The organism is Peptostreptococcus stomatis DSM 17678, assembly GCF_000147675.1.
Classification (GTDB): domain Bacteria; phylum Bacillota; class Clostridia; order Peptostreptococcales; family Peptostreptococcaceae; genus Peptostreptococcus; species Peptostreptococcus stomatis.
Genome location: NZ_ADGQ01000004.1, coordinates 1 through 57671 on the forward strand (window position 1 = coordinate 1; position 57671 = coordinate 57671).

Annotated in this window: 53 protein-coding genes and 1 other annotated feature (1 of these 54 running past the window's edge); of the genes, 42 read left to right on the forward strand and 11 right to left on the reverse strand. The window is 36.4% G+C overall.

What is annotated here, in order from left to right:
- From HMPREF0634_RS00610 to HMPREF0634_RS00635, 6 genes are all read left to right on the forward strand, one after another.
- Window positions 1-436 (forward strand): cell wall-binding repeat-containing protein (locus HMPREF0634_RS00610; protein ID WP_007788056.1); only part of this gene is annotated, 436 nt, incomplete at its 5' end.
- 344 nt (window positions 437-780) lie between these two features.
- Window positions 781-990 (forward strand) — a binding site (T-box leader).
- Between the two features lie 84 nt (window positions 991-1074).
- A complete protein-coding gene (gene alaS / locus HMPREF0634_RS00615; protein ID WP_007788065.1) occupies window positions 1075-3711 on the forward strand; it encodes an alanine--tRNA ligase in 2637 nt (878 codons plus the stop codon).
- Between the two features lie 17 nt (window positions 3712-3728).
- Window positions 3729-3989 carry an IreB family regulatory phosphoprotein gene (locus HMPREF0634_RS00620; protein ID WP_007788103.1) on the forward strand — a complete coding sequence of 87 codons (261 nt, stop codon included), beginning with the start codon at window positions 3729-3731 and terminating at the stop codon, window positions 3987-3989.
- Window positions 3990-3996: 7 nt separating this feature from the next.
- Window positions 3997-6276, forward strand: a complete 2280-nt coding sequence (locus tag HMPREF0634_RS00625) for a hypothetical protein (protein WP_007788082.1) — start codon at window positions 3997-3999, stop codon at window positions 6274-6276.
- A 17-nt stretch (window positions 6277-6293) separates the two neighbouring features.
- Entirely contained in the window at window positions 6294-6710 is a 417-nt protein-coding gene (gene ruvX / locus HMPREF0634_RS00630) for a Holliday junction resolvase RuvX (protein ID WP_007788048.1), read from the forward strand.
- 104 nt (window positions 6711-6814) lie between these two features.
- Window positions 6815-7264 carry a Fur family transcriptional regulator gene (locus tag HMPREF0634_RS00635; protein ID WP_007788073.1) on the forward strand — a complete coding sequence of 150 codons (450 nt, stop codon included), beginning with the start codon at window positions 6815-6817 and terminating at the stop codon, window positions 7262-7264.
- 97 nt (window positions 7265-7361) lie between these two features.
- Here HMPREF0634_RS00635 and HMPREF0634_RS00640 read toward each other — a convergent pair whose 3' ends face one another.
- The gene (locus HMPREF0634_RS00640; RefSeq protein WP_007788129.1) at window positions 7362-8444 is read right to left on the reverse strand and encodes a PTS transporter subunit IIC; all 1083 of its coding nucleotides are present in this window, start codon (window positions 8442-8444) and stop codon (window positions 7362-7364) included.
- A gap of 301 nt (window positions 8445-8745) precedes the next feature.
- Between HMPREF0634_RS00640 and HMPREF0634_RS00645 the strand changes: the two genes are divergently transcribed.
- The 3 genes from HMPREF0634_RS00645 (at window position 8746) to HMPREF0634_RS00655 (ending at window position 14081) form a co-directional block, all read left to right on the forward strand.
- Window positions 8746-10371, forward strand: coding sequence for a M3 family oligoendopeptidase (locus HMPREF0634_RS00645; RefSeq protein ID WP_007788133.1), 1626 nt, complete (start codon window positions 8746-8748; stop codon window positions 10369-10371).
- 187 nt (window positions 10372-10558) lie between these two features.
- Window positions 10559-12097: a ribonuclease Y gene (rny, locus tag HMPREF0634_RS00650; protein ID WP_408634980.1), complete on the forward strand. Its 1539-nt coding sequence runs from the start codon at window positions 10559-10561 to the stop codon at window positions 12095-12097.
- Window positions 12098-12290: 193 nt separating this feature from the next.
- On the forward strand, window positions 12291-14081 hold the full coding sequence (locus tag HMPREF0634_RS00655) for a UvrD-helicase domain-containing protein (protein WP_408634974.1): 1791 nt from the start codon (window positions 12291-12293) through the stop codon (window positions 14079-14081).
- 145 nt (window positions 14082-14226) lie between these two features.
- Here HMPREF0634_RS00655 and HMPREF0634_RS00660 read toward each other — a convergent pair whose 3' ends face one another.
- Together HMPREF0634_RS00660 and HMPREF0634_RS00665 are read right to left on the reverse strand one after the other, a co-directional pair.
- Window positions 14227-15039, reverse strand: coding sequence for an undecaprenyl-diphosphate phosphatase (locus tag HMPREF0634_RS00660; RefSeq protein WP_007788052.1), 813 nt, complete (start codon window positions 15037-15039; stop codon window positions 14227-14229).
- Window positions 15040-15176: 137 nt separating this feature from the next.
- A complete protein-coding gene (locus HMPREF0634_RS00665; RefSeq protein WP_007788142.1) occupies window positions 15177-16376 on the reverse strand; it encodes a pyridoxal phosphate-dependent aminotransferase in 1200 nt (399 codons plus the stop codon).
- Between the two features lie 275 nt (window positions 16377-16651).
- On the opposite strand from HMPREF0634_RS00665, the gene HMPREF0634_RS00670 reads away from it, so the two are divergent.
- Both HMPREF0634_RS00670 and HMPREF0634_RS00675 read left to right on the forward strand, forming a co-directional pair.
- Window positions 16652-17608: a galactose-1-phosphate uridylyltransferase gene (locus HMPREF0634_RS00670; protein ID WP_007788046.1), complete on the forward strand. Its 957-nt coding sequence runs from the start codon at window positions 16652-16654 to the stop codon at window positions 17606-17608.
- A gap of 187 nt (window positions 17609-17795) precedes the next feature.
- Window positions 17796-19697 (forward strand): type I glutamate--ammonia ligase, encoded by a 1902-nt coding sequence (locus HMPREF0634_RS00675; RefSeq protein ID WP_007788163.1) that lies wholly within the window; start codon window positions 17796-17798, stop codon window positions 19695-19697.
- A 161-nt stretch (window positions 19698-19858) separates the two neighbouring features.
- Here the strand turns inward: HMPREF0634_RS00675 and HMPREF0634_RS00680 are convergent, their stop codons facing one another.
- Window positions 19859-20683: a pyridoxamine kinase gene (locus HMPREF0634_RS00680; protein ID WP_007788146.1), complete on the reverse strand. Its 825-nt coding sequence runs from the start codon at window positions 20681-20683 to the stop codon at window positions 19859-19861.
- A gap of 246 nt (window positions 20684-20929) precedes the next feature.
- Between HMPREF0634_RS00680 and HMPREF0634_RS00685 the strand changes: the two genes are divergently transcribed.
- Both HMPREF0634_RS00685 and HMPREF0634_RS00690 read left to right on the forward strand, forming a co-directional pair.
- A complete protein-coding gene (locus tag HMPREF0634_RS00685) occupies window positions 20930-21130 on the forward strand; it encodes a cold-shock protein (RefSeq protein WP_007788120.1) in 201 nt (66 codons plus the stop codon).
- A 256-nt stretch (window positions 21131-21386) separates the two neighbouring features.
- Entirely contained in the window at window positions 21387-21839 is a 453-nt protein-coding gene (locus HMPREF0634_RS00690; RefSeq protein WP_007788153.1) for a CBS domain-containing protein, read from the forward strand.
- 170 nt (window positions 21840-22009) lie between these two features.
- Here HMPREF0634_RS00690 and HMPREF0634_RS00695 read toward each other — a convergent pair whose 3' ends face one another.
- Window positions 22010-22474, reverse strand: a complete 465-nt coding sequence (locus HMPREF0634_RS00695; protein WP_007788100.1) for a hypothetical protein — start codon at window positions 22472-22474, stop codon at window positions 22010-22012.
- Window positions 22475-22719: 245 nt separating this feature from the next.
- Between HMPREF0634_RS00695 and HMPREF0634_RS00700 the strand changes: the two genes are divergently transcribed.
- The 5 genes from HMPREF0634_RS00700 to HMPREF0634_RS00720 all read left to right on the forward strand — a co-directional run bounded on the left by HMPREF0634_RS00700 (window position 22720) and on the right by HMPREF0634_RS00720 (window position 29432).
- Entirely contained in the window at window positions 22720-23163 is a 444-nt protein-coding gene (locus tag HMPREF0634_RS00700; protein WP_007788110.1) for a hypothetical protein, read from the forward strand.
- Window positions 23164-23309: 146 nt separating this feature from the next.
- On the forward strand, window positions 23310-24077 hold the full coding sequence (locus tag HMPREF0634_RS00705) for a peptidylprolyl isomerase (protein ID WP_007788138.1): 768 nt from the start codon (window positions 23310-23312) through the stop codon (window positions 24075-24077).
- A gap of 151 nt (window positions 24078-24228) precedes the next feature.
- A complete protein-coding gene (locus HMPREF0634_RS00710) occupies window positions 24229-26403 on the forward strand; it encodes an ABC transporter ATP-binding protein (protein WP_007788105.1) in 2175 nt (724 codons plus the stop codon).
- Window positions 26393-28270, forward strand: coding sequence for an ABC transporter ATP-binding protein (locus HMPREF0634_RS00715; RefSeq protein WP_007788083.1), 1878 nt, complete (start codon window positions 26393-26395; stop codon window positions 28268-28270). Before HMPREF0634_RS00710 ends, HMPREF0634_RS00715 begins: the two co-directional genes overlap by 11 nt.
- Window position 28271: 1 nt before the next feature.
- Entirely contained in the window at window positions 28272-29432 is a 1161-nt protein-coding gene (locus HMPREF0634_RS00720; protein WP_007788155.1) for an AI-2E family transporter, read from the forward strand.
- Window positions 29433-29546: 114 nt separating this feature from the next.
- Here HMPREF0634_RS00720 and HMPREF0634_RS00725 read toward each other — a convergent pair whose 3' ends face one another.
- Window positions 29547-30224, reverse strand: coding sequence for a Crp/Fnr family transcriptional regulator (locus tag HMPREF0634_RS00725; protein WP_007788041.1), 678 nt, complete (start codon window positions 30222-30224; stop codon window positions 29547-29549).
- 276 nt (window positions 30225-30500) lie between these two features.
- Here HMPREF0634_RS00725 and msrA point away from each other — a divergent pair, with 276 nt between their 5' ends.
- The 3 genes from msrA to HMPREF0634_RS00740 all read left to right on the forward strand — a co-directional run bounded on the left by msrA (window position 30501) and on the right by HMPREF0634_RS00740 (window position 33282).
- Entirely contained in the window at window positions 30501-31454 is a 954-nt protein-coding gene (msrA, locus tag HMPREF0634_RS00730) for a peptide-methionine (S)-S-oxide reductase MsrA (protein ID WP_007788040.1), read from the forward strand.
- 106 nt (window positions 31455-31560) lie between these two features.
- A complete protein-coding gene (locus HMPREF0634_RS00735) occupies window positions 31561-32892 on the forward strand; it encodes an alanyl-tRNA editing protein (protein ID WP_040565577.1) in 1332 nt (443 codons plus the stop codon).
- Window positions 32893-32964: 72 nt separating this feature from the next.
- Window positions 32965-33282 (forward strand): hypothetical protein, encoded by a 318-nt coding sequence (locus HMPREF0634_RS00740; RefSeq protein ID WP_007788063.1) that lies wholly within the window; start codon window positions 32965-32967, stop codon window positions 33280-33282.
- A 38-nt stretch (window positions 33283-33320) separates the two neighbouring features.
- Here the strand turns inward: HMPREF0634_RS00740 and HMPREF0634_RS00745 are convergent, their stop codons facing one another.
- Entirely contained in the window at window positions 33321-33722 is a 402-nt protein-coding gene (locus HMPREF0634_RS00745) for a hypothetical protein (protein ID WP_050786320.1), read from the reverse strand.
- Window positions 33719-33901 (reverse strand): hypothetical protein, encoded by a 183-nt coding sequence (locus tag HMPREF0634_RS09270; protein ID WP_050786321.1) that lies wholly within the window; start codon window positions 33899-33901, stop codon window positions 33719-33721. Before HMPREF0634_RS09270 ends, HMPREF0634_RS00745 begins: the two co-directional genes overlap by 4 nt.
- Window positions 33902-34098: 197 nt before the next feature.
- Here HMPREF0634_RS09270 and HMPREF0634_RS00750 point away from each other — a divergent pair, with 197 nt between their 5' ends.
- From HMPREF0634_RS00750 to HMPREF0634_RS00850, 21 genes are all read left to right on the forward strand, one after another.
- A complete protein-coding gene (locus tag HMPREF0634_RS00750; protein ID WP_007788114.1) occupies window positions 34099-35205 on the forward strand; it encodes a protein kinase domain-containing protein in 1107 nt (368 codons plus the stop codon).
- A 99-nt stretch (window positions 35206-35304) separates the two neighbouring features.
- Window positions 35305-36510: an exodeoxyribonuclease VII large subunit gene (gene xseA / locus HMPREF0634_RS00755; RefSeq protein WP_007788030.1), complete on the forward strand. Its 1206-nt coding sequence runs from the start codon at window positions 35305-35307 to the stop codon at window positions 36508-36510.
- Window positions 36511-36577: 67 nt separating this feature from the next.
- Window positions 36578-36823 (forward strand): exodeoxyribonuclease VII small subunit, encoded by a 246-nt coding sequence (gene xseB / locus HMPREF0634_RS00760; RefSeq protein ID WP_007788032.1) that lies wholly within the window; start codon window positions 36578-36580, stop codon window positions 36821-36823.
- The gene (locus tag HMPREF0634_RS00765) at window positions 36823-37707 is read left to right on the forward strand and encodes a polyprenyl synthetase family protein (protein WP_007788039.1); all 885 of its coding nucleotides are present in this window, start codon (window positions 36823-36825) and stop codon (window positions 37705-37707) included. The genes xseB and HMPREF0634_RS00765 overlap by 1 nt, the downstream gene beginning before the upstream one ends.
- A gap of 16 nt (window positions 37708-37723) precedes the next feature.
- On the forward strand, window positions 37724-38155 hold the full coding sequence (locus HMPREF0634_RS00770; protein ID WP_007788061.1) for a divergent PAP2 family protein: 432 nt from the start codon (window positions 37724-37726) through the stop codon (window positions 38153-38155).
- Window positions 38156-38171: 16 nt separating this feature from the next.
- Window positions 38172-40118 (forward strand): 1-deoxy-D-xylulose-5-phosphate synthase, encoded by a 1947-nt coding sequence (gene dxs, locus HMPREF0634_RS00775; RefSeq protein WP_007788078.1) that lies wholly within the window; start codon window positions 38172-38174, stop codon window positions 40116-40118.
- Between the two features lie 28 nt (window positions 40119-40146).
- Window positions 40147-40989 carry a TlyA family RNA methyltransferase gene (locus HMPREF0634_RS00780; protein ID WP_007788089.1) on the forward strand — a complete coding sequence of 281 codons (843 nt, stop codon included), beginning with the start codon at window positions 40147-40149 and terminating at the stop codon, window positions 40987-40989.
- A 15-nt stretch (window positions 40990-41004) separates the two neighbouring features.
- A complete protein-coding gene (recN, locus tag HMPREF0634_RS00785; RefSeq protein ID WP_007788043.1) occupies window positions 41005-42687 on the forward strand; it encodes a DNA repair protein RecN in 1683 nt (560 codons plus the stop codon).
- A gap of 9 nt (window positions 42688-42696) precedes the next feature.
- Window positions 42697-43818, forward strand: coding sequence for a putative cytokinetic ring protein SteA (steA, locus tag HMPREF0634_RS00790; RefSeq protein WP_007788084.1), 1122 nt, complete (start codon window positions 42697-42699; stop codon window positions 43816-43818).
- A gap of 22 nt (window positions 43819-43840) precedes the next feature.
- Window positions 43841-44704 (forward strand): copper transporter, encoded by an 864-nt coding sequence (locus HMPREF0634_RS00795; RefSeq protein WP_007788034.1) that lies wholly within the window; start codon window positions 43841-43843, stop codon window positions 44702-44704.
- Between the two features lie 8 nt (window positions 44705-44712).
- On the forward strand, window positions 44713-45399 hold the full coding sequence (locus tag HMPREF0634_RS00800; protein WP_007788070.1) for a glycosyltransferase family 2 protein: 687 nt from the start codon (window positions 44713-44715) through the stop codon (window positions 45397-45399).
- Between the two features lie 2 nt (window positions 45400-45401).
- Window positions 45402-46232 carry an MraY family glycosyltransferase gene (locus HMPREF0634_RS00805; RefSeq protein WP_007788118.1) on the forward strand — a complete coding sequence of 277 codons (831 nt, stop codon included), beginning with the start codon at window positions 45402-45404 and terminating at the stop codon, window positions 46230-46232.
- On the forward strand, window positions 46233-47306 hold the full coding sequence (locus tag HMPREF0634_RS00810; protein ID WP_007788126.1) for a DUF3866 family protein: 1074 nt from the start codon (window positions 46233-46235) through the stop codon (window positions 47304-47306).
- Between the two features lie 68 nt (window positions 47307-47374).
- Window positions 47375-48196 carry a purine-nucleoside phosphorylase gene (locus HMPREF0634_RS00815; RefSeq protein WP_007788161.1) on the forward strand — a complete coding sequence of 274 codons (822 nt, stop codon included), beginning with the start codon at window positions 47375-47377 and terminating at the stop codon, window positions 48194-48196.
- Window positions 48197-48212: 16 nt separating this feature from the next.
- The gene (gene mltG, locus HMPREF0634_RS00820) at window positions 48213-49415 is read left to right on the forward strand and encodes an endolytic transglycosylase MltG (RefSeq protein WP_007788101.1); all 1203 of its coding nucleotides are present in this window, start codon (window positions 48213-48215) and stop codon (window positions 49413-49415) included.
- A 57-nt stretch (window positions 49416-49472) separates the two neighbouring features.
- The gene (locus HMPREF0634_RS00825; protein ID WP_007788067.1) at window positions 49473-50117 is read left to right on the forward strand and encodes an O-methyltransferase; all 645 of its coding nucleotides are present in this window, start codon (window positions 49473-49475) and stop codon (window positions 50115-50117) included.
- Window positions 50118-50186: 69 nt separating this feature from the next.
- Window positions 50187-51419 carry a peptidase U32 family protein gene (locus tag HMPREF0634_RS00830; RefSeq protein WP_007788149.1) on the forward strand — a complete coding sequence of 411 codons (1233 nt, stop codon included), beginning with the start codon at window positions 50187-50189 and terminating at the stop codon, window positions 51417-51419.
- A 152-nt stretch (window positions 51420-51571) separates the two neighbouring features.
- A complete protein-coding gene (locus HMPREF0634_RS00835; protein ID WP_040565568.1) occupies window positions 51572-52042 on the forward strand; it encodes a hypothetical protein in 471 nt (156 codons plus the stop codon).
- A gap of 118 nt (window positions 52043-52160) precedes the next feature.
- Window positions 52161-52868: a hypothetical protein gene (locus HMPREF0634_RS00840; protein ID WP_040565569.1), complete on the forward strand. Its 708-nt coding sequence runs from the start codon at window positions 52161-52163 to the stop codon at window positions 52866-52868.
- Window positions 52869-53008: 140 nt separating this feature from the next.
- Window positions 53009-53485 carry a hypothetical protein gene (locus HMPREF0634_RS00845; protein ID WP_040565570.1) on the forward strand — a complete coding sequence of 159 codons (477 nt, stop codon included), beginning with the start codon at window positions 53009-53011 and terminating at the stop codon, window positions 53483-53485.
- Between the two features lie 195 nt (window positions 53486-53680).
- The gene (locus HMPREF0634_RS00850) at window positions 53681-54208 is read left to right on the forward strand and encodes a hypothetical protein (RefSeq protein ID WP_040565571.1); all 528 of its coding nucleotides are present in this window, start codon (window positions 53681-53683) and stop codon (window positions 54206-54208) included.
- Between the two features lie 129 nt (window positions 54209-54337).
- On the opposite strand, the gene ispG is transcribed toward HMPREF0634_RS00850, so the two are convergent.
- From ispG to HMPREF0634_RS00865, 3 genes are all read right to left on the reverse strand, one after another.
- Window positions 54338-55393 carry a flavodoxin-dependent (E)-4-hydroxy-3-methylbut-2-enyl-diphosphate synthase gene (gene ispG / locus HMPREF0634_RS00855; protein ID WP_007788051.1) on the reverse strand — a complete coding sequence of 352 codons (1056 nt, stop codon included), beginning with the start codon at window positions 55391-55393 and terminating at the stop codon, window positions 54338-54340.
- A gap of 11 nt (window positions 55394-55404) precedes the next feature.
- Window positions 55405-56415 carry an RIP metalloprotease RseP gene (gene rseP, locus HMPREF0634_RS00860; RefSeq protein ID WP_007788054.1) on the reverse strand — a complete coding sequence of 337 codons (1011 nt, stop codon included), beginning with the start codon at window positions 56413-56415 and terminating at the stop codon, window positions 55405-55407.
- A gap of 168 nt (window positions 56416-56583) precedes the next feature.
- On the reverse strand, window positions 56584-57671 hold the 3' portion of the coding sequence (locus HMPREF0634_RS00865) for a 1-deoxy-D-xylulose-5-phosphate reductoisomerase (RefSeq protein WP_007788072.1). The gene runs 100 nt beyond the window's last position; the window shows 1088 of its 1188 coding nt (coding positions 101-1188); its start codon lies beyond the right edge, outside the window; the stop codon is at window positions 56584-56586.

The following is a 57671-nucleotide window of genomic DNA, read 5'->3' on the forward strand; positions in this document are numbered from 1 at the left end:
CTACCCAATCTTACTAGTTAAGAAGAACCTTGTACCAGACCAGGTTGTAAGGGCCATCAAGGACCTAGACATCAAGAAGACTTATATAGCAGGTGGAACTAACACAATATCTAAGTCTACAGAAGCCAAACTTCCAGGCGTTTTAGAAAGAATGGCAGGTAAGGACAGGTATGAAACATCAGTTGCCATAGCCAAGTCTAAGTTTAGGGATAGTAAGGAAGCCTTTATAGCATCAGGTGAAGAATTCGCAGATGCCCTAGTTATTTCACCAGTATCTGGTAAGTACAACAGGCCAACATTACTGGCATCAAGAAACAAGAAAACTAATGCCGTAGTTAAAAAGTATATAGGAGAATCTTACTTGACTAGTATTACAGCTATAGGTGGAGAAAAGTACCTACCAAATAGTATAATGTTAGATTTAGTTGGTAAGTAGAAACTGAACTATAAGAATATAGAATTGAATAGAATCTTTATTAAATTACATTTGTAAAGAATATTAACTAATTTAAAGCAGCGTTAGCTGGTGTATGAGAAATTCCATCAGCTTCGCTGCATTTTTATTTACTTCACGAGTATATTGTGATAAGTGTGATAGAAGTGTTATAGATCATTTAGTAACGAAAAGTTGTGATAATATAGAGGGAATAATAATATCACTTGTTAGATCATAAAATGTAGGAGTCAAAATAAGCAGAAAGTATTGAAAAATTATTTTTTTATTGTAATATATATGTATTAAGTCCAGACAAAAGTTGGTCAGGACTATAAATAAAAGATCTAAATACTGAGATGGGAAGTAGTAGGAGTCCAAGGTCTTATAGAGAGGGGTTGTTGGTGGAAATACCCTGGATACAGGCTGTGAAGCAGTCCCGGAGTATCTCTTTGGAAATAGTAGTACATAGAGACGTGATGCTGCGTTAATGCTAATGAAGATGTCACATTTTGTGATAATCAGGGTGGTACCGCGAATACAAGCTCGCCCCTGTAGTTTATACAGGAGTGGGCTTTTTTTATTGAGAATCATATCCTGTAAAATCAAAATTATTTAAATAATTTATTTGGAGGAAAGTTATGGAAAAGTTGGGATTAAATGAGATTAGAAGTAGATTTACTAAGTTTTTTGAATCAAAGGAACACTATATTGCCAAGTCACATTCTTTGATTCCTAGCAACGACAAGTCTTTGTTGTTGATAAACTCTGGTATGGCACCTTTGAAGAATTATTTTTCTGGTGTTGAGATACCGCCAAAGAACAGGATGTCTACAGTACAGAAGTGTATCAGAACAGGTGATATAGAAAATGTAGGTGTAACAGCTAGGCATGCTACCTTCTTTGAAATGATGGGTAATTTCTCTTTTGGTGATTACTTTAAAAAGGAAGCAATTGCTTGGGCCTGGGAATTTATAACTGTGTGGCTTGAAATACCTGAGGAAAAACTATGGGTAACAGTATATGAAAGCGATGATGAAGCATATAACCTATGGAAGGACATGATAGGTTTCCCTGAGGAAAAGATAGTTAGATTAGGCAAGGATGACAACTTCTGGGAAATAGGTCTAGGGCCATGTGGACCATGTTCAGAAATATATTTTGACAAGGGTGAAAAGTATGGCTGTGGATGTGAAGATTGCAAGCCAGGTTGTGACTGTGACAGGTTCTTAGAATTCTGGAATCTTGTATTTACTCAGTTTGACAGAAAAGAAGATGGATCTTATGGAGAATTAGACCATAAGAATATAGATACAGGTATGGGTCTGGAAAGAATGGCCTGTGTAATGCAAGAGGTAGACACTATTTTTGAAGTAGACACTATAAGGTCAGTATTAAATAGGGTATGCCAGTTGGCCGGCATTACTTATGGACAGGATGCCAAGAAGGACAAGTCTGTAAGGATAATAACTGACCATATCAGGTCTGTGGCCTTTATGGTAGGCGATGGTATATTGCCATCTAATGAAGGCAGGGGCTATGTTCTAAGAAGGCTATTGAGAAGGGCGGCCCGTCATGGTAGGTTACTTGGAATAAAGGACAACTTCCTAAATGAGATAGTAGAGGTTGTATTTGATACTTGTGGCCAAGCCTATCCAGAATTAATAGAAAAGAATGATTACATCAAAAAGGTAATTGGTATAGAAGAAGAAAAGTTTGGAGAAACTCTTGAACAGGGACTAGAAATCTTGAAGTCATATACTGAAGACCTGGTTGCTGGTGGTGGAGACACTATTTCAGGAGAACAGGCCTTCAAGCTATATGATACATTTGGTTTCCCTCTAGACCTGACTATGGAAATACTTGAAGATGAAGGTCTAAAGGTAGATACTGAGGGCTTTGAGAAGGAAATGCAGGCCCAGAAGGACAGGGCTAGGGCAGCCAGGGGTAATACAGAGGGTGATGCTTGGAAGGAAGATCCTCTAACATCACTTGAGGATGCAAGTTCAAGTTTCGATGGTTACCATAACCTAGTTAAGGCTTCAACTATAAAGGCTATGGTTGCTGATAATGCCCTGGTTGATACTCTAGAAGAAGGTCTTGAAGCTGCTATAATCCTGGATGAGACTAGCTTCTATCCAAATGGAGGTGGTCAGGTTGGTGACAAGGGCCAGATACTGAGTGATACAGGTTTATTTGAAGTTGAAGACACAGTAAAGGGTGCCAATGGAAGTATCAAGCATATTGGTAGAATAGTAAGCGGTTCTTTGACTAAGGGAGAAAAGGTAGAGACTAGGGTAGACAAGGCCCTAAGAATGGATGCGGCTAGAAACCATACAGCTACCCACCTACTTCACAAGGCTTTGAAAGAAGTATTAGGAGACCATGTAAACCAGGCTGGTTCCCTGGTTGAGCCATATAGGTTGAGGTTTGACATCACCCACTTTGAAGCCATGACTAAGGAAGAAATCAGTAGGGTTGAAGCTATGGTAAATGAATTTATCTTAGAAGCTCATCCGGTTACTGCTGAGCTTATGAATATAAATGAGGCAAGAGCCATGGGTGCTATGGCCTTATTTGGAGAAAAGTATGGTGAAGAAGTAAGGGTTGTAAAGATGGGAGACTGTTCTGTTGAACTATGTGGTGGTACCCATCTGGACAATACTTCCCAGGTAGGTATGTTCAAGATAGTATCTGAAGGTGGAGTTGCAGCCGGTGTCAGAAGAATAGAAGCCATAACAGGTAGGGCAGTATATCAGTACATGCTTGCAAAAGATTCGCTAATTAACAACATTAGTGATATAATGAAGACAAGGGAAGACAACCTGGTTGTTAGGGCTAATTCATTAGTTGATGAAAATAAGCAGTTAGAAAAAGAAGTACATGATTTAAAATCAAAGATAAGTATGCAAAATGCAGGCAATGCCCTTGATGATAGCCTAGATATCAAGGGGGTTAAGCTTCTAACAGCTAAGTATGAAGATATGGATATAGATACCCTAAGAGAGGTAGCAGATAACCTGAGAGACAAGTTGGGTACAAGTGTTGTAGTCCTAGCAAATATAGCTGGAGACAAGATTAACTTTGTAGCAACAGCTAGTAAGGACGCTATAGACAAGGGTGCCCATGCCGGCAACATAGTTAGGGAAGTTGCTAAAATCGCTGGAGGTAAGGGCGGTGGTAGACCTAACATGGCCCAGGCTGGAGGTAGTGACAAGACTATGGTAGACCAGGCGCTAGCAAGTGCACAGAAGGTGGTTGAGTCACAAATTAAGTAGTAGCAAGGAGGTTACTTATGGAAAAGAATTTAGAATACACAGTGCAGTTTGAAACGGTGAACCAGGATAAGATGAGTGTAGCTCAGACAATAGAGTATGTATATAATGCTTTGATAGAAAAGGGATATAATCCGGTAAACCAGATAATAGGATATATTTTATCAGGAGATTCGAGTTATATTACAAGTTATAAGAATGCTAGAGCAGCAATCAAGAGGTTTGAAAGGGACGAAATCCTGGAAGAAGTGATAACTAAGTATTTGAACATAGAGGAGTAAGGGTTATATGTTTAAAAAGAGTTTAGCCTTTATAGTCTCCCTGGTCTTGGTGTTTGGACTAGTAGGACCTGGTTTTGCAGCAGGGACTAAGTCAGAAGAGTCTGCCCTTGCTACTGAACAAGCGATGACTAAGGGAGAACTTGATTCAAAGGCCGATAACAATACAGCCAAGAACAAGGGTAAGGTGATACTTATCGACTTAAATAGGACAAATTACGATAACTTTAAGAATATAAAGTTTTTGGCAAATAGGTTAGAAAATAGCGGTTATCTTGGTATGATGAATATCAGGGGTGACAAGGGCTATGATGATAGGAGAAACTATGCAAGTATGGGTGCTACTGGAAGGGTTAATATCCTTCCAGAAACACCTGTAGACTTTAGTCAGATAGAAGGAAAGAACCTGTATAAGTATGCAACAGGACATTCTCCCAAGAAGATAAACTTATTGAGTGTTAATAATTTAGACCAGTATAACCAGTCTAATGGTGAGTTCAAGTCCAAGATGGGCTACCTGGGTGATACCCTGTCTTCTAATGGAAAGAAGATAGGAATTCTGGGTAATAGCGATTATTATGACATGGTTACTGGCCAGGAAATCAGAAACAGGGACTTTGCCCTTATGGTTATGGATTCTAGGAGTAGGATAGAAGAAGGAAATGTAGACTTTATAAATAAAAAGGACCAGTCATTTCCGTTTGGCATATCAACGGATTATGATAAGTTGAAGGACGAGACTAAGAAGTACTATGCAAAAACAGACTTCTTGATGGTCAACCTGGGCGATACTTTTAGGTTAGATGAGTACAAGGTAAACCTAAATAGCACGACCTATGCCAGGATGAAGTACAGGGTCTATAATAAGGTGAGTGACTACCTTGAATATGTATTCAAGATGGCAGGTAAGAATGATACCATCTATATACTTGGATCTTTTCCGAGTAAGCTAGACTATGCAAACAACAGACGTTTGGCTCCTCTGGTAAGGTTTGATATGTCAGAATCCGGCAAGGGCTTGTTGTTATCTGCTACAACCAGGAGGGCAGGAGTTTTTGCCAACCTGGACCTGGGTGTAGATATTTTGAACAGGTTTGGCCTAAAGAATAAAGAAATGGTAGGTCGCCAATTGACAAATAAGACTATGGACAATAGGGACGACTATATGACCAAGGAATACAAGAAAATAGTTGCCATATCATCTATAAGGATGACTATCATAAATATATATGTAGCAGTAATTTCTGTTTCCTGGATCTTGGGAGCCCTAGCCCTATGGCAGAGGGACAAGTTACCAAAGAAACACAAGAAGAAGATATTAAACTTCTTAAAAGAAATGGTCAAGTTAGGTCTGATAATGCCACTAGCATTTTTATCAGCACCTATATTGAGGCCAGGTAGTCAGGCTCAGGTTACCCTGTCAATAGTCTTTATGACTGTTTTGCTATATATACTTGGTAGTAGGATATTTAAGAATGATGACTTAAAACAGGTAGGATTTTATTCTATTTTGATGATCCTCCTAATAGTAGTGGATTCTGTAATATCAACACCTTTGATGCAGAGCAATATAATGAGTTATGACCCTATGATAGGGGCAAGGTACTACGGTATAGGAAATGAATATGAGGGTGCTACCATAGGTAGTGCTATCCTGGGCATTGCTATCCTACTAGAATACAAAAAGATACCTAAGCTATGGGTTGCCATCTTCCTTTTCGCAGTTTTGATTACATCAGCATACCCAAGTATGGGTGCCAACGTAGGAGGGGCAATTTCAGAGTCTATAGCCTATATAGCCTTCTTCCTTTTGATATGTGGTGTCAAGATAGACTTCAAAAAGTCAGTTTTAGTTGTAGCTATAACAGCATTGATAGTGGCGGTTTTTGCCACAGCAGACATAATGTTGGGTATGGGATCTCACTTGGGTAATTTTGTTGTCCAGGTGTTTAGAAATGGTCCTATGGAGATTGTAACAGTATTTGCTAGAAAGATAGACATGAATATACAGTTAGCCCAGACAACAGTATGGGTCAACATTCTCCTAGTCGGCCTATTGATACTTGGATTTACAATATTTAGACCTAATAGACACTTCAGCTATATGAAGGAAAGGTATAAGATAGTATATGATGGATACCTGGCTATAATGGTTGGTTGTGTTGTGACCCTACTGGTAAATGATTCTGGTATAATTGCAGCAGCCACAGATTCAATTTATTTATTGATACCTGTAATAATAATTTTGATAAATAAGTTTAATCAAAAAGAAGACAAGTATATAAGTTAGATTAAGTAGGTGTAAATGTGCTAAGTGGAAGAATAATGGGCCTTGATATTGGTGACAATACCATCGGTGTTGCTGTCAGTGACCTAATGGGTATGACAGCCCAGGGGATTACAACAATAAAGAGGTCTAGTAAAAAAAATGATATAGAGGCCTTGAAGAAGATAATTGAAGAAAGGCAGGTAAACCTGATCGTATCAGGTCTACCAAAAAATATGAACGGGACTATAGGTCCCCAGGCAGAAAAGGTTATAAAGTTTTGTGACCTAATCAAGGAGGAACTTGGCATGGAAATCAAGTTCTGGGATGAGAGGCTAACTACTGTATCGGCAGAAAAGATGTTGATAGAGGGTGATGTCCGAAGAAAGAATAGAAAAAAGGTCATAGATAAGCTTGCAGCAGTCCTTATCTTGCAAGGATATCTTGATTCAATATAATTTTCCTAGAAATGTCAATAGAAAATTTTTTTCTATTGACATTTTTTGAGCATTGATATACTATGAATATAAGAAAGTTATCAATTGATAAGGAGGGCTATAATATGGAAAATAACAACACTATGGAATTGTTGAAAGAGAAGTTAAAAGCGACTGGTTTTAAAATCACACCTCAGAGAAGGGCCATAATTGAAGTATTGATAGAAAACGAAAGTTCACATATGAGCAGTGAAGAAATATATGACAAGGTGCGTGTAAATTGCCCAGAGATAGGTCTTGCTACTGTTTATAGAACTATGCAGTTGCTTGACGAAATTAATGGCATTTCTAAGCTAAACCTTGATGATGGCTGTATTAGGTATGAGATTAATGTTGAGGGAGAAGATGTTCACCATCACCACCACCTGATTTGTAGAGATTGTGGAGCCATTATAGAGGTTAAGGAAGACCTATTGGAATCTATTGAATCTACAGTAGAAAATAACTATAATTTCCAGATAAAGGACCACGACCTAAAGTTTTATGGTCTATGCAGTAATTGTAAGGATAAATAGTTATCAATAGAAAGTGATTATAAAAAATTGAATCTTAATGATAAAACCCATGACCTATATATGAATCATGGGTTTTTCTTTTAGAGTTTTTATGAATTTATAGGTCTAACTTGTAGTCTTCATCCTTAATTAGTCCACGCTTTTTCATAATATTTGCCACTATCAGGGATAATACTGCAGGCAAGATAATGTGTAGGAATAGGATTATTATTAGTAGGTGGACCTTATTCATCTGCCCGGACATTGTCTGCCATGTCATCAACTGGCCAACAAGACCAGATGTTCCCATACCTCCACCTGCAGGGTTGTTCTGCATCTTGAATACAAGGGTAGCAAGAGGGCCTAGGATGGCACTTGCTATTATCGGTGGCAACCATATAATAGGTTTTTTCATTATATTAGGTACTTGGAGCATAGATGTACCCAGACCCTGGGCCAACAAGCCATTCCAACCATTTGCCTTGAAGCTGATAACAGCGAAACCTATCATTTGGGCTGAGCAACCTACTGTTGCTGCACCGGCTGCCAGGCCGGATAGGGATAGGATTATTGAAAGGGCAGCTGAACTTATAGGCAGGGTCAATATTATACCCATCAATACTGAAACTGCTATACCCATCAAGAATGGTTGTAGCTCAGTAGATACACGGATAAATTCGCCTAGGTTGGCCATAGCCATAGCCAGGTAAGGTCCTACAAAGTAGGCCACCATACCACCTGTAACTATAGTTACTAAAGGAGTGACAATAATATCTATCTTTGTTTTGCCGGATACCAGGCGACCAATTTCTGCACTGATTACAACAGCTATAAAGGCTCCTAGGGGATCACCTGCCCCTGGCAAGACTAGTTGCATCTTGTCACTTAGTAGGGCTCCACTGGAAAAAGTACCTCCAAAGGCACCCAAGAGACCGGTCACACCTGATGCAAGTATAACTAGTTTAGGAGACTTTAGGGCGTTGGCAACCCCTATACCAATGACTGGACCAGTTAGTGACATGGCTACTATGGCTACTGTAAGTAGGAAAGTAGCTATACCACCTGTAAATATACCACTGATCTGTTTAATTATAAGTCCGATTATAAGTGTAGAAAACAAGCCTAGGGCCATACCATTTAGGCCCTGGATAAGGTACCTGTCAAATAAGCTCCAGGCCATAGAATTTTTGTTTTTCGACATATTAATTTACCTCCACTTAATATGTTTTTTTATAAGTCCATATTTTATATATTGTATTAATATATATATTTGTGTATATACACAAATATATTATATATTGCCTCATCAAAAAAAGCAAGCATCATAATAAATTAGTCAAAGTATCAAACATTAAGCAAGAAGTATGAAGTATCTAGTATGGAAGTATATCCGAATGAGGTCCTTTTATAAATTGGCTGCATTTGATTTTATAGAGGCTTTAATATATAATTTATGGAGTAGATTTTAAGTGAATATGATTAGAAATGAACGGAGTTATAATATGAATTTTAATGATATAAACTATGAGAGAACAGACTATAATAGGGTGAAAGACATATATGAAAAAGCCCTGACTAACATAAGGTCAAGTAAAGACTTTGATGAGGTTAAGTCCACCATAGAATCTCTAAATAAGACCAGGGTCCACCTTCAAACTATGAAGGAAGTGGCATCTATAAAGTACTCTATAAATACCAAGGATGACTATTTTGTTGGTGAAAATGAATACTGGGATGAGTATGGTCCCCTTTATCAGGACCTGGATTATGAGCTTTATCAAACTCTTTTAAGTATAGGTTTTAAAGACCAGATAATAGAAGAGTATGGCAGGCAATTCTATAGCCTGATGGAGTGCCAGGTTAAGAGTTTTTCTAGGGATATAATAGGACTTTTACAGGAGGAAAATAGGCTTATGTCAGATTATACAGGCCTACTGGCTTCTGCAAAAATAGATTTTGCTGGAAGGGTATGCAACTTATCTGATATGAACTTCTATATGGAGTCCCTGGATGATAGGGTTAGGGAAGAGGCCATAAGGGCCCATACTGGTTTTTTTGAAGAAAATGAAGATAGGTTTGACCAGCTATTTGATAGCCTAGTTAATATAAGGCACCAGATGGCCCTTAAAATGGGTTACAAATCCTTTATTGATTTAGGATACTATAGGATGCAGAGAACCGACTACAATAGGGATATGGTGGCTAATTTAAGGGAAAATGTATTGGCTAAATATAGTAAAAAGGTCCATGCCTTATATGAGGCCCAGGCCCAGAGAATTGGCAGGGACAAGATAGACTATTTTTGTGAGAGGATTGAATTCTTGGATGGGAATGCAGAGCCAAAGGGTGATAGCAAGGAAATATTTGAGGCTGGGAGAGCCATGTATTCAAGTCTATCGAAGGAGACACAAGAATTTTTTGATTTTCTTTTTTCCAAGGGACTTTTTGATGTTGAGGCTAGGGAAAATAAGGCAATGGGTGGTTACTGTACGGTTTTACCAGAATACAAAATGCCCTTTATATTTGCCAATTTCAATGGGACAGTGGATGATATAGATGTCCTAACACACGAGGCTGGTCATGCCTTCCAGATGTATATGTCCAGACATATTGACATGCCAGAGTTGATTTTTCCAACCCTGGATTCATGTGAGATACATTCAATGAGTATGGAATTTTTTACATATCCATGGATGGACCTATTCTTTGGTCAAGATGTAGAAAAATATAAGACCTACCATTATGGTTCTGCAATTAAATTTCTTCCATATGGCTGTTTGGTTGATCATTTCCAACATGAGATTTATGAGAATCCAGATATGAGTCCTGACCAGAGAAAGGCTACCTGGTTAAGGTTAGAAAATAAGTATTTACCCTATAGGGATTATGGAGATTTAGATATTTTAAATAGGGGTGGCTACTGGTTTAGGCAGGGACATATATACAAGGATCCTTTTTATTATATAGATTATGTTTTGGCCCAAATTTGTGCCTTGAATTTTTATGAAAAAATGCAAGATGATTATGATATGGCCTGGAATGACTACTTAAAAATATGTAGGTTAGGAGGCCGATATTCATTTTTTGATTTGGTTAAAATTGCAAATTTACCTAATCCTTTTAATTAAAATAGGTAAAATAGGCAAATGATGTTTGACTTGACACAAAATTAAAAAGATTATAAAATAGAGTGTGGGAGTATGTGCCTACAAAAATTTATGATTTGAAAGCTATAATTTTTGTTGATATGCGAATAAACGAATATTGAATGAAAATGAAATTTGAAAACAGAATAAGACAAAGGAGGTGGACGCAATTAATCCTTATATAATAATAACTGCTGTAGTGGCAGTATTACTAGGGCTATTAATTGGTTATGTTATCAGAAAAAACATCTCTGAAGCCAAGATAGGACAGGCAGAAAATTTGGCCAAGGAAATCCTTGAAAAGGCAAACAGAGACTCTGAAACAGTGAAGAAAGAAAAACTTCTAGAGGCTAAAGAAGAGATTCATAGATTACGTACTGAAGGCGAAAAAGAAAACAAGGAAAGAAGAAATGAAGTACAGAAATATGAAAAGAGAGTTTTACAGAAAGAGGAAACTCTTGACAGGAAGATTCAGTCTTTAGAGCAGAAGGAAGCAAACCTACAGAAGAAAAATGAAGCGGTTGCTAAGAAAGAAAGTGAAGTAGAGGAAATAAAAGTCCAGCAACAGCAGAAATTGGAAAGTATATCAGGTTTTACAACTGAAGAAGCCAAAGAAATAATACTTTCTAATGCTGAGAGAGATGTTAGAAGAGAAATGTCTCTAATGATCAAGGAAAAGGAAGCCCAGGCCAAGGAAGAAGCTGAAAAGAAGGCTAGGGAAATCATTGGCTATGCTATCCAGAAGTGTTCTGCTGACCATGTTGCTGAAACTACCGTATCAGTAGTTAACCTACCTAATGATGAAATGAAGGGTAGGATAATCGGTAGAGAAGGTAGAAATATCAGGGCTTTGGAAACATTGACCGGTATAGACTTGATAATAGACGATACTCCAGAAGCAGTAATCTTATCAGGATTTGATCCAATCAGGAGAGAGGTTGCAAGAATCGCTCTTGAAAATCTGATAAGTGATGGTAGAATACATCCAGCCAGAATCGAAGAGATGGTGGAAAAGGCTAAGAAAGAGGTTCAGAATATCGTCAAAGAAGCTGGTGAACAGGCTATGTTTGACACTGGTGTACACGGACTTCATCCAGAGTTGGTCAAGCTATTAGGTAGACTTAGGTACAGGACTAGTTATGGTCAGAATGTATTAAAGCATTCCATAGAAGTATCTATACTAGCTGGTATAATGGCAGAGGAAATAGGTGCAGACGTTAAATTAGCCAAGAGGGCAGGTTTAGTGCATGACATCGGTAAGGCTGTTGACCACGAAATCGAAGGTACACACATAGAAATAGGTATGGACTTATTGAAGAAGTACAAGGAATCTAAGGACGTAATACATGCAATGAGTACCCACCATGGTGACTATGAGCCACAGACAGTAGAGGCTGTTTTGGTTACAGCTGCAGATGCTGTTTCTGCTGCTAGGCCAGGTGCTAGGAGAGAGACTCTTGAAGCTTATATCAAGAGACTTGAAAAACTTGAAGAAATAACTAATTCATATGAGGGTGTAGAAAAGTCATTTGCTATCCAAGCAGGTAGAGAAGTCAGGATAATGGTTAAGCCAGAATATGTAAATGATGAAGAAATGCACTTATTGGCTAGAGATATGACTAAGAGGATCGAAGAAGAACTTGAATATCCAGGTCAGATCAAGGTGAGTATAATCAGGGAGACTAGGGCTACTGATTATGCTAAATAAGCAATTTTTGATTAAAATGAGCTAACCTCTATGGGAAGCCTCAAGTAAGGGGGTAGATATTTATTTAGATAAAATGAATATCTACCCCCTTTTTGTTTTTATAAGGATTTTAGAGAAGTCCTTTTTAGTTTATAATGGGAAAATTTTATGGTATAATAGGTGTAAATATATTTGTTTTAATGTTAAATAGGAGGTGTTGGTTTTGAAAAATTTTACAAATATAGTTTCAAATCTTGACGCTCTAAAACTTAAGAAAGTTGAAGAATTTATATATAAAAATGTAGGTGAAGAAGTATTTATCTTACCAAAGGTTGTGCCTTTCAAGGGAATAAATACTGATATGCTATATATAAAGGATAACAAACTCTTGTTTATAAAGTTTATGGATACAACGGAAGAACTATTTTCCTTCCTAGATGAAGAAATCTTGGAGATAATGAGGGAAGAGTTTGAGCTTATGAAGGAAAATATGGATAGGTATTTCCCTGATATTTCTTATAACTATGTTTTTATCATGCCGTATATAGACTATATAGAAGATACATATGGTATGGATGACTTCATAAGCGAAAATATTATATGTGGTTCTAAGGTAAAGGAATTAATAAACGAAGACAATATAGATTTTGATTCATATTTCAAGGAAGCAAATGATGAAATTGCTATGTCTATTTACCTATTTAGGGTTTGTACAGAGTATTTTACCTTGACAAGAGACATAAACACAAATAAGAAACTAAAAAAGATAAGTTTCCATGATAAAAACCTTGACTACAAGTTCGTCCTGATGGATGATGACCAAATTCTCAATATAGCCTCCGTAAATTATGGTAACCATGCTATAGTAGGTGGGTCAGGGACCGGTAAGAGTGCTATTATGCTGGGTAGGGTAATAAAATTATCCAAGATCTATCCCCACCACAATTTCTTAATCTTGACCTTTACCAAGCAACAGGCCAACAAGTATCTAGAGCTCTTGGATATACTAAAGGTAGATACCAACAATATAATGGTTTATACCTTTAGCTCCTTTATATTCAAGGTGGCCAAGATAAACAAACTCGTTATAGACTATAACCTGGTAAAAACCAACTATGATAAGGCCTTTGCCAATATAATGAAGCAGGTGGATAATTCTGTAAAGAACAAGAAGATGTTCAAGGGCATCTTTATTGATGAAGCAGAAAATATGAATGAGGATGACATAAACCTTATCTACCAGTTCCTATATACGAGTAAGAGGGTCTTTAACGTCAATGTATGCAAGGCATATAATATAAATAATAGCCTTAATATATATAAGTGTAAGATAAAGGAAAATATAGAGTATGAGGATGAACTATACCTGGAAAAGAACTATAGGCAGTCCCAAGAGGTAGTTGACTTTATAAACAGTTTTTGTGACAGGTCAAATGACTATATAAGGTCTCTAAGGGATAATATTCCAACTACTATATTTATGAAGACCAAGTCTATCTACAAGAGTGGTATGAATGTGAATATAGTCAAGGTAGATGACCTGGATGATCAGATACATTCTGTGATATGGGAGATACAGCACCTGATAAATGATTGTGGATTTAAGCCGGAGGACATAGCAGTTGTATATCCATTTAATAAGAAGAAGCTTAAGAATGGGAAGATGATATACTTCCAGTATATGTTGAGAAAGTCTTTAGAAGATGCTGATATACCTTATATGTATGCGGATGATACAGTTACCAACCTTACACCAAAGACGGGGGTAACAATATCAAACATATATTCAATCAAGTCCCTGTCATACAAGGCCATAATAATATGTGAGTTGGAGATGCTTTACAACCACAAGGTAAGTGCTGAGGACCAGGACTACCAGATAAATGACTTTGTAGGGGATTTAAATAAGGTATACACGGCCATGACAAGGGTAGAGGACTACCTATCGATTATAGCATCCTATGATAAGGACTCTAGTGATATATTTAAATTATTGATAGACTAGGGAAGTGCTGGTTGATAGTTATAAGATGCTCGCCTGGGAGGGAAACCCAGCCAAAAACCTAAAAACAAGTGTATAAATAAGCAAAAATAAACCAGTCTTTCAATATCCCATAAAAGGTATTGGAGACTGGTTTTATATTACTATACTATCCTGCGATTGCAAAGTATATGAATACTATTATACCAAGAACGATTCTATAGGCACCAAAGGCCTTGAAATCGTGCTTTTTGATGTAGGATATGAAGAACTTTATAACTATAACCGATACTATAAAGGCAACAAGTGATCCAACAAACATTATAAACCATTCAAATCCTGTAAAAGCAAAGCCCGCCTTTAGAAGTTTCAATAGACTGGCACCCAACATGGTAGGTATGGCAAGGAAGAAGGAAAATTCTGCTGCTATAAACCTAGAAGTACCTAATAGGGTAGCACCTATAATTGTAGATCCTGACCTTGATGTACCTGGTACCAGGGCAAGACACTGGAAAAGGCCTATTAATAGGGCAGTCTTATAGGATACTTGGCTAAACTTAGTAATACTCGGTTTTCTATGCCTATTTTCAATCCATATCATAATGATACCATATATGATAAGGGCACCTGCCACTACAGAAGGTCTAAAAAAGATCCTGTCTATCTGGTCTTCGAAAAGGACACCTATTATGCCCGATGGTAGGACAGCAATCAGTACTTTTATCCAAAGGTTCCAAGTCGCCTTCTTAGCTTTTGGGCTTTTTCTACTTGAAAAAGGATTTAGTTTATTAAAATACAGTATTAATACTGCCAATATAGATCCAAACTGTATGACTACTAAAAAAGTATCTATAAATTTTTTTGAGCCTACCAGGTGTAAAAACTGGTCGACTAAAATCATATGTCCCGTGCTACTGACTGGTAACCATTCTGTTATACCTTGTACAATACCAAGGAAAATCGCCTTAAAAATTTCTAACAAAAATATGTCCTCCTTTTATGAAATCTACTAATAATAGTATCACAAGAAATCTTATAAATCAATTATTTTATATATAAAGGGTAATTAAAAAGTCCCCCAGAATAAAGTGACTGGGGGACACATTTCTCTAATGTGATTTATTTGTGGCCAGCAGCCTTGTAAGCTTCTAGACCATACTTCATACATTCAGCAGCAGCCTTTAGGTCATCTGCATTTAGAATATAGGCAAGTCTAACTTCATCTCTTCCTAGGCCAGGAGTAGCGTAGAAGTTTTCAGCTGGTGTAGCCATAGTAGTTGCACCATTGTGGCTGAATTCATTTAGCATGAAGATTACGAAGTCTTCTGCATTTTCTACTGGAAGCTTAACCTGCATGTAAAAGGCACCTGTTGGCTTTTCACATACAACACCAGGGATTTCCATGATTGCATCATATAGGACATCTCTTCTGTGGCAGTATTCCTTGTTAACTTCTTCAAGATAAGACTTTGGAGTCTTGTATAGCTCTGCTGAACCAACCATTTCTAGTGTAGGCACGCATAGTCTTCCCTGACAAAGCTTTAGGACCTGAGCTATGAAATCTTTGTTCTTACAAGCTAGAGAACCGATTCTAGCACCACAAGCTGAGTATCTCTTAGATACAGAATCTACTATTATTACCCTATCCTGAACATTTTCTAGGTTACCAAAGCTAGTATATTTCAATCCATCGTATACAAATTCTCTATATACTTCGTCAGAAATTATCCATAGGTCTTTTTCTATAGCAATTTCTGCCAACATCTTCATTTCTTCAAGAGTATAGATAGCACCAGTAGGGTTGCCAGGGTTTGAAAGTAGGATAGCCCTAGTCTTTTCATCAACTCTAGCAAGTATTTCTTCCTTTGCTGGTAGGTGGAAACCATTTTCAGCCAATGTGGTGATTGGGTTTATTTCAACATCTACACAAGTTGCAAATCCATTGTAGTTAGTATAAAAAGGCTCTGGTACAAGTATATTTTCACCAGGGTTACATAGTGTCATCATTGCAAATAAAAGTGCTTCAGAACCACCGTTTGTAATTAGAAGCTCTTCATGATTGAATTCCATGTCATAAGACTTGTAGTATTTGATCATTGCATCTAATAGGTCATCAGAACCAACTGAATCAGCATAAGCAAGTACATCTTCATCAAACTCTCTTATAGCCTTCATAAAGCCTTCCGGAGTCTTAATGTCTGGCTGACCTATATTTAGGTGGTAAACCTTAATTCCTTTTTTCTTTGCTGCAGTAGCATATGGAACAAGCTTTCTCACTGGTGAAGCCTGCATTGAACCAACTCTTTTTGAGTATCTCATAATTTTCCTCCTCTATATTTAAAAGTTAATAACGTTTTCTGACGTAACATTAATATAACATAAAACTAGATAAAAATAAACAATTATTGTATATATTTATAATTTAACAAAGCAAGAGGACTTGTAAAGGGGTTTTTGCTAATTATTATTCTAGTAAAAGTATTAAAAACCATAATTTATTGATTTTCTTTTATAAGAGATGGGTTTTTATTAAAGGCAAAATGGTATATAATATAGCTAACAGATTATTGTGAATACTAGTATGAGGTGAAATTATGAAAGAAATGAGAAGGGACCAGATAACTGGTGATTTGATTATATACTCAAGTTATAGGAATAAAAGGCCACATGATACACTTAAGACTAATAAGAATAAACCTAGTGAAGGGCCGAAATACAGTGAAACCTGTCCATTTTGTAGGGGGAATGAACATTTAAATGATATGCCAACCTATCTTATAGAAGGGGACGGTCAATGGATAGCTAAGTCCGTAAAAAATAAGTTTCCTATAGTTGATATGGAGACCGACCATATATTTGGAGAACACGAAGTGGTGGTTGAGACACATAGACATGAGGGGAACTACTATAATATGTCTATTGATGAATTTAAGAATGTTTTTGGTATCTTTATAAACAGGTACAAGGAATTGTCAGCCAGGCCTGGTATTGAATACGTGAATATATTCAAAAATCACTTGAGGGATGCCGGAGCTTCACTTATGCACCCCCATTCGCAAATAGTATCCTTCAACCTTTTACCAGCCGAGATAGTAAAGGAGATAAAAATAGCAAAATCACATATGGACCACCACGATACTAACCTATATGACTACATAATAGAGAGTGAAATTGACCACCAAAAAAGGGTGGTGTATAGTGGAAATAAGTTCCTGGTTTTCATACCTCATGCTACAAGATACAATGGTGAAATCAGGATTATCTGCAAGGAAGACAAGAAGATTGACCAATGGGGGACAGATGAAATAGATGAAATTTCTTATATATATAAAAAGCTCTTTGAAAAATGGGAAGATTATAATATGGGAGAGATAGCCTTTAATGTTTTAATACATACCTACCCTTTAAGTGGGGACTATGATGACCTCTTTAGGACCCACTTCCATATAATACCAAGAAAATTCAATTTTGGAGGCTTTGAACTGTCTACTGACCTCTTTGTATGTGGAACAGATCCAGAAGACCTAGCTGAATTTTTGAGGTTTGAATAAGCTTAATTGAGGGGTTTTAAATCTAAGAGATTATAGAGATGGTTTAGGTTGATGATAAGAATAGTTTTTAATATAATTTAGAAGTTCTACTTGAAATTATTTAAAAGTTGATATATAATTAAAAAAACAAAAAGCGAATATTAAATCTAAAAAATAGAAAAATAATTCATGTATTTTAGGAGGACATATGTCAAGTTTATTATATTACATAAAAAAAGAAGACCACTCAGGTGAAAGACTAAGAAAGATACTTGAGGAGAATAGGTATATAAGGTTTGTATCACTTATGGGTGTTGACCTAGGAGGTAATGCCACAGATGAAAAGATACCGGTAAGATTGGTTTTAGAAGATGTAGAGGACTTTTTAAATTCATCTATACAGACTGATGGATCTTCGGTTGAACTTTATAACATTGCTACCCTAAATAATGCAAAGGTGGACTTAAAGGCTGATCTTGATGCAGTATGGTTTGTTGATTATAACCATGACTTCATCGATGAAGAGACAGGTTGCCCTGTTGGAACTTTGAAAATACCTGCCTTTTTAATACATGACAACAAGAAGGTCTGCTCAAGAGGGACACTGGAAAGAGCAGAAAAGTACTTCAAAAATAGTATAACTGATATAATTAGAAATAACCCTGAAATACTAGAAAATACGAACGTTAATAATCCGGATGATATAGAAAGTATCGAACTTACAGCAGCTACAGAATTAGAATTCTGGGTAAATACACCAGAAGACAAGGCTGACCTAGAAAAGTTGTTTGTATCACAGAGCTTGAAAGAACAGTACTGGAAGAGGACACATGGAGTAATTAGGACATGTCTAGAAAAGTGCCTTATAGCTCTAGAAAACTATGGTTTAGAACCAGAAATGGCCCACAAGGAGGTTGGTGGTATCCACAGCTCAATCAATATAAAGGGGTCAACAAACCATGCCATGGAACAGCTTGAGATTTCCTGGAAGTTTAACAAGCCACTTCAGGCAGCAGATAATGAATTATTGGTAAGAGAAATAGTATATGATGTATTTGAATCTCATGGTCTAGAGGTTAGTTTTAAGGCCAAGCCAATCCATGGTGTAGCAGGTAGTGGTGCCCATGCCCATGTAAGTGTTGCGGCCAAGTTAAAAAATGGCGGATTTATAAACCTATTTGCACCTAAAGACCTAAAAAATGACTACCTTAGTCCAATAGGATATGCATCCCTAATGGGTATGATGAAGAACTATGAAGTATTGGCTCCAATAGTAACTAATACTAATGATGGTTTTAATAGGCTGGTTCCAGGTTTCGAAGCACCAGTATGTGTGGTTACATCTTTGGGTCATACATATGAGACTCCATCTAGAAACAGGTCTGTCCTAGTAGGTCTTATAAGGGATATAGAAAAGCCAAAATCATTGAGGTTTGAATTGAGGTCTCCTAATCCATTGTCTAACAAGTACCTAGTAATAGCTGGTTGCTACCAGACTATGTTGGACGGTATAAAATCAATAGCCGAACTTAAAAAGTTTGATACAAAAGAATTAGAAGCTGAACTATCTAAGTCTCCAAGTGATAAGGGCTTCTACCTTGAAGAGGGAAGGGCCTATAGGGATGAGAACAATGTATTTAACTACTATACACTGGAAGAAAGGAATGCTAGGTTTGGCCAGCCACCTGAAACTGTTTATGAGGCTATGTTGGCTTTTGAAACTCACCCAGACAAGTTGAAGTCTCTAACACAGGGGGCAGTCTTCACTGACGCAATCATTGATTCCTTCAAGGTTGGTTCACTAGACAAGTGGAAGAAGAAGTTATCATCTAGAATTATAGACAGGAATATAAGACTTTTAACTTCATTTGTTAAGTTACATTCAAATGACAATATGGATGCCATAGATGAAGTAATGTGGGATGCTATAGAGCAGATTAAGTACGACTTGATGAAAAATACCCTAAAGGGACCTTCAATCTATGGTATGATAAAGAGTGCAATAGATGTTGGTAACTACAAGGAAGCTTCTGACCTTCAGATAGAGGCTAAGAAGAAGATGGAGGAAATCCAGCAGTTGTATGTTAACTATAGGAAGAATATTTTTTAGATTTAAGTATAAATAGTAAAACTCAATAGTACATAAAATGAAAATGGAGGTTACCAATTCTCACCCACCTACTGACCTTGAAACTTTAGTATAAAACTATAAGTTTCAGGTAAGCTGGAATGTGAGTAGGGTCCTCCATTATTTTTATTAAAAGCATTATCTTATAGTTGACATAGCTTGCCAAGAAATTCCTCAAACATTATGCCATCATTTCTTTCTATACCATCCAGACTTGAGGTATATTTAACTGCATCAAATATAAAGTCAGTAGCAATCTGACAAGTGTCCCCTATGTCAAAATCTCTAGTAATAAGGGCGGCGACAATAGAAGTAAATATATCTCCGGTACCACTAAAGCTCATCTTGTTATATGGCTTGCCAAATTTGACCATAGTATCAGTATGGGCATCATATGATATATTGTATATATATCCATCTATAAGGAAGCCGGTTATAATGACTAAACCAGGTCCAAGTTTGGATAGGTCTCTACAGATATTTTTAAGGTCACTATCATTGTAGCCAAATTGATTAGGATTAAGACCTAATAGTAGGTTGGCTTCCGTGATATTTGGTGTGATTAGGTCAGCCATTGATACCAATTTTTTCATTTCCATAACATAGCTATCATCAAAGATAGGGAATAGAGAACCATGGTCACCAAGAACAGGGTCTACAACTACCAAGGCTTGTGTGTTGGTCTTGATTAGGTTTTCTACTAGATTGATCTGCTCGATTGATCCTAGGAATCCACTATAAATAGTATCGAATTTTTGACCAAGTTCCCGCCAAGTATCAATATAGTCTTGGATAGATGATGTCAGGTCTACAAATGTGTATTTGGGATAACCAGTCTGGCTGGATAGGACAGATGTAGGTAGGGGACAGCACTGGCATTTAAGGGCAGAAATCAGGGGCAGGGCCACTGTAAGTGAGCACTTACCTATACCAGAAATATCGTTTATACAAGCAATTTTCTTTTGCATAAGAATTCTCCGTTCTAAATATATTTTCAAGGAATATTATACCATCTCTTCAAGATTATGTCTAAAAATACAAAAATTCGTACTAAATGTAGATAAAAAACTGTGATTTGTATAAAAATTTTTAAAATTGCAAAAAAATATTCAATATTTCTAACATTTTCGTTGACTTAGGCTAATATATATGTTATGGTTAATAGGTAGTGGATCACAAAAAATTAAGCGATTCATATTTTTAGGAGGAAGTTAATGAAAATCGGAACAGTAAAATGGTTTAACAATGAAAAAGGATTTGGATTTATTTCAGTAGAAGGAGAAAATGACATGTTTGTACATTTCTCTGCAATCCAGGGAGATGGCTACAAGTCTCTAGAAGAAGGTCAGAAGGTTGAATTTGAAGTCGTAGATGGAGAAAAGGGACCTCAGGCTGCAAATGTAACAAGAATATAATTTGAGATTTAAGATATAAGACATATATTAAGTAAAGAATTTTTTCAAGATTACATTGATGGACCAACAAAAGTTGGTCCATTTTTTGCATAAATTTTCAAATGAGTAGATATAGTCTTTTAAAAATGTTATACTTAGGAGTAGGGATAATTTCAATAAAACTATTAGCTGGACAATAGGTTTATAGGATGCTAATTATCTTTATTTAAAATATATGTGATTTGATTGAAAGTATAGATATACAGGAGGTTTGGTTATGAATATAATGTTTTTCATTACACCAAAAAAAGATGTAATAAGCGTGAGTGACAAGGATAATTTAAAGACTGTTTTGAAAACTCTAAATGAGCATAAGTTTTCATCAGTGCCTATAGTAAATGCTGAAGGCAATTACTTGGGAACAGTCAAGGAAGGGGATATCTTGTGGTACCTTTACCAGCAGTCTTCGTTTGATGAGAGATTGATGGAAACAACAAATATTATGGACGTACCTAGGAGGACTACTAACATTACTGCCAAAGTTGATGCAAATGTGGAGGACCTCTTACATCTATTGATTAGTCAAAACTTTGTGCCAGCGATAGATGACTCTAATATATTTATAGGTATAATCAAGAGAAGGGATGTAATATCCTATGCCTATGACAAGATTAAAAGTGATGAGAGTTATATGGAAGACTTCTTCCATGCGAAAAAGTTATCTAGATAAGAGATCTGGATATTTGATAGGAGAATGTCTTTAAGTTAATATAATAGATAGGTTATAGATTTGACTTAATTTTATATGAATAAAACAGGGTCACCAACTGAGTTGGTGGCCCTATTTTTCTACAAGAAAGGAAGGTTTACACAAAATGTTAACCTCCCTGTTTTTAGCTATTATTTAAAATTGTTTCTTGTAACAACAACACCAATCTTACCGACAGGATTATAAGTAATCTGTACTAGTGTGTTTTTCTTTAACTTCTCTAGGTCTTCACCACCATATTTTAGGTCAAGCTTGATTGGTTTCTTACCCTGCTTGATTAGGACAGTGTGACCATCCTTACCCTTTTTTTCTACACTTATAAGATTACCAACATATGGTGTAAATTCCTGGTATTTCTTACCTTCGTTCTTTAAGTAGAAGTAGCCACCTACTGCAGCTAGAATTTCTAGACCCAAAAGTGCCCACCAAGGTATCTTTGCAACGATTCCTATAGCTACCAGCACTACCATTGCTGCTATTGGTACAATAGCCTTTCTCATCATTAATTTTCCGATTATGTCATTTGCCTTTTTTTCAGGACCAGTCATAGTCTTTTGTCTTGCATACTGGTCAGCAAATCTATCTCTTATGCCCATAATTAGCCTCCACTTCCTATAATTTCTTAAAATACTATACAAAAATACTATATTATTTTAACATAGTTTGTTGAAAAATAAAAGCTATTATGTAAAGATTATCTAATTTAAAGGCCTCATAATTGTTTTCTAAGAAAGAAGAATTACACTGATTGAAACTTGACTATAGAGGGCCTATTTTGTTACTATGATGGTGTGAGTGAATTATAGAAAAAAGTTAACATAAATGTTGGGATGTGGTATAAATGTCTAGACAAAGTCTAAAAAGAAAAAAACAAAAAATAGGTTTTATAGAAATGTATTTTAGGTTTGTAAGCCTCTTGTTCTGGCCTATTTACTGGTACAAGTGGACTGTTATAACAGTAGAAAATTTAAACAATATTCTCTTTAAGATTTATGGGGTCATAGACCTAGTCTTTATATTTCTTTTGGTTCTTTTCTTCACCATTAAGAGGAGGGAGACCTTGTGGTATTTTCTTTTCTCCCTATCAATGGCAACCTGCTATTTAGTTTCTCTTTATAGCTTTATAATGGTGCCAGTCGATATAAATTGGCTTTATATCAAGATAGGGACCATAATTGTAACTATGATAATTTCGTGGAATTTATTGAAACGAGATGGTAATGACATAGGTGTAGTAGGCCTTTTAAGTGGGGTCCTGCTCTTGATTATGACATATTTCTACTAAAAGACTTATCGAACCATCCTATTTTAAATAAGATTACTTGTATTTTTAAACGACATATCCTATTACTAGATATATATGGACATAAGGACTAAAAAATGCTATGATACTAGATGTAGTACAATAATAGAAATTATTAGGAGGACGAAATGGAAGAATTAAATTTTTTAGCTAAAGTTGGCGACAAAGTTATAACTCAGGAAGATCTTGAAGCTGCAGTTGCAAGCTTGGATGGATACCAGAGACAGCAGTTCGACAATGAAGAAGGAAGAAAGAGAATCTTGGCTGACATGATAAACCAGGAGTTATTCTATCTTGATGCCATTGAAAACAAGATGGACCAGGATGAAATATTTGTAAATGAAATGGAGCTAGTAAAGGCTAATATGTTAAAGCAGTATGCTATTAACGCTTGTCTAGCTGCAGTTGAAATAACTGATGATGAAAAGCTAGCCTACTATGAAGAACACAAGGATGAGTTCAAGGAAGACGAGTCAGCCAGTGCTAAGCACATACTAGTTGACAATGAAGAACTAGCCCTTGAAATAGAAAAGAAGATAAACAAGAAGGAAGTATCTTTTGAAGATGCAGCAGTAGAATATTCTTCATGCCCATCTAAGTCTAATGGAGGTTCTCTAGGCACTTTTGGTAGGGGACAGATGGTTCCAGAATTTGAAGAAGCTGTATTTACATTGCCTGTAGGTAAGGTATCTTCACCAGTTAAAACTCAGTTCGGTTACCACCTAATCTTGGTTGATGACCGTAAGGAAGCTAGACAGCTAGAGTATGAAGATTGCAAGAAGGATGTAGAACAGTCACTTGCTTTTAAAAAGCAGAACGAAGCCTTCCTGGCTAAGTTGACTGACCTAACTGAAAAGTATAAGGACATCTTGACTATAAAGGGTGTAGAAAAATAATATTAAATTTAAGATTTTTAAAAGCAAAATAGGGGGGATTTATCCCTCTTATTTTGCTTTTATTAAGTTTTTGTAAATTTTTAAGCCAGGTATATCAAGTATTTAATTTGTGATATAATCTATGTATGAAGAATTTTAGAAAGGATATACTATGAAAAAGATACTATCATATTTCGTTAAACATATACCGGCCATACTAATGTTGATACTGGTCTTAGGCCTGGAAGTTAAATTTGAACTTTTGTTGCCGAACTATACATCTAATATAGTAAATGTAGGTATACAACAGGGTGGGATAGAAAATTCTGTACCAAGGATAATGGATGAAGGAACCTATGCCATCATGCTATCATTATCAGAGGTAGGCCATAAGACAGTAATAGCCAAGTCTTATGAAAGATGGTCCCCTAGTGATAAAAATTCATATAATACTAATTTGGAAAAAAATAATAAAAATTCCAGGTTAATAAGCCAATCCAAGCGTGATAGGGTCTACTATCTCCTAAAGGCTGATGCCAAGATGGATAAATTGAATGACTACATGGCCAACTCCCTGGTCAATATGGCCTCTTATATGGCCAGCAATCCAAAGAAATCAAGCAAGGGGTCAAGTAATAAGGCCATGGCCAATATTGTAAGGGACAAAAATATGCCTGACTTTATGAAAAAACAGGTCAGCATAAGGATAGTTGGTCAGATATATAAGAATTTGGGAATAGATACGGGGAAGATGCAGAAGTCCTACCTCTGGAAGACTGGTGGAATCATGCTGGTCTTGAGTATTTTAGCAGGATTATTGTCTATAGTGGTAAGTTTTATAGCAGCAAGGGTATCTACCAGGGTGTCAAAGAGCCTGAGACGGGATTCTTTTAAAAAGGTTCTTGAATTTTCTAATGCTGAGATGGACAAGTTTTCTATATCATCCTTGATAGCAAGGTCTACCAATGATATCCAGCAGATACAACAGTCATCTATCCTTGGCTTAAGATTCATATTTTACGGTCCCTTGATGGCTGTAGGAGCCTTTAGCAGGGTATTTAAACTGGAGGTATCCATGTTGTGGATAATTGGGTTAGCCATATTGGTGACAGTTATGTCCATAATTGTTATTATGATATTTGCCATACCTAAGTTCAAGATAATACAGAATGTAGTAGATAAGATGAACCTGGTAACTAGGGAATTTATATCTGGTATAGAAGTAAATAGGGTCTTTGGGACTGCCAAGTATGAAGAGGAGAGGTTTGACAAGGTCAACAAAGAATTGACTGGCATAAACCTATTTATAAATAGGGCTATGTCCTTGATGCAGCCCTTGATGATATTTATTATGGATATTACAACTATATTAATTATATGGTTTGGAGCCAAGCAGATAGATATGGGTAATATCCAGGTAGGAGATATGATGGCCTTTATCCAGTATACTATGCAGATAATTATATCATTCCTGTTCATAACTATGATGTCTGTTATGTTACCAAGGGCCATGGTCAGTGCTAAGAGGGTCAGTGATGTATTGACTAGCGAGGTCAGCATTGAGGACAAGGGAACTATAAAGGCCTTTGCCCAGGAAGGTAGCCTGGTATTCGAAAATGTTACTTTCAAGTATGAAGGTGCCCACGAAAATGTCATTGAGGATATTTCTTTTGAGGCTGAGAAGGGCAAGACAACTGCTATTATAGGTTCGACCGGTTCGGGTAAAACTACTATAGTCAACCTCATTCCAAGGTTCCTGGAAGCTACAAGTGGCAAAATATACCTGGATGGCGTTGAGATAAGACAGATACCTATGTCTATAATAAGGGACAAGGTATCAATAGTTCCTCAGATGTCAGTCCTGTTTTCAGGTACAATAGCTTCAAATATTGAATATGCTAAATCTATAAGAAGTTATAAGAAGGTTAAAAATGCTGCAGAGATATCCCAGTCAATGGACTTTATCAATTCAAAGTCAGAGGGCTTGGACAGTAAGGTATCTCAGGGAGGATCTAATTTATCGGGAGGTCAAAAACAGAGGCTGTCCATAGCCAGGGCTATAGCAAGGAATCCTGAAATAATAGTCTTTGACGATAGTTTCTCCGCCTTGGATTCAAAGACCGACAAGATGGTAAGGAGTCAAATCCATGACAAATTAAGGGACAAGACCTTGATTATAATAGCCCAAAGGATAAATACTATTATAAATGCAGATGAGATAATTGTCTTGGATAATGGTAAGATAGTTGACAAAGGAAAACATCTTGACCTGCTTGAAAGATGTAGCGTTTACTATGAAATAGCTAAATCACAGTTGACAGAGGAGGAGTTAAAAAATGTTAAGTAGAAAAACAAATAATAGGTCCTCTAAGACTGATAAAAATAAGAGAAAAACACAGAAAAATAGAAGTAAGGCAGACCAGGAGAAGAAAAAGGGAAATAATTTTTCTAAGACCATGAAGAGGTTATTAGACTATACCTGTGGAGACAAGCTGAATATTTTAATTGTTTTGATTTTTTCAGTTGTATCTACAATATTTGCTATAGTTGGACCTAAGATAATGGGGACTGCAACTACAGAAATATTCAATGGTTTAGTCAGCAAAATTAGGGATGGTGGTCAAGGTATCGACTTCAACAAGATACTAAAGATTATACTGGTTTTGGTTATCCTATATATTATTAGTTCTGTTTTCTCCTATGCCCAGTCATACATAATGAGTGGTGTTGCCCAGAGGATCTCATACAAGTTGAGACAGGAGATATCACAAAAAATAAATAGACTTCCTATGGCCTATTTTGATAGGAATAGCAAGGGGGATATTATATCGAGAGTTACAAATGATGTAGATACTCTTAGCCAGACTTTAAACCAGAGTTTGATGCAGATGATTACATCCATCATAACCCTTGTGGGTGTATTTATAATGATGTTATCTATAAACCTGATAATGACCATAGCAGCCCTAGTGGTCATGCCACTAACTATGTTGATCTTGTCCCTGGTGATTAGGAAGTCACAGGTATTTTTCAAACAACAGCAAAAGTACTTGGGGGATATGAATGGAAAGATAGAGGAGACCTTCTCTGGTCAGAATATAGTCAGGGGCTACAATGGTGAAAAGTTTGAACTAAATGAATTTGATACCATAAATAGAAAACTTTATGATACAGGATGGAAGTCACAATTTCTATCTAGCATCATGATGCCTATAATGAATTTTGTGGGAAATCTTGGCTATGCCATAGTTTCTATCCTGGGAGGTTATATGGCTATCAATGGTAGGATATCAGTTGGTGATATCCAGGCCTTTATCCAATACATGAGGTCATTTACCCAGCCACTAAACCAGATAGCCCAGATAATGAATCTCCTACAGTCCACGGTTGCGGCTGCTGATAGGATATTTGAGTTTCTGGATGAAGAGGAAATAGACCTGTCAAAGAAAGATATCTTAGAAGGGCCAGTCCAGGGTAATATCAAGTTTGACCATGTTAGGTTTGGATATAAGAGTGATAATATAATTATCAAAGACTTTAGTTTGGATATAAAGGCAGGCCAAAAGGTGGCTATAGTAGGTCCTACAGGCGCTGGAAAGACTACTATAGTCAAGCTGTTGATGAGGTTTTATGGCCTGAATTCAGGTAAGATATATCTAGATGGTGTAGATATAGAGAGTCTAGACCTGGAAAGCTATAGGAAAAATTTTGCTATGGTACTTCAGGATACATGGTTATTTAGTGGAACTATCATGGAAAATCTTAAGTATGGTAGGCTTGATGCAAGTGATGAAGATGTTTACAAGGCTGCAAAAGCTGCCCATGTTGATAGATTTATAATGACTCAGAAGCAAGGATATGATACAATATTAACTGAAGACTCTAAGAATATTTCTCAGGGACAAAAGCAGCTACTGACGATAGCCAGGGCTATACTTTCGGACCCTAAGATTTTGATCTTAGACGAAGCGACCAGTTCAGTCGATACCAGGACAGAGGTCTTAATTCAGCAGGCTATGGACAATCTTATCAAGGATAGGACCAGCTTTATAATAGCCCATAGGTTGTCTACAATTAGGAATGCTGACCTTATACTAGTATTAAATGAAGGAGATATTGTAGAGCAGGGTAGTCATGATGAATTATTGGCTAAAGATGGATTCTACAGTAACTTGTACAGGTCGCAATACGAAGAATTGGAAGGTGCTAATTAATATGAAGATAGATTGGAATAGAAAATATACTACCATAGCGGTCTATGCTATAATAGTAGTGGTGTTTGGGATATCATTCTACCTAAGTGTGATGCAGTTCTCCAAGTTAAGTGAACTTACATCAACATTTATAGATATTTTAAAACCATTTATAGTAGGATTTTCTTTAGCCTACCTATTGAACTTTATAATGGAGTTTGTGGAAGGGAAAATAGTTCTAAACTTGATGCCTAAGGGGGGAAAAAGACTAGTTAGGTATTTATCTATGATTATTACCTATATCTTAGTTACACTATTTGTATTCCTCTTCTTTAAATTTATATTCCCACAGGTTGCAGAGAGTGTAGTGAAACTGGTAACAGACTTCCCACATATTGTGAATAAGATTTATAACTATATAGATAAGTTTATAAGTCATATAAACCTGCCTGAACCTACTAGGATGGCCGTAAACCAAAAGGTAAATGAAATAGGTAAGTCAGCTATAGACTTTGCTACAAACCTTGTTCCGTTTTTTGCTAATTTCTTCTTGAATATAGTTAAGAGTGTGTGGAATTTGGTTTTAGGTATAATAATATCAATTTATATACTAGCAGATAAGGAAGGCTTCTTCCGTCTTTGTAGAAAGTTTATATTTGCGATATTTACTAAGGACACTTCTGATAATATACTTAAGGTTACCAGGCTTTCTAACGACATATTCGGGAAGTTTATAATAGGTAAGATAATAGACTCTGTTATAATAGCCATAATTACCTTTATTATACTTTCAATAGTCAAGATGCCTTATGTAATCCTTTTGACTTTTATAATTGGTATAACAAATGTTATTCCGTTTTTTGGTCCATTTATCGGGGCAATACCATCTGTCTTACTGGTTTTGATAGTTGACCCTATAAAGGCACTTTGGCTGATAGTGATCATATTCATCATCCAGCAGTTGGATGGTAATGTAATAGGACCTAAGATTTTAGGAGATTCTATAGGTATTTCATCATTTTGGATCCTATTCTCCCTACTGGTTGCTGGAAAGTTCTTTGGTATAATCGGAATGGTTATAGGAGTACCATTATTTGCAGTAATCTACACTATAGTTGCAGAGACTATTAACGACAGATTAAAAACTAAGGGACTGACAGATTCTGCTAATGGTAAAAAATAAAACAAAAAGATTAGCTGGCCAAGACCAAATTTATATTATGGGTCTTAGCCAGCTTTTTATTTTTATCATATTATCTCCTAGGTATGAGACCAGGGATTAAGAGTTTAGGTTACACTATAGTAGCTTAAATGTGTTTTTTTCGTAGTCTATAAGGCCATCGTCCTTTAAACGACTAAGTTCTCTTGAAAGGGCAGACCTATCTACGCCTAAAAAGTCAGCCATATCCTTCCTTGAATAAGGTATTAGAAAGATATTTGACTGGTTTTTAAGTTTATGTAGTTCAAGGAAATGGAGAATTTTTTCCCTAATATTCCTCCTGGATACAACTTCTATTTTTGATAGAAGTATAAGGTTCTTATCAGCAAATGTATGTAAGAGACTGGATATAATTTCCTGCTTTTCCCTTATCAAGTCCAGGTCATCTAGGTTGCCTACAGACAGTAGTTCATCAGTGTTGACTAAAAGAAGGGTAGATATTTTGTTTGTTGTTGCAGTAACTGGACTTATCTTCTTACTGGTAAAAGAAAAGACCTCGGCAAAGATTTGGTTTTTGACAACAGAGTCAATTATATTCCTATTTCCATATTCGTCTGTATTAGAAAGGATTACCTCACCTTCTAAGAGGATACACATATTATGGTACACTTCTCCTTCACGAAAGATGATTTCGTTTTTATCTAAGTGTATAATCTTTGAATTAAAAGAATTCAAAAGTTTTTCCAAATTATCTTGACTTAAATGCGAAAACAAGCTTATCTTGTTAAGATCTTTTAAATATTTTTTTTCAATCATATAAACCTCCTGTTGCAATTTTTATATTGATAGTTATTTTTACGAGAAATATATGTAATCATTATAACAAAAATTTGAAAAAAGGTGAATTTTTTTCTAAATTGTTGATTTTTTGGTCAAAATAAGGAAACATATTGTTAAAAATTGAATAAATGAGGTTTATTTTTCATTTAAAAGGATATAAATATATGTATAAATATGAGTAATTAGAATATGTATAAGACATAATCTTTTACTAGAATATAATTAGTAGAAGGAATATGAGGAGGAAATAAGATGAGAGAAATTGCTATTTTGGCTGGAGGATGTTTCTGGTGTATGGTCAAACCATTTACAAGCTATGAAGGTGTTGAAAAAGTTGTAAGTGGTTATATAGGTGGTCATAAGGAAAATCCTACTTACAAGGAAGTTTGCAGTGGTGGAACAGGTCATTATGAGGCCGTTGAGATAACTTTTGATAATGAAAAAATTAAATTTAAAGAAATACTAGATATTTTCTGGAAGCAGATAGATCCCCAGGATGAGAATGGTCAGTTTGCTGACAGGGGCAGCCAGTACAAGACAGCAATCTTCTACACTAGTGATAAACAAAAAGAAGAAGCTCAAGTGTCAAAAAATAGGATTGAAGACCTCTACTTTAATGGTAAGGAAATTGCCACTGGTATACATGAGGCAAGCCACTTCTATCCTGCAGAAGACTACCATCAGAATTACTGTAAGACTAACTCAAAGCACTATAGCGTCTACTATAAAAACTCTGGTAGGTACAACTTTGTCAAGGCCAAGTGGGATAGGAATAACCTGGACAGGAATAATTTAAGAAATAAACTTAGGGATATAGAATTTGAGGTTACACAGAATGATATGACAGAGGTACCTTTTGAAAATGAGTACTTTGATAAATTTGACAAGGGTATTTACGTTGACCTTGTAGACGGAAGACCCCTATTCAGCTCAAGTGATAAGTTTGATTCGGGTTGCGGATGGCCAGCCTTCTCTAAACCGATTGAAGATACGGCCTTAATGGAAAGGGCTGACTATTCTTTTGGTATGGAGAGGACAGAGGTTAGGTCTCTTGGGTCAAACTGCCACCTTGGTCATGTATTCAACGATAATCCAAATTCTGATAATGGTTTGAGGTATTGCATAAATTCTGCTGCCATAAAGTTCATACCTTATGATAAAATGGAAGAGTGTGGATACGGTGAATACAAGAAGTATGTAAAATAGGTTATCTTGCCGGATGCTTTAACTTGTCGATAGTAGGAGTAGTATGCCTGCAAGCATGACTTTTGGTATAGGCACCCTTGCACAAGGTATTTCAAGGAGGGTATTTATGTTGAAGACAGAAGCTTTATATTATAGTGATAGGTATATGAAAGAATGTCAGGCTAGGTTACTATCGGTTGACATAGTAGGTGGAAAGATATATATGGTCTTTGATAGGACTCTTTTCTTTCCAGGAGGCGGTGGCCAGGCCCAGGATGGGGGATATGTCATTGATGACTCTGGAATAAAATTTGATATATGTGGAATCAATGAAAAAGAAGGTCTTATCTACCATGAGGTCAGGATGGCCAAGGATGGCCTTGAGTCCCTGATAACCAGTAGACAAGGTATACTTGATAGTATGGACCAGGCTGAAAAAGTGTCTATGATAGAAGATTATATTGGGGCTAAGTTAAAAGCTGATCCTATATTCCGTATGGTTTTGAACTGGGAACACAGGGAAGACTATATGCACCAACATTCGGGTCAACATGTCCTATCAGGCGTCTTTTATAAGTTGTTTTCAAGAAATACACTAGGTCTTCATATAGGCAAAGACCTATCTCAATTGGATATAGAGGGAGAATTTGACCATGATATGGTTAAGGAGGTCGAGAGGTATGCCAACCTTATCGTATCACAGGAAATTAAGATAGATAACTTTGTCCTGGATAGGGACAAGCTGGAAGATACATATACTAGGAGGCCTCTACCAAATACAAGTGAAGATATAAGGATTTTAAAGATTGGAGACCTTGATATTAATGCCTGCTGTGGAGTTCATTCTACAGACACTGGCCAGCTTAAATTGATAAAAATTAAAAAATATTACCACCACAAGGGCAATACACGTTTCGAATATTTGGTGGGTAAAAGGGCAATATCATATATCCTAGATAGAGATGAATACTTTAGCAAGCTTCTTTTAAAATACGATACCAATGAAGCTAATATCCTAAATGCCATAGGTAATTTGGAAGACAAGAAGGATGATTTTGCTGAAAAGAACAAGCTTCTTTTAGATTTTTATCTGGAGGCCAGGTCCAAGTCCTTACTTGAAGGACTTAGGGAAAATTCACAGGGTATCATAGTTGTAAGAGGGGTCCTTGATGATGATGCCTGGATGGTAGAAGCACTTGCCAAGTATATAACGAATAATTACAAGTCCCTGGTAATTTTTGCCAGTGGAGGCCAGGCTCAGCCGAGGGTATTTTTACAGGTTGATAAGAAACTAGCCAAAGAAGAATCTATCAAGCTTGGAAAGGTCCTTAAGGACCATGCTGGTTTGGCAGATATAAGGGGTGGAGGTTCTGATTATATGGCCCAGGGTCAGGTGCTTGATAAAAAAAATATTGACAAATTTATAGATAAAATTTATTCTATATATACTAGTCTTTAATTAAATATAACAATTATTTTCATAGGTATATAGGGCTTTAAATCAAAGTCAGTACTTTTATAGGAGGAAAGAATGTCACGATCAGGATTGGTTATTTTGGTGATTCTGTCCTTAGTTGTAATATCTTTTATTATAGGTAAGAATGGAAGAGGTGCAAATAACTATATTATTAGAAATACCGCTGCAGTTTACAGTTTAATACTGTCTCTTTTAGCGATTGTAAAGTCCAACCAGGGCATGGTTCAAGGATTTTATATGGGGGTCTTGGCTTTTATATTAAGTATTTTGGTCCTCACAGTATACAAGAAGAAATATGATATTTGTAGGATATTCTTGGTGGTGAGTGTAGTTTTGGCTACCTTTGCTACATATTTTTCCTACATAAACTAAAATAAAGTAATCATGACCATCTTACCAGGTGGATGTGATTACTTTATTTTTGTTAGTTCGAAACCATTCACTTGAAGTGATTCAATCTTTTCTGATCTTATTATGGAGTCGAAGTAAATATTATCTTTTTCGTTAGCATATCTGAAATAGCCACTAGCATATAGGGTGTCGCCATTTTTATGGATTGAAGATGTGATGACTTCTAGATTTCCATCAGACCTTACACTAGAGACAATCTTTTTCTTTATCAGTTTTTCATACTTAATAGTTTCTTGGGTACTAAGCCTATTGTCAATACTAGTGAATTTTTTTGGCATAGTATCATAAGTCTTATAGTTTACAGCCGTCTTATAAATTTTTGAACCTGCAAGTATGACAAGCACTGTTATGATAAGAAGGTAGAAGAAAATTACCCAGGCAGGACGGGATTTCTTAATCAATTTTTTGTTTTTAAATTTCTTGTTTGTTGGTTGATTTGTTCCCTCATCCTATTAATATCATATACCATCTTGCCTTCAGGCATAGTTTTAGGAGTTTTATTTTGAGCCTGTTTTGATGCATATGCTTTCTTTTTTTCGGCAAAGTTTATAGTTTTATTCTTATTTTTGTCTTTAGCCATAGCTCTTTCCTCCTATTACCCTTAGTAATTCTAATTATATTAAATTTACACTGTCAAGTCAATCATTTGCCTAAACATATGACAAAAATAATGACAATTACAGACAATATTTTAATAATTTATGGTAAGGTACATATAATTATGATATTATAGAATAGATAGTATGTGGGCACTTGCCCGAGAAGGTAGTGATAAAGATGATATTTATAGGAAATAGATATGAAATAACCGATAGGCCTGTTTATATTGAGGAAAACAAGCTATACAATGCCTATGATTCAGAGAAGAAAATAGATGTTAAAATAAAAATAATAGAAAATAACAGGTATATAAGTATAGATTTTATACCAAACCTGATTGATGAGAGCATAATTATTGACGATTTAAGGTCTCCACATATCTTGAGAATACTGGATGTAGGAGTACATAGGACTGTTGATAACCTGCTTTATTATATCGTTTATGAGAATTTCAGGGGAGTCTCTCTTACTACCCTAAACAAGGGAGCCTACCTACACATGGATGCCTTGATAAGGATAGCTACACAGACTGTGAAGGCCCTACAGGCCTACTATAATTTAGGTAAGAAACACGGGTCCTTGAGGCCTGACAATATACTGGTTAATGAAAGGTACGAGATAAAGATAGCAGACTTTGGTATTACAGAAGCCAATAAGGGTACAAATATCAGGTGCTCTGGAAATCTTAAGTACCTATCTCCATCCCAGTTGAGTATAGATTTTACTGATATAAAGTCGGACCTATATTGTCTGGGTGTAATCTTGTATGAGTCGGTTTTTAAGAAATTTCCATTTAATGATGCCCATACTGAAAAGCAGTTAATCAAGGCTATTGACAAGGGTGTTATATGGTCTAAAATCAATACTAGTGGTATGAATAAGGACTTTGTGGAAATTATAAAACGTCTTTTGGAGAGAAATGACAACCTATGTTATAAGAATTATAATGAAGTTCTGTTGAGTCTGAGTCATTTTATGTACAAAACTTCCAAGATTGATATAGAGGCTATAAGGGCAGAGGAGAACCAACCCCACCTGGAGTCAGTCTTGCACAAGACAGGTCATGTTAGCCCGGATGACTTTTATAAGACAAGGCAGATGTACTTGTCAGATATACAAAAGGAACTTGAAAATAAGAGTATAGATGATATGAAGATTGTCAAGAATGGCCATACAGACAAGAAAAGTAAGAAAAAAAAGAATGGAAAAAAGACATCTCTTATAATTATAGTCCTTATTTTAATTATAATGATGGTTCTACCTTTTATTAATATGTTTTTATAAAACCAAGCCCGTGCTCAAGCATGGGCTTTTTATTCGTAAAATTCCTGGTTATATGGTATAATAAAATTTAGCATATTATGCAAATTTGGTGGTGGTTGAATGAAAATTAGAGTTTTGGAAGTATCCGAAGTAAATGAATATATTAAAAAAGTTTTTTTAGATGATCCTATCCTCAATAGTGTGAAAGTAAGAGGAGAGATATCTAATTTTAAGATACATTCTAGTGGTCATGTATACTTGACCCTAAAGGATAATAAGTCAAAAATTAGGTGTATGATCTATAGGTCTGACTATAATAAGGACCTAGAATTAGACAATGGAAGTAAGATAGTTGCAGATGGATATATTTCTAATTACGTAAGTGATGGATCCTACCAACTGTATATGAAAAATGTTTCTCTTGAAGGTGTAGGCAACCTATACCTAGATTTTTTAAAGTTAAAGGAAAAGCTAGATAAGGAGGGACTTTTTTCTAACTACTACAAGAAACCCATACCTAGGTTTCCCAAGTCTATAGGTGTGGTTACATCTGAGACTGGGGCAGTCATTAGGGATATAATAAATGTTATAAGCAGGAGGTACCCAAAGGTAGCAATTAAGTTGTATCCAGCACTGGTACAGGGGAAGGATTCAGTTTCTAGCCTAATAGCAGGTATAAACTTTTTTAATTTGGAATACCCTGTTGATACAATTATTATAGGAAGAGGTGGTGGCTCTCTTGAGGAATTGTGGTCTTTTAATGATGAAGACCTGGCCAGGGCCATATTCGCGTCTTCAATACCAGTAATATCAGCAGTGGGCCATGAAACTGATTTCACTATTTGTGATTTTGTTTCAGATGAAAGGGCACCAACTCCTTCTGCAGCGGCTGAGATAGCTACACCAAATTTAGCTGACCTTTTAAGGGAACAAGATTTAATGGCCAAGCGCATGACCAACTCTATAAATAATAGGATTATTTTAGAAAAACACAGGCTAAGGTCTAGCATGGATAGGTTTAGTCAGTATGCTGATAGGTATATGCTTGGGGATAGGTATATAGCCCTGGATATGATATTAGATAAGATAGATTCAAGTTTTACCAAGTATATTCAAAATAAAAGGGAAGAAATGAACTTGTATGGGGTTAAGATGTCCAGTTTAAACCCCTTTTCAATATTTGATAGGGGATATTCAATAGCGGAAAAAGAAGGAAGGATAGTCTCCACTATCAGGGATATTGACCAGGGAGACAAGTTGAAAATAAATCTTAAGGATGGAAAACTGGACTGTCAGGTAGTGGATATAGAGGCTAATGATAAGTAATAGTATATAAAATGTATTTAACTAATAAACAATAAATGAGTAAAGAGAATAAGATAGGGGTGGCAATTTGAATTCGGACAAGTTGGTAAGTATAAGTGAAATAGATATAGAAAAGATGTCTTATGAGGAGGCTTTCGATATGATGAAGGACCTGGTTAGTCAGTTAGAAAATGGCCAGGTAAACCTTGAAGAGTCTCTTAAGTTATTCGAATATGGAAGTCGTCTGTATAGGCACTGTAATGCTATATTGGAAAAAACAGAAATGAAGATAAGTAAATTCAATGAATATAAGGAAGAAGTAGAGGTGGACTAATGGATTTCATCAGTGAATTGAAAAAGAAGAGTGATTTTATAGAAGCAGAGATTTATGCCTACCTACCACTGGAAGAGGGCTATCAAAAGACTCTTTTTTCAGCCATGAATTATAGCTATAAGGCAGGTGGTAAGAGGTTAAGGCCAATCTTGATTATGGAGTCATATAAGCTATGCGGTGGAAAGGGTAGTGAATACCTTCCTTATGCAGCAGCAATAGAAATGATCCATACCTATTCACTAATTCATGATGACCTACCAGCCTTGGACAATGATGACCTTAGGAGGGGGAAGAAAACCAACCATAAGGTCTTTGGAGAAGCCATGGCTATATTGGCAGGAGATGGTCTCCTAAACTATGCCTATGAGGTAATCTTAAACCATGCCCTTAATTCATCTGACCAGCCATCAGCAATTAAGGCCTGCAAGGCCATAGCAGATGGGGCTGGTATATATGGTATGGTCGGAGGTCAGGTAGTAGACGTTGAGAGCGAGTCTAAGGAAATAGACCTAGCCTGTCTGGACTTTATCCACTTGAACAAGACGGCAGCTATGATAGTTGCCTGCATGAAGTCAGGTGCTTACCTGGCAGGTGCAGATGATGATACAGTTGAAAAGTTAGAAGCCTATGGAAGGTATCTAGGTTTGGCCTTTCAGATAGCTGATGATATCCTTGATATCGAGGGCGATGAAAAGGAACTCGGTAAAAATGTTGGTAGTGATATAGAAAATGACAAGGCTACTTATCCCCATATACTTGGTATGGAAAGGTCTAAAGAAATTGCCAGAGACCTGGTTGTCAAGGCAAAAGAAAAGATAGAGGCTTTTGAAGGGGCAGAGTTTCTAGTTGGATTGGCCGACTATGTCATCAGCAGAAACAAGTAGTGGTAATGGAGGAAGTATGAGTTTTTTCAGTGAGATATTTAGTAACGAGATCTTGTGGGTTAGTATATTTGCCTGTTTTTTTGCCCAGTTTTTAAAAATTTTCTCAGGTGAAAAAGGCATAGATATTAGTAGAATCATAGTTTCTGGTGGTATGCCTAGTTCACATAGTTCTTTTGTTTCTTGTATGTCTACAATGATAGGTCTTAAGTATGGTTTTTCATCTGACTTATTTGCAGTAGCAGTGGTTGTATCATTGATTATTATGTACGATGCATCAGGTGTAAGACAGGCTGTAGGTAAGCAGGCTACAATACTTAACCAGTTAATAGAGGATTGGCAGAAGAAGAAGGAAATAAAGCAGGAGAAACTTAAGGAGTTAATGGGACATACACCAAAGCAGGTTTTCTTTGGTGGCTTATTAGGTATAATTATAGGCCTAATATTCTAGATAGTAAGGTGATAATATGTATGAATTAATAAGAGGGATAAATTCCCCAGCAGATATAAAAAGAATGAATAAGGAGGACTTGTCTAACCTGGCTAAGGATATCAGGAAGTTTTTGATAAAGAAGATATCAGCCACAGGTGGCCACCTGGCATCTAACCTGGGAGTGGTTGAATTAACTCTGGCCCTTCACAAGGTATTTGACAGTCCTGAAGATAAGATTATATGGGACGTTGGTCACCAGGCCTATGTCCATAAGATATTGACAGGGAGGCAGGATGGTTTTGACTCCCTAAGACAGTATGGTGGTATGTCGGGTTTTCCAAAGGAATCTGAAAGTCAGCATGATATTTTTGATACGGGACATAGCTCTACATCCATATCTGTTGCCTTGGGACTTGCCTGTGCCAGGGATATACAGAAGCAGAAGCACCAGGTTATTGCCGTAATAGGTGATGGTGCCTTTACAGGAGGGATGGCTATTGAAGCCTTGAATAACCTGGGATATTTGAATAAAAACATGATAGTAATCCTCAATGATAATGAAATGTCCATAGACAAGAATACGGGTGCATTTTCTTCTTATATGTCAAAGATAATGATGAATAGCGACACCCTTATCATGAAGGAAAACATTGATAAGTTTATGAATATGACTCAAATAGGTAGCAAGATATCCAAGAGGGCAAATAGGTTGACGGATTCTATATTTACCAGCCTATCCCCATCTGAATGTGGTCTAATAGATGCCCTTGGCATAAAGTATTTTGGTCCAATAGATGGTCACAATATAGAGGAACTGGTGGAGACACTTGAGTTTATAAAAAATGTGGATGGACCTAAGTTTATACATGTTAAAACTGTAAAGGGCAAGGGCTATAAGTTTGCCCAAGACCATCCAGAAGACTACCACGGGGTAGGTAAGTTTGATTATAGGACAGGGGTCAAACCAGGCAAGACCAGGTCAATTTCATCTATAGTTGGAATTACCCTTGCAGAGATGGCCAACTACAATGAAAATATAATAGCTATTACGGCGGCCATGCCTACAGGTACTGGTTTAAATATATTTTCTAAGCTACATCCGGACAGGTATTTTGATGTTGGTATAGCGGAACAGCATGCGACTACATTTGCTGCCGGACTGGCCAAGGCTGGTTTAAAACCATACTTTGCAGTATATTCCAGTTTCCTACAAAGGGGATATGACCAGCTTATACACGACGTATGTATAACTAGCAAGCCCGTAACCTTTCTGATAGATAGGGCGGGTCTAGTAGGTAATGATGGTGAAACCCACCATGGTATTTTTGACCTATCCTACCTAAATCCTATACCAAATCTGACAGTTATGGCCCCAATGGATAGCCAGGAAATGATAGATATGATCAGGTTTTCTGAAAGAATGGATAGCCCCCTAGCTATCAGGTATCCTAGGGGAAGTGAGTATATAATAAGTCAAAAGGACTATGATTTTTGCAAGATAGACAGGGAACCATTTGATTCCTATTCCATAGGCCAGCCCCAGGTTCTGATAGACGAGGTAAGACCCCTTAAGGGAAATAATAATTTGAGAAAAGTGGCTATAATTAGTATAGGAAATATGATGAAACCGGTTCTTGATATCCTTCCTGATTTGAGGAAAGAATACAGGGAATCCCACAATGGACAAGACTTTGAACTTATCCTATTAAATGCCAGATACTTGAAACCTTTAAATGTTGATACATATCTGGATATCCTGGGCAGTGTTGATAATGTTATAAGTCTTGAAGATAATGTGGTAACTGGTGGATTTGGTTCCAGTATCTTAAAACTTTTATCAGAGAACCATCTTGACACAAGACTGGATATATTTGCTGTACCTGATAAATTTATTGGGCATGGTAACACTGATATCCTGATGGACAAGCTTGGCTTGTCACCAAGTAAGATAAAAGATAGAATACTTAAGATTCTTGAGTAGGGTTTAGCCTATATCAATGGAGGTAGCAATGAAGAAGAGAATTGATGTATTATTGGTTGATATGGGTTTTTTTCCTAGTCGTGAACAGGCTAGGAGGACCATAATGGCCGGTAATGTTTTTGTAGACAATCAAAGGGTGGATAAACCGGGTACAATGGTCAAGGATGACTCTGAAATACTTGTAAAAGGCAAGCCCCTGGCCTATGTTAGTCGTGGTGGTCTTAAGTTAGAAAAGGCAATGAAAAATTTTGACATTAGTCTAGAGGGCAAGGTATGTATGGATATAGGTGCATCAACAGGAGGTTTTACAGACTGTATGTTGCAAAATGGGGCTGTAAAGGTTTACTCAGTTGATGTTGGATATGGTCAGTTGGCCTGGAAATTAAGACAGGATGAGAGGGTCGTTTGCATGGAAAGGCAGAATATAAGGTTTTTAGAGGTCGACGCCCTAGATGAAAGACCGGATTTTGCATCCATAGATGTGTCCTTTATATCTCTTAAGTTAGTCCTACCAAAGGCATGGGAACTTTTAAATGATGGTGGTAGGCTAGTTGCCCTTATAAAACCCCAGTTTGAAGCCGGTAGAGAAAAGGTGGGCAAGAAGGGGGTAGTAAGAGAAAGGTCAACCCATATAGAAGTAATAGAGATGGTTTCCAGACTTGCTATCAAGGAAGGTTTTAAAATACTTGACCTTGATTTTTCACCAATAAAGGGACCTGAAGGAAATATAGAATATTTGATTTATCTTGAAAAAACAGACAAAAACATTGAAATAAATGATGAAAATGAGGATGTTAGACTCCTTGGTGGATATGAGGCTTACCATGATATGATTGTAGATTTGGTGGAAAAGTCACATTCATTAGATTAGCAGAGGGAGAATAAAATGATTAAGGAACTGTATATGAAAAATTGTGCCCTAATAGAAGAACTAAGGGTGGATTTTGGTAGCAAGTTGAATATATTGACAGGTGAAACTGGATCTGGAAAATCAATCGTCCTTGAGGGTTTAAACCTATGCCTAGGAGGCAAGTATGATCGTTCCTTTTTAAGAAAGGATTGTGACAGGGGCTTGGTGGAATTACTTATATATACGGATAACCAAAAGGTAGAGGACCTCTTGAATGAGTATTCTATTCCATATAGTGACAAGGAGTTACTGGTATCTAGGTCTATATTTGAGGATGGAAAGTCAACTACTAAGTTAAATGGTAGGTCTATTAGGCTGGCTGACCTAAGAACTATTATGATGACTATCGTAGATATACACAGTCAGCACCAAAATCAGGCCCTATACAATAGGGATGTCCACCTTGAATTTTTAGACTTGTATGGGAAAGATAGCTTAAAGGATATAAAGTCAAAATATGATGCTAGCTATAAAAAGTATACAGACATTAAATCAAAGATTCTTGAACTTAATGATAATATGACGGAAAGAGAACTTGAGAGGGAAGTGGACCTTCTTAAATACCAAATAGATGAAATTGAGAAGGCCAATCTCGACGTGGATGAATATGAGATATTAAAGGTAAAATACAAAAAATATTCTAACCAAGACAAGATAAATACGGCAATTTTAACCAGTTATGATCTTTTAAAGTCTGGTGATTTGGGGGTAGAGGACAGGATTGGCAAGTCCCTATCAGCATTGGGGCCGGTAGCCGACTATGATATAGTCCTAGAAGACTTTGTAGAAGGTCTAGAAAATATCATGTACCAGTTGGAGGATCTTGATGCAAGTATGAGGTCTTATATAGATAAGAATGAATACAATCCCCAGATTTTAGAGGAAATCCAGCTAAGGATGGACTTCATAAATACTATGAAGAGGAAGTACGGAGATAAGATAGAGGATATTTTAGACTATAAGATAGAGATGAAACAAAGGCTCTATAATATTGAAAATAGGGAAGAACGTAAGTTGGCCCTATTAAAAGAACAGGAAAAAATAGAGGAAGACTTAGAAAAAATAGGAGGAGAATTGACTTCTTCTAGGATGAAAGTGGCCAATCTTCTAGAAGAAAGCCTATTAAAAGAATTAGAGTCTCTTAATATGAAAAATACAAAATTTAAGGTAATCTTTAACAAAGTAGGTTATACTAGTAGTGGGTGTGATGATGTGGAATATTATGTTTCATTCAATCTAGGAGAAAACCTAAACCCCCTTAACAAGGTAGCATCTGGTGGTGAAATGTCACGTTTTATGTTGGCTTTTAAGAAGATACTATCAGATGTAGATAAGATAGAAACCATGATTTTTGATGAAATAGATACTGGTATAAGTGGCAGGGCTGCCCAGGTTGTCGGTGAGAAATTGGCAGAAATGGCCAAACACAAGCAGTTAATCTGTATAACCCACCTACCTCAAATAGCGGCATTTGCAGATGACCACTACTACATAGAAAAGAATGTTGAAAATGAGAGAACATTTACCAGCATAAGGAATCTCAGTTATCAAGATAGGCAAGAAGAAATTGCCAGGTTGATTTCTGGAAAAATTATAACAGAAAAGACCTTGGAACATTCTCATGAAATGATTGAGTTAGCTAAGAAAACAAAGGCATAGGAGGTAATCATGCGGGTAGAAGGTAAGTTGAAAAAAGACAAGAAAACTAAAAAACTCGCTAAGAGGATTAATGCGGGTGAAATAGCCCTTATAAACCATATAGATTTGGATGAAGTGGCTGCAAAGTCTTTGGTGGAAGCAAAGATAAAGCTAGTAATTAACGCGGCTGAGTCTATTAGCGGTAGGTATCCAAATGTAGGACCATCAATATTGATGAAGGAGAATATACTAATAATAGACAATATAGGTATGGAAGCCTTTGATGAGTTAAATGAAGATGATGAAATCATTATCGAAGATGGAATTATATATAGAAGTGATAAGAAAATAGGTTCTGGTCAGGTAATGGATGCCAAGCTCGTTGTCGAAAAGACAAGGCAGGCATATGAAAACCTTGAAGTAGAATTGGATAGGTTTATTGACAATACAATAGAGTATGCCAAGAAAGAAAAAGGTCTTATATTGGGAGATGTAGAAATACCAGCCATGAAGACCAAGTATGAAGATAGACATGTCTTAGTTGTAGTCAGGGGACACAATTATAAGGATGACCTAGAGGCTATGATATCTTATATAGAGGAGGTAAAGCCTGTCCTGGTAGGTGTTGATGGAGGAGCTGATGCCATTTTAGAATTTGGTTACAAGCCAGACGTGGTTGTAGGTGACATGGATAGTGTTACAGATGAAGCCCTTAAGGCAGCTGGTGAAATAGTTGTACATGCATACACTGATGGTAGGGCCCCAGGACTTAAGAGGGTAGAAGACCTAGGCTTAGAAGCTGTTGTATTCCCATCACCGGGTACCAGTGAAGATATAGCGATGTTGGCAGCCTATGAATACAAGGCCAAATTAATAGTTGCCCTTGGTACACATTCCAACATGATAGACTTCCTTGAAAAGGGAAGAAGGGGTATGGCCTCAACCTTCTTGGTAAGGCTGAAGATAGGTTCTAGACTGATAGATGCTAGGGGAGTAAGTATGCTATACCAGAGTCGTTTAAAGCTAAAGTATGTTTTTGCCTTGATAGCAACAGCACTATTCCCGGTAGCTATAGTAGTTAGCCAGTCTCCTAAGGTGCAAACTCTCATGCAGTTGTTAAGTATAAAGATAAAACTATTGTTACAGATATAATGTAGATGTGGAGGAATAAGTTATGCATATAAATTTTAAATATTTTATTGTATCTATAGGGGCAATATTCCTGGCCCTTGGTGTCGGAATTTTAATAGGTACAAGTATGGGATCCAGTGTGGATATACAGGAACAAAATGCAGCTATTGTAACAGATATTGATAAGCAGTTTAAACAGTTAAAGGAAAAGGATGACAAGCTTGCTGAGACCAATAAAAATCTGCTTGCAAAGTTGGACAATGTTAAAGACTTTATAGCTGGCAATGAAAACCTATTAAGTAACCAGAAATTATCTGGGAAAAAGGTGGCAATAATATCTTTTAATGAAAAGGCTAACGTTGATAGTGTCAAAAATGCACTTACTAATTCTGGGGCTAGCATATACTTAGATATACAAATTAAGGACGAAGCTGTAAATACTACTAACCTGGAAAAGATTAACACTAAGTTAGGTCAAAAGTTTACCAAGAAGGAAGAAGTGATAAGCTATATAGCAAACTCAATAAAAAATTCTTCTGATACAAGCCCACTGGCTAGTTTGGAGGAACTTGGTTTAGTCAAGGTTAGGTCAAACAGTGGCTCATATGAGACCATAAATTCTATTGTTGTATTTAACGGTTCAACTGCTAGTGGTAAAAGTAAATTCCCTGGACTTATTAAACCGATATTAGACCAGATAAAGGAAGATAAGTATACAGTTGCTATAGCAAGCAGTGGAGAAAGTGTAGGATTAAAAGACTTTTCTAAAATTAAGATAGCAACTATAGATAATATAGATGAGGCAGCTGGAAGGGTATCATTGGTTGACCTACTAGCTAGTTCAAATATAATAGGTAACTATGGAAATAGCTTAGTAGGTGACAAGTTATTGCCAGTTGGAAAATAGGAGGATCTATGTTTACGAGTGTAATAATACCTGCCCACAATGAGGAAACCAGGATAAAAGCTACCCTTGATGGTATAAGAGATATAGATATTATTGACCAGATCGTAGTAATAGATGATGGATCTAGTGATGGTACAGGTCAAGTATTGAGCAAGTATGCTTGTGAAAAATTACTATATGCTGTACAAAATCCTAACCAAGGCAAGGGAAAGGCCTTGGAAAAGGGGCTAGAACTAGCTAGCAAGGATGCCGATGTCATAGTATTTCTAGATGCAGACCTCGGGTCAACTTCATCTGAGATAGCCAAGGTAATTGAACCTGTATTGACAGACCAGTGTGATGTATCAATAGCCAGGTTTAAACCTGCTAGCAAGAAGGGTGGCATGGGCTTTGTTAAGAGGCTGGCCAGGGATTCTGTATATAAAATGACAGGTGTAGAATTAAATGCTACTATATCAGGCCAGAGGGCCTTTAAAAGAGAGGTTATATCAAGATTTGACCATATGCCCGAAGGATATGGTGTAGAGGTTGGTATGACTATCGATATACTAAAATGGGGTTATAGGGTAAAGGAAGTAACTGTAGATATGACCCATAACGAAACGGGAAGAGACTTAAGTGGTTTTATTCACAGGGGTAAACAGTATTTGCACATAAAGAAAATCGTGAAAGAAAAGAAACGTGAGTGGAGGTAGTCATGTATACATATTTGATGGTCATAATGTTGTTCTGTATTGGTGTAGTAGTTACCTTAACTTCTGTGCCTATGATAAGCAAGATGTTAGAAAAAAGTGATATGATTAGGGCAAATTACAAGGGTGATATGATACCAGTAGGCTTAGGGCTCGTATTTATACCCACCCTTATAATTAATTCAGTTATATTGATTTATTCTAATATTGTTCCTGAAAAGATAATTATGATCTACATGCTTTTATTTGCTTCTATCTCCATGTCCTTTGTAGGTATAATTGATGATAGCTTGGGCAATAGGGGGGTAACAGGTTTACTCGGTCACTTCAAGGCCTTATTTAAGGGTACATTGACAACGGGTGCCTTTAAGGCTCTTTTAGGTGGTTTTGTTGGTTTAACCATAGCAGTTACTATCAGCAAGTCTATACCTAATATAATAGTTGCGACCTTGGTGGTTGCCCTATCAACAAATATGATGAACTTATTTGACCTAAGACCAGGTAGGGCCATAAAGGTATACACTCTATTAGCAATAATAATATTTATAGCAAGTGCCAAGTTCCAAAGGGAAGTAATGATGTTGATACTACCAGCTGTACTGGCCTATTTTTACTTTGATTTGAGGGCCTTGACAATGATGGGGGATGCAGGTTCAAATGTTTTGGGCGTTTCCTTGGGTGTATTTATAGTATCCTCATTTGGTTTGGCAGTTCAGGTAGTTTGTTTGATACTTTTAGTATTAATCCACATATTAACAGAAAAATTTTCTCTAACTAAGATTATCGAAAACAATAAGTTTTTGAATTATCTAGATAGGTTAGGAAGGGGTTTATAGATGATAAGTAAAAGATTAGCCAAGGTTACTGAAATAAAGAGCCAAAGCGACCTAATCCAGGATATAAGGGTTGATATAAATGGCAGTATTGAAAAAGCCTATAATTATATACAGTTGACTGGTAATGTTGAAGTCGGAGATGAAGTGGTAGTCAATACTACTGCAGTAGAATTAAGTCTTGGTACAGGTGGTTTCCACTTTGTAATAGCTAATTTTAGCAGGCCAGAGTCTAAGCTTACAGAGGGTGGCCATATTATGAAACTTAGGTATACTCCATTTCAGATTAAGGTGGATTCTGTGGAAGAGCAAGGAAGTCCCTACCACGATATCTTCAATGATTTTGTCTGCCTGGAGGGGATGCCAGTAGCAGTAGGGACCCTTCATAGTATAGTACCTGTATTTGCAGCTACTTTTAAGAGATTATGCCCAGACAAGAAGCTAGTATATATAATGTCTGATGGGGCAGCCCTTCCAATGGCATTTAGCAAGAACGTTGACAATTTAAAGAAGATGGGGCTTATAGATAATACTATTACATATGGAAATGCTTTTGGTGGTGACTATGAATGCATAAATATATACACTTCACTTATAACTGCCAAGGAAATTTGCAAGGCAGACTGTGTATTGATAGCCATGGGACCTGGTATAGCAGGTACAGGAACTAAGTATGGTTTTAGTGGTATAGACCAGGCAGTGATTATAGATGCTGTTGAGAAACTAAATGGTAGGTCTTACATCATACCTAGAATCAGTTTTGCAGACAAGAGACCTAGACACAAGGGCATATCCCATCACACCCTTACAATTTTAAGTGAATTAACCAATAAGTCTACAAATCTTGTCCTTAATTCCTTGTATGAGCCTGGCAAATTGAGTATAATAAAAGAACAAATTCTATTAAATAGTATAGATGAAAAGCACAAGGTTGATTTTGAAGAATATGATAGGACAAAGGAAGACCTTGACCACTATGGCCTAAAGGTAAAGAGCATGGGTAGGTCTTTTGAAGATGACGAAGAATTCTTTGAAGCAGCATCCACAGTAGCTTATAGGATTTCCAAGATAATTTAATCATAGCTTTGATGAAAATTTAAGTATTTAATGATATAATAAGCTTATAGTTTGGATAGGAGGAAGATATGACTGACTTGTATAATAAAATATTGGACAGTGTGAAATACATAAATAAGTTTTATACAGGTAAGATAGATATGGCCCTAATATTGGGTTCTGGCCTATCCTACTTAGTAGATCAATTTGAAAATAAGCTAGAGCTTGACTACAAGGATATACCAAATTTTCATACATCTCAAGTAGGGGGGCATGAAAATAAACTTGTAATAGGTGATTTTTGTGGTAAGAAAGTATTGGCTATGAAGGGTAGGTTCCATTATTATGAAGGCTACAGGCAGGATGAAATTACCTATCCTATTAGGGTATTTAAAGAATTGGGTATAGATAAAATCTTAGTTACCAATGCTGCGGGCGGATCCAATAAAAACTTTGGACCAGGTGACTTGATGATTATCAAAGACCAGATTAATTTTTCAGGTTCTAATCCTTTGATTGGACCAAATGATGACAGGTTGGGGGCCAGATTTCCTGATATGACAGATGCCTATGACTTGGAGGGGATTGAAATTCTAAGATCATGTGCTGACCAATTAGGGTTACCAATACAAGAAGGAGTATACATGTTTTTCTCTGGTCCAAGTTATGAGACACCTGCAGAGGTGAGAATGGCAGGCATCTTGGGGGCAGATGCCGTAGGTATGTCAACAGTGCCTGAGGTTATTGTTGCAAGATATTGTGGAATGAGGGTATTTGGTATATCATGTATTACAAATATGGCAGCAGGTATTAGTGGGCAGAAATTAAACCATGAAGAAGTAATCGAAACAACAGAGAGGGTTAAAAGAAAGTTTTCATCCCTAGTAAAGTTATTTATAGAAAAAATTTAAATGGAGGATTGGCATATTGAGTACGAATAAGGCTAGAAATACAAAAAATAAAAAGAATACTAAGAAAGCCAGGCGTAGACCAAGAATTAGAATATTTAGACTACTAATTGTAATATTTATTTTACTAGGTATGCTTTCCTTGGCTGGAAACCTATACTATAAGTCTGCGTCAAAACCAGTAAATCCAAATTCTACAATTAGTAGGGTTGTTGATATACCAGCAGGTGCTAATGTTAAGCAGATTGCTACCATATTAAAGGACCAGGATATGATAAAGAACAAGAAGGTTTTTGTGGCCAATGTAAAGGAAACGGGTAAGGCTGAACAGATTAAGTCTGGTAAATACAAGCTGTCCCAGAACATGTCAAATGACCAGATCATAGACAAGCTGATAAAGGGTCAAGTACACCAGGATGGTATTAAGGTAACTATACCTGAAGGTAGCATATCGACTGAGATAGTCAACCTTTTGGTAAAGAAGAATCTTGGGGACAGGAAGAAATTTGTAAAACTTTTCAGGACACCTAGTGAATTTTCTGATAAACATAGTTTCCTAAAAGACAGTAGGATTACTACACTTGAAGGCTTCTTGTATCCAGAAACTTATTATTTCAAAAAGGGTACAAGTGAAAAAGATATATTTGACAAAATGTTAAGTGAGTTTGACAGGAATTACAAGAAGAGTATAAGTGCCAACGTAAAAAAGAACAAGTATAACTTCTATGATACAATTATCATGGCATCGATAATAGAAAAAGAAGCTGTAAAGGATGAAGATAGGCCGATTATAGCCAGTGTATTCTACAACAGGTTGGCAAAGAAAATGAAGTTGCAGTCAGATGCAGTACTTCAATATGGCCTGCCAGAGAGAAAGGGTAAGGTCCTGTATTCGGATTTGAAGGTTGAATCAGCCTATAATCTTTATATACACCATGGCCTACCGCCAACACCGATTGCTAGCCCAGGCCTTAAGTCAATGATAGCGGCATCTAGACCTAGTAAGACAGACTATTTGTACTTTGTTACAAATGTGAACGGTGTAAATTCATACAGCAAGACTTTTGAAGAACATGATAAGAATGCTAAAAATTACCATAAAGAAAGAGATGCTAAAGAAAAGGCTAATCAGGAAAAAGCGTCTACTACTGATAAGAAAGGTACTAGTTCAGCTACTGATAAAAAAACAAGCACTAGTTCTGATACAAGTCAAACAAACTAGGAAAAGTACTTATTGCAGGGAGGGTAAACTTCCCTGCTTTTTAAAGGAGTGAAATAAGTGAGTAATATTGTAAATGATAAGGTAGAAAATTATATAAGAGAGACCTTAAAACCTAGTCAGGGACTCTTGAGAGACTTAGAGGTCTATGCAGAGGAAAATTCTGTACCAATTATTCACAAGGAAGTGGCTGACCTTTTAAGGGTTCTGTTAAAGTTGAAAAGGCCAAAAAAAATCCTGGAATTAGGTTGTGCTATAGGCTATTCCTCTCTTTTTTTTGCCGATGTATTAGACGGTGATGTAGAGATTGTAACCACTGAGAGAAACCCCCTTATGTTGGAAAGGGCCCAAGAAAATATTAAGAAGGCTGGTATGGAAGACAGGATAAAAATTTTAGTAGGGGATGCTGAAGAGACATTAAAAGACCTTGAAGGAAGCTTTGATATGATCTTTATAGATGCAGCTAAGGGTCACTATAAGATGTTTTTTGACATGTTGATAGACAAGCTAAATCATGGGGGTATAGTAATTTCAGACAATATCCTATATAAGGGCATGATAGCCAGTGATGACTATGTAGTCAGAAGAAAGAAAACTATAGTTAAGAGGATGAGGACATATTTAGATTATATATGTGATTTAGAGGGTATAAGTACATCATTGGTACCTATAGGTGATGGATTAGCTATATCCTATAAAGACTAGGTGGTCTTTATTAAGCTAGTACATTGATAGGTTTAAAGAGTTATATAAGCAAGGAAAAGGAAGGAATAAATGGAAAGAGTAGAACTATTAGCTCCTGCAGGAGATTTAGAGAGATTAAAGATAGCCATAGAGTATGGGGCAGATGCAGTTTATCTTGGTGGTGAAAACTTTGGTATGAGAACAGCAGCCAAGAACTTCTCAAATGAAGATATAAGAGAAGGTGTAAAGTATGCCCATGAAAGAGGTAAAAAGGTATTTGTAACAGTCAATATAATACCCCACAATGAGGATTTCAATGGATTAGAAGACTACTTGTTAGAATTAGAGAAGGCGGGGGTTGATGCCCTTATAGCCTCAGATCCAGGTGTCATATCTGTAATTAAGGCAACAATACCAAATATGGAAATCCACTTGAGCACCCAGGCCAATACAACTAATTACCACAGTGCCAACTTTTGGTACAAGCAGGGGATAAAAAGGGTTGTTATAGCCAGGGAATTGTCCTTTGAGGAAATCAAAGAATTAAGGGATAATATACCACAAGATATGGATGTTGAGGCCTTTATGCACGGTGCCATGTGTATATCATATTCAGGAAGGTGCTTGATAAGTAACTATATGACTGGTAGGGATGCCAATAGAGGGTCTTGTGCCCAGTCATGTCGTTGGAAATACAGCCTGGTTGAAGAAAAAAGACCTGGAGAATACTATCCTGTATATGAAGATGAAAGGGGAACCTTCTTCTTTAATTCTAAGGACCTGTGTATGATTGAATATATACCTGAATTGATTAGTTCTGGTATTACAAGTTTGAAGATAGAGGGCAGGATGAAGACTGCCTACTATGTTGCAACAGTTGTAAGGGCCTATAGGATGGCCATAGATGCCTACTATGAAAAAGGCCCTGACTGGAAATTTGATCCAATATGGCTAGATGAATTGAAGAAGGGTAGCCATAGACACTTTACTACAGGTTTCTATAATGATAAGCCAGGACATGAGGAACAGAACTATGCTTCTGCCTCATATGTTAGGAACTATGACTTTATAGGTATAGTAGTTGGTGGGCCAGACAAGGATGGTTATGTAACTGTAGAGCAGAGAAATAAGATGGTTCTAGGTGACCAGATAGAGATAATAGGACCGTATACAGCAACTCTTGAAACAGAAATACTTGAGATGTTTGATGAAGAAATGACCCCTATAACAGAGGCCCCTCATCCAAGACAGTTGGTCAAAATGAAGTTGCCAGGAGGGGTAGGCATTAACTTTATGCTTAGAAAGGCAATTGAAGAAAAGTAATAGGGAGTTGTGCCTATTATTGGTTTAAAAAAATCAGATAAGATAAATTACTTAAAAAGATATTTTCAAAAATTTGAAGGTATCTTTTTATTTTTGTCTATAAATATATAGGATAATATAAGTCCTGTATTTTACCTATTAGGGGGATATCTATGAAGAATATAAGTGTATGTATAAAGAAATATAGGATAAAAAAAGATGGGATAAAAGTAGAGTATTATAGGAAAGATAGGGGCTCGTTTGACAAGTATGGGCCTAAAAAACACTCCGCTTATTTGGCTACTGAATTCATATTTACCCTTATAATTCTTTCAATTGCCCTATATATTTTTTCTTACTTTGTGATGAATATGGCCTACTTGGAGAATAAGTTAGATGACAGGGAGGAGCTCGATTATTTATTGGGGCAGGCTATGGTAGAAGAAAGGTCCTATATCAAAGACTACAAGGGTGATTATGAAGACTTAGACTTGGTTTTTTCTAAAAATATGGATAGTAGAGAAATACTTATCAGGAGGAGTTTTAAGGATAAGAAATTTGGTTGGATAGAATCTGAAATTACAGTCAAGGACAAGTACCTTAAGAAGAGTTTGGTAGTACATACAATTATAGGGCTTGATTAGATATATGGAATTAAAGCTTAATCTAACTAGTTTATAGGAATAATTGATAATCTTAGAAACATATATTTAGGATGGACTTTTGTATTTAATATAAGAATTATGACAAGGGAGTAGCACTTTGAAAACTAAGAAAATGGGTGTAAGAAATAACAAATTGAAGAGAATATGCAAAAATATATTCGAAATAATATACAAAGGAAGGTGCAAAAGTATATACAGAAATATATGCAAAAAAAAATACAAAAACTTATATAAAATTATATACACCAAGATAAGGTTCAACTTATTTATAGATAGACAAAGGGGGTCTCTTTCTGTAAATGTTATTTTACTTTTTATGTTTTTGGTATCCCTGGTCCTCCTTTTCATGCCCCTATATAAGGACCTGGGAGACTTTAAAAGGGACTACGACCAATTATATGGTCACGATTATGAACTGGCATCCATAGAGAAGACTTTTATGGTGAATGCCTATTATCTATTAGAAGATACCTATGCCAAAAGTAAAGATTCTAAGGATTTTTATGGTCTGGTCATGAAGAAGGATACCAGCTTTTATCGGGATTTAATTGGTCAAAAATATCTTGAGTCTCCACATACAAGGTATGAATTGATTACTGGTGATGGTGGTTGCTTTGAGATTATAAAAAAAGATAATTATGTTGAGTTTTATGTAAACTACTACTATGAAAACAAGGGTATTGAGAGGTGGAAGAGGAAAAAGTACCGGGTCTATTGTCCCTTTGAAAAATTAGGGATTGATAAGAAGGTCAAGCCCAAATTAGAGATTGAGGAAATAAAGTCCCTATTTGTAGAATTGGCTTAACATAGGGGCAACAGAAAAATTCTAAAAGGAAAAATAGTAAGATAATAAGCAATGAAATTAGATATATAAGAACTATGCTTATGTAGGAACGATGGTTACAAGAGGACTATATATTTATATAGGGTTAGGAAGGTTGTGTAGTGAAGAAGTACAAGGGGACAAGTTTTATAGAATTAGCAATAGCCATGTCTATCTTGGTTCTTATAATATCCTTATCAATAGTCAGGGTAAATAGGGACGGTTTGGATTTTGATGCTACAGTATCAAGGATTAAGACTGATATCAGGAGGATAATTGTAAGGGGTCAAGATGACTCCTATACCTATAGTTTGTCCACCTATAAGGGCTATTACATAATAGATAGAGATTCTTATAGGCTGGTGAGGAGATGCTTAGACAAGCATACCCATGTCTTAAGTGGAACAAGACTAGAATTTAAAGGCATAAAGAGGATGGGAGCACCGGGAGGGGGTGGTAGCCTCTACGTCTTTAATGATCGTACAAAAAAATTGGAGAGGATTACCTATATTCCAGCCAGTGGCAGGGTGACATCCTATAAGGATGATTATCTTAAGAAAAAAATCATGATAGATAATTGGATTTCCGAGCTAAGATAGTATAGGCATGAATCATTGGCTTTTAACCCAAATCAGCCAGGAGGGCTTTTATTAGAAGCTATATTATGATGCCTTGTGATTATAAATATCGAGATTGCATATCTGTGTGAATTATGGCAAATAGTGGAAATATAAGGATATATACTAAGTTGATTTAGAAAATAGGTGTAATTCTAAGATATCTGGAGGAAGTGTATGAATCCTGAATCAAGGTTAAGAGATAAAAAAATGAAATCTAATTCAAGGACCAGGAAGGCCTATATAATGGTAGAAGTAGTGGTATATTTGATGATAGCCAGCCTTATTTTTATGTCTATAGGTTTAATTTTTAGGTCGTCTATATCGATAAAGACTAGCATAGTAAATAAGATAGAAATGAGGGAAATGGCCTCGGTGGTAGAAGATAGGATTAGGTATGAAATGAATAATAGTATTGGCATTACTAGAGTATGGGGGAAAAATACAGGTGAAACTAGCTATAAAAATGTTAGGAAAATTGAATATAGGGCCTATGATAAACTTCAAAAAGAAGTCTTACTAAATAAGTATATATCAATAGAAGGAGACAGGATATATGTGGAAAATGAAGGTAAGTATCAAATTGGGAGACATATAGAGACTATGGATATAGATGATAAAGGAGACTATATGAAATATAAACTAGGCTTTAAAATTGGAAAAAATACTTATTCGAAAAAATTTATTCTACTTAAGAAATTATAGCTATTGAAGGATGACAGATTGAACTTTAAAGGACATAGGAAAGGTTGATTAGAAGGAATACAAATTGAAATCTTATACATGGAAAAATAAAGGGTCCCTTTCATAAGTCATGAATAGGGACCTTTTAGTCTAAAGATTATTTATTTCTTCCAAAAGGGTATCAACTATAGTTTCCTGAGGGATTTTTCTTATGATTTCCCCCTTCTTAAAGAGCAGACCAACCTTGTCTCCACCTGCAATACCAATATCAGCTTCCCTGGCTTCACCGGGACCGTTAACTGCACAACCCATAATGGCTACGGTAATATCCTTGTCGATAGAAGAGATTTTCTCTTCGACCTCACTCGCAAGGTCTATCAGGTTTATATTACACCTACCACAAGTAGGGCAGGATACAATTTTTATCTTATCATTTAGGATGTCTAGACTCCTTAGTATTTCTTTGGCCACAGGTATTTCCTCTGTAGGATCACCTGTTAGGGAAATTCTAATAGTGTCACCAATACCATCGGCCAAGAGAGAACCGACACCTATGGCTGACTTGATAGTACCCCTTTTAATTCCACCAGCTTCTGTAATACCCAAGTGTAGAGGGTAGTCAACTGTCTTAGACATAAGCCTATAGGCTTCTATTGACCTTATTACATCAGAATTTTTAAGAGATATTACTATATCGTGAAAGTCCAGGTCTTCTAGAATCCTAACATGCCTCATGGCCGATTCAACCATGGCTTCGGCTACAGGTCCACCATACTGGTTCAGGAGGTCTTTTTCTAATGACCCGCCATTAACGCCTATCCGAATTGGGATATTATTGTCCTTGCAGGCACTAACAACCTCTTTGGTCTTAGCTAGACTACCTATATTACCAGGATTTATCCTGATCCCGTCAACCTGGCTTTTGACTGCTTCAAGAGCTAACCTATGATCAAAGTGTATATCGGCAACAATTGGTATATTTATTTCTTTTTTTATATTGGCTATATTTTTAGCTGCATCCATATCTACCACAGCCACCCTTACAAGGTCGCAGCCAACTTCTTCTAGCCTGTGTATCTGGCTGATTGTAGCCTTAGCATCCCTGGTATCGGTAGTTGTCATAGATTGTACTGATATAGGGCTATCTCCACCTATATTTAGGTTTCCAACCCTTACCATCCTGGTTTTTCTTCTTTTATAACTCATTTTTTACCTTTCTAACTTAGCAGTCTGATTATATCCTTGTAGGTTACAAACAACATCAAGCCTAAGATTAGAATTAGACCAACTGCATTGATATAACCCTCTATCTTAGCAGGAAATTTTTTACCACCCCTAAGGGCTTCTATAAGTAACATGAGTATTCTCCAACCATCAAGGGCCGGTATAGGAAGTAGGTTCATCAGGCCTATATTTAAGCTGATGATGGCCGTCAAGTAGAGAACATTTATAAGTCCTGTTGTAGCTGCATTTGAAACCATTTTTACTACGCCTACAGGTCCTGATATGGCATCGGCAGCCTTACCTGATAATTGACCACTAACCAGCTTCCACAAAAAGCTAAGCATAGTTTTAGAAGTATCGTATGTAACCACAAAGGCCTGTTTTACAGCCTTAATAGGTTGATTTCTTTCATAGGCAGGTTGTATACCTACTATGTACCTTCCTCCCTGATTTTGGGCCTTTAATTTAACAGTGTCAACATGGTTTTTTCTCTTGTATTTTATAGTCAGTTCTTCTTTACCATACTTATTTACAAGTTTACTTATGTCATTAAATTCTTTAGTTTTCTCTCCATTTATAGAAAGGATGACATCATTCTTTTGTAGACCTGCAAGAGCAGCAGGGGATTTACTTATAACCTGACTAAACTTGGTAGTCGGTGCACCTATAAAGAAAAAAACAGGTACTAAGAGGATTATACAAAATACTATATTGACAAAGGGTCCTGCAAAAATAGTAAGGAACCTATCTTTTAAAGATTTTTTTCCAAATGAATTTGGGTCATCAGAATCTTCATCTTCTCCCTCCATGGCAACATATCCACCTATGGGGATCATCCTTAGGGAATACTTAATTCCCTGGGATTCTTTTGAGAATATCTGGGGTCCCATTCCTATAGAAAATTCATGTATAGTTACGCCAGCCCTCTTGGCCAATAAAAAGTGTCCTAGTTCGTGGACAAATATAATTAGTCCGAAAACTAAAATAGCAACAATTATATTCATATTTCACCTACCTTTATTTTAATTAGAACTCAAACCAGTAAAATCTTAGGTATGACTCTTCATTGACTAAATAATTTACTGGGTTTTCTATATGATTATATACTATAACACAAGCCTTTAATTATGCTTAAGATTAATAGATATAAGTAATTTATATATTTTATTCCCCTAAATAGAAGAAGTTAATAATTTATTTATATATGACCTGGTCCAAGTATCCATATTAATTATATCCTCTAGGCTTGGTTGGTCTATAAAGGCATGGTCATCCATGGCCATTTCAATATACTTAGGTATGTCATAAAAACCAATTCTATCATTTAGGAAAAATTCAACAAGGACTTCATTGGCTGCATTTAAGACAGTCGCCGTACTACCACCCTCTCTTAGGGCCCTATAGGCAAGGGCTAGGCAGGGAAAAACTTCCAAATCAGGTCTCTGAAAATTAAGGCTGGCAACTTTAAAGAGGTCTAGCCTTTCAAAATCACTGTCAAGCCTGCTTGGGTAAGAAAGGGCATACTGGATAGGAACACGCATGTCCGGGCAACCTAGTTGGGCTATGACTGATGAATCTTTAAACTGGACCATAGAGTGAACTATACTCTCAGGATGAACATGGACTATTATGTCCTCAGGCTCAACGTCAAATAACCACTTGGCCTCTATAACTTCTAGCCCCTTATTCATTAGGGTAGAAGAGTCTATACTAATTTTTTGACCCATTGACCAGTTAGGATGCTTAAGGGCATCAGTCTTGCTTACATTTACCAGGTCTTGCCTTGATTTACCCCTAAAAGGACCACCTGAGGCAGTTAAGAGGATTTTATCTATTTTATTAGAACCCTCACCGTTTAGGCACTGAAATATAGCACTATGTTCGCTGTCAACTGGCAGTATCTTTGCCTGGTGTTTTCTAGCTAAGTCCATGACTATCTGTCCGGCAGTGACCAAGGTTTCCTTGTTGGCAAGGGCAATGGTAGTTGAATTTTTAATTGCTTCTACAGTTGGTAATAGGCCAATCATGCCAACAACAGCAGTTACCAGTATATCTATAGTCTTAGATCCTGCTATCCTTATCAAGCCTTCAAGCCCCTTGTATACTTGAAGCTTATCTAGGTTTGAATTGGTAGACCTATTTATATTTACAGTCTCCATAAAGTTTTCATAAGCAAGCTCATCATATATGGCAACTGCTTTAGGTTTAAATTCATTTATTTGATCTAATAGTTTACCTATGCTTTTATTTACAGTCAAAC

Bases quoted from the DNA above. Each gene is read 5' to 3' on its own strand.
- msrA (WP_007788040.1), top strand. From the start codon at position 30,501: ATGAGAGAAATTGCTATTTTGGCTGGAGGATGTTTCTGGTGTATGGTC.
- dxs (WP_007788078.1), top strand. From the start codon at position 38,172: ATGTATGAATTAATAAGAGGGATAAATTCCCCAGCAGATATAAAAAGA.
- HMPREF0634_RS00685 (WP_007788120.1), top strand. From the start codon at position 20,930: ATGAAAATCGGAACAGTAAAATGGTTTAACAATGAAAAAGGATTTGGA.
- ispG (WP_007788051.1), bottom strand. From the start codon at position 55,393: ATGAGTTATAAAAGAAGAAAAACCAGGATGGTAAGGGTTGGAAACCTA.
- HMPREF0634_RS00850 (WP_040565571.1), top strand. From the start codon at position 53,681: ATGAATCCTGAATCAAGGTTAAGAGATAAAAAAATGAAATCTAATTCA.
- recN (WP_007788043.1), top strand. From the start codon at position 41,005: ATGATTAAGGAACTGTATATGAAAAATTGTGCCCTAATAGAAGAACTA.
- HMPREF0634_RS00720 (WP_007788155.1), top strand. From the start codon at position 28,272: ATGAAGATAGATTGGAATAGAAAATATACTACCATAGCGGTCTATGCT.
- HMPREF0634_RS00710 (WP_007788105.1), top strand. From the start codon at position 24,229: ATGAAAAAGATACTATCATATTTCGTTAAACATATACCGGCCATACTA.
- HMPREF0634_RS00695 (WP_007788100.1), bottom strand. From the start codon at position 22,474: ATGGGCATAAGAGATAGATTTGCTGACCAGTATGCAAGACAAAAGACT.
- HMPREF0634_RS00665 (WP_007788142.1), bottom strand. From the start codon at position 16,376: ATGAGATACTCAAAAAGAGTTGGTTCAATGCAGGCTTCACCAGTGAGA.
- xseA (WP_007788030.1), top strand. From the start codon at position 35,305: ATGAAAATTAGAGTTTTGGAAGTATCCGAAGTAAATGAATATATTAAA.
- HMPREF0634_RS00810 (WP_007788126.1), top strand. From the start codon at position 46,233: ATGATAAGTAAAAGATTAGCCAAGGTTACTGAAATAAAGAGCCAAAGC.
- rseP (WP_007788054.1), bottom strand. From the start codon at position 56,415: ATGAATATAATTGTTGCTATTTTAGTTTTCGGACTAATTATATTTGTC.
- HMPREF0634_RS00740 (WP_007788063.1), top strand. From the start codon at position 32,965: ATGTCACGATCAGGATTGGTTATTTTGGTGATTCTGTCCTTAGTTGTA.
- HMPREF0634_RS00780 (WP_007788089.1), top strand. From the start codon at position 40,147: ATGAAGAAGAGAATTGATGTATTATTGGTTGATATGGGTTTTTTTCCT.
- HMPREF0634_RS00815 (WP_007788161.1), top strand. From the start codon at position 47,375: ATGACTGACTTGTATAATAAAATATTGGACAGTGTGAAATACATAAAT.
- HMPREF0634_RS00625 (WP_007788082.1), top strand. From the start codon at position 3,997: ATGTTTAAAAAGAGTTTAGCCTTTATAGTCTCCCTGGTCTTGGTGTTT.
- HMPREF0634_RS00735 (WP_040565577.1), top strand. From the start codon at position 31,561: ATGTTGAAGACAGAAGCTTTATATTATAGTGATAGGTATATGAAAGAA.
- HMPREF0634_RS00680 (WP_007788146.1), bottom strand. From the start codon at position 20,683: ATGCAAAAGAAAATTGCTTGTATAAACGATATTTCTGGTATAGGTAAG.
- HMPREF0634_RS00700 (WP_007788110.1), top strand. From the start codon at position 22,720: ATGTCTAGACAAAGTCTAAAAAGAAAAAAACAAAAAATAGGTTTTATA.
- HMPREF0634_RS00765 (WP_007788039.1), top strand. From the start codon at position 36,823: ATGGATTTCATCAGTGAATTGAAAAAGAAGAGTGATTTTATAGAAGCA.
- HMPREF0634_RS00770 (WP_007788061.1), top strand. From the start codon at position 37,724: ATGAGTTTTTTCAGTGAGATATTTAGTAACGAGATCTTGTGGGTTAGT.
- HMPREF0634_RS00640 (WP_007788129.1), bottom strand. From the start codon at position 8,444: ATGTCGAAAAACAAAAATTCTATGGCCTGGAGCTTATTTGACAGGTAC.
- HMPREF0634_RS00830 (WP_007788149.1), top strand. From the start codon at position 50,187: ATGGAAAGAGTAGAACTATTAGCTCCTGCAGGAGATTTAGAGAGATTA.
- HMPREF0634_RS00635 (WP_007788073.1), top strand. From the start codon at position 6,815: ATGGAAAATAACAACACTATGGAATTGTTGAAAGAGAAGTTAAAAGCG.
- HMPREF0634_RS00795 (WP_007788034.1), top strand. From the start codon at position 43,841: ATGCATATAAATTTTAAATATTTTATTGTATCTATAGGGGCAATATTC.
- HMPREF0634_RS00675 (WP_007788163.1), top strand. From the start codon at position 17,796: ATGTCAAGTTTATTATATTACATAAAAAAAGAAGACCACTCAGGTGAA.
- HMPREF0634_RS00705 (WP_007788138.1), top strand. From the start codon at position 23,310: ATGGAAGAATTAAATTTTTTAGCTAAAGTTGGCGACAAAGTTATAACT.
- HMPREF0634_RS00805 (WP_007788118.1), top strand. From the start codon at position 45,402: ATGTATACATATTTGATGGTCATAATGTTGTTCTGTATTGGTGTAGTA.
- alaS (WP_007788065.1), top strand. From the start codon at position 1,075: ATGGAAAAGTTGGGATTAAATGAGATTAGAAGTAGATTTACTAAGTTT.
- HMPREF0634_RS00725 (WP_007788041.1), bottom strand. From the start codon at position 30,224: ATGATTGAAAAAAAATATTTAAAAGATCTTAACAAGATAAGCTTGTTT.
- HMPREF0634_RS00750 (WP_007788114.1), top strand. From the start codon at position 34,099: ATGATATTTATAGGAAATAGATATGAAATAACCGATAGGCCTGTTTAT.
- HMPREF0634_RS00670 (WP_007788046.1), top strand. From the start codon at position 16,652: ATGAAAGAAATGAGAAGGGACCAGATAACTGGTGATTTGATTATATAC.
- HMPREF0634_RS00835 (WP_040565568.1), top strand. From the start codon at position 51,572: ATGAAGAATATAAGTGTATGTATAAAGAAATATAGGATAAAAAAAGAT.
- HMPREF0634_RS00690 (WP_007788153.1), top strand. From the start codon at position 21,387: ATGAATATAATGTTTTTCATTACACCAAAAAAAGATGTAATAAGCGTG.
- HMPREF0634_RS00800 (WP_007788070.1), top strand. From the start codon at position 44,713: ATGTTTACGAGTGTAATAATACCTGCCCACAATGAGGAAACCAGGATA.
- HMPREF0634_RS09270 (WP_050786321.1), bottom strand. From the start codon at position 33,901: ATGGCTAAAGACAAAAATAAGAATAAAACTATAAACTTTGCCGAAAAA.
- HMPREF0634_RS00620 (WP_007788103.1), top strand. From the start codon at position 3,729: ATGGAAAAGAATTTAGAATACACAGTGCAGTTTGAAACGGTGAACCAG.
- HMPREF0634_RS00645 (WP_007788133.1), top strand. From the start codon at position 8,746: ATGAATTTTAATGATATAAACTATGAGAGAACAGACTATAATAGGGTG.
- steA (WP_007788084.1), top strand. From the start codon at position 42,697: ATGCGGGTAGAAGGTAAGTTGAAAAAAGACAAGAAAACTAAAAAACTC.
- HMPREF0634_RS00715 (WP_007788083.1), top strand. From the start codon at position 26,393: ATGTTAAGTAGAAAAACAAATAATAGGTCCTCTAAGACTGATAAAAAT.